This is a genomic window from Streptomyces sp. CB02923 (genome assembly GCF_001905005.1).
Lineage (GTDB): Bacteria > Actinomycetota > Actinomycetes > Streptomycetales > Streptomycetaceae > Streptomyces.
Genome location: NZ_LWKZ01000024.1, coordinates 348326 through 404290, shown reverse-complemented (window position 1 = coordinate 404290; position 55965 = coordinate 348326). Strand labels below are relative to the sequence as shown.

Here is a 55965-nt window from a genome sequence, read left to right as displayed (position 1 = left end):
GTGCCGAGCAGACGCCTGTGGAGACGACCGAGGACGAAAAGGGGGGTCGCTGCATGAAGGACCGGTCCCCCAGCGGATATCCCTGAGCCTGCCGTGCCGATCTAATGGATATCTAACGTCGGCACTAACGCCCCTCCCGCCTCGGCTTCACCCGGCCGCACGGCCCGCCTCCGGCGCCCTGAAGAGAGACAGGATCCAGCGGAGAAGATCGGCAACCTGGGAAAAGGTGTTCACCGCCCTGCTCGCGCAGGCCGACGCCGAAGGCGACCTGGGCTGGGTCGTCGCGGTCGACTCCACGATCGTCCGCGCTCACCAGCACGCCGCCGGGGCCCGTCAAAAGGGGCCCCGGCCGGCGAGTCGGCCGACCATGCCCTCGGACGCTCCCGCGGCGGGCTGGCCACGAAAACCCATCTCGCCGCCGACGGCCGCTGCCGGCCACTCGCGTTCGTCATCACGGCCGGACAGGCCCATGACGCACCCGCATTCGAGCAGGTCATGGCCCGGATCAGAGTGCCCCGGCAGGTAGACCGCGCACGGCACCGTCCGTGGACCTGGCGGACAAGGCGTACTCGTCCCGGGTGATCCGCCGTCACCTACAGCGCCGCGGGATCCGGACGGTGATCCCGCAACCCGCCGACCAGGCCGCCAACCGCAAACGACTCGGCAACCGCGGCGGTCGTCCACCGGCCTTCGATCACGAGGCATACAAACAGCGCAACGTCGTCGAGCGGTGCATCAACCGACTCAAGCAGTGGTGCGGCCTGGCCACCCGCTACGACAAGACCTCGACCATCTACCTCGCCGGGCTCCACCTCGCCGCCATCTTCATCTGGTCAGCCAGATGATCCGAAGGAAACGCCCTAGGCGGGGCGGCTCTGCGGACCAGGACCGGTATTACTGTCCTCGGCTCAGATCCAGGGGTTGCGCTCGTAGCCCGGGTCTTCGTCAGGGAAGTCCTCGGGGAAGACGTCACTGACGAGGTCACCACGAAGGACGTTCAGCAGGTAGCTCTCCACCGGTCCTTCGTAGAGGTCGTACTCCCTGCCACGGCCGATGACGGTGAGGACGGACCAGCGGTCCGGATCGGTGTGGGGTACCAGGAAGCACATATCCGCGTTGTCGGTGCCTCCCCAGCGGATCAGCTGTGAAGGCTGTACTGCGCGCTCTTCCAGAAGGGCACGGATGTGGGGGCGCGAATCCTCCATCGTCTTCCGTGCTGCAAGCGTCATGGCTACCAGGTTCACATGCTCGTTCTCAGCGCCTGCCCGGTAGACACGCAGGAAGTCATCGAACTTTGATCCCCCGAAAACTCTGAGAAACGCCTTGAAGGCAGGTGGGAGCGTGGTGCCCAGAACCGTCTCGGCTTCCTCCCAGTCGTTCAGGACCGGGCCGAGTTCTCCTGTTGCCGGAAATGCTGCCAAGGTGTCGAGATCGTTCATGCCCTACCTACTTGTTGATGATCGTCTGGTCGATGTGCAAACCGGGTCCCACAGCCCTGACTCCCGCCGGCCTCTCCCAGGACGATTTTGACCGTATTCGGCCGCATACCTGGCCTCAACAGGCCCTGTTCAGGCGGGCGCCGACAGGGTTCCATGGTCAACAGGCGGCCACCGCACCCGAGGTGGCCCGGTACAACCTTGCGAGGCAGCCGTGGCCACGAGCGTACGACGGACGACCCTGACCCTCCCCGCAGCACCCGTCGGCCCGGCCAGCCCGCTGCCCGCCGTCCGCGCACCGGGCGACATCCACCGCGTCGAGCTGCCCGCGGGCCAGGACCTGCCGCCCGACATGGCCCGCCAGCTCACCTACGCGCCGCTGGACTCCCTGCTGCCCGTCGGCATCCGCGACGGCTACGGCCGTACGCGCACCGAAACCACCCTCGACGCGCTCGTCATCGAGAACGACCGGCTGCGCGCCACCGTCCTGCCCGGCCTCGGCGGCCGGGTGCACTCCCTCCACCACAAGCCCACCGGCCGCGAACTGCTCTACCGCAACCCCGTGCTGCAGCCCGCGAACTTCGCCCTGAACGGCGCCTGGTTCTCCGGCGGCATCGAGTGGAACACCGGCGCCACCGGACACACCACCCTGTCCTGCGCCCCGGTGCACGCCGCGTCCGTACCGGCGCCCGACGGCGGCGAGATGCTGCGCCTGTGGGAATGGGAACGCCTGCGCAACCTCCCTTTCCAAGTGGACCTCTGGCTTCCGGAAGGCTCCGACTTCCTGTACGCAGGCGTCCGCATCCGCAACCCGCACCTGCACGCGGCCCCCGTCTACTGGTGGTCCAACATCGCCGTCCCCGAGGACGAGCACACCCGCGTCCTCGCCCCGGCGGACGAGGCCTGGCACTTCGGTTACGAGCACACGCTGCGCCACGTCCCCGTACCGGAGTCCGGCGGTACCGACCGCACGTACCCGCTGCGCAGCGAGTTCCCCGCCGACTACTTCTACGGCATCCCGGACGGCGACCGCCGCTGGATCGCCTCGCTCGACGCCACCGGCCACGGCCTGGTCCACACCTCCACCGACACGCTGCGCGGCCGCAAGCTGTTCCTGTGGGGCGCGGGCCGCGCCGGGCGCCGCTGGCAGCAGTGGCTCACCGAACCCGGCACCGGCGGCTACGCGGAGATCCAGGCGGGCCTGGCCCGTACGCAGCTGGAGCACGTACGCCTCGAAGGCGGCACGGAGTTCGCCTGGCTGGAGGCGTACGGGCCGCTCGCCGCCGACCCCGCCGTGGTGCACGGCGGGGACTGGGCAGCCGCCCGCCGCGAGGCCGGCGACCGGCTCGAAGCGCGACTGCCGCGTGCGGAGGTCGACGCGGCCTTCGCCGCCTGGCGGCCGTACGCCGATGCCGACCCGAAGGAGACGCTGGCCACCGGCTCCGGCTGGGGCGCCCTGGAACGGGCCCGCACCGGCCACGACCTGCCCGGCACGCCCTTCGCCGAGTCCACCCTCGGCCCCGACCAGCACCCCTGGCTGGCGCTGCTGCACACCGGCGACTTCCCGCGCGGCAGCGGTGTGCCCGTCGCGCCCCTGGTCTCCGCGCCGTGGCGCGACCTGCTGGAGTCCGCGCCGCCCGGACCGGGCACCGACCTCCACCTCGGCATCGCGCAGTGGCACGCGGGCGACCGGGCCCAGGCCGTCCGCAGCTGGGAACGGGCCCTGGCCCACGGCACGGACTGCCGCCCCCTCTACTGCCTCGCCGTCGCCGAGGAGACCGCAGGCGAGACGGCACGCGCCGCGCAACGCTACGCGGAGGCCCTGGCCTGCGTACCCGACGACGGTCCCGCGGACGCCACGGAGCACATCGCCCCGCTCCTCCCGGCCCTGGTACGCGCGGCGGTCCCCGCACTGCTCGCCGCCCGCCGCCCCGGCGAGGCGGCTGCCGCCCTCGACCGCCTGCCTCCGGCCACCCGCACCGACGGCCGCCTCGCCCTGCTGACCGCCCAAGTGGCCCTCGCCGAGGGCGACGCCGCCGCGGCCCGCGCCGTCTTCGACCACGGCTTCGAGGTCCCCGACCTGCGAGAAGGCGACGAAGTCCTCAGCGACACCTGGTACGCCGTCGCCGAACGGCTCACAGCGGGCTCCGCCCCCCTCACCGAAGCCGCCCGCACCAAGGCCCGCACGGAACACCCGCTCCCGGAACGCTACGACTTCCGGATGCGGGCGGTGTGACGGGCCGGAGGACGGCGGCCACCGCGGTGCGCCGCCGTCTGCCGGACGCGTCGGCGGTCACCGCCCCGCGGCCCCCGGGTGCGGGCGGCCGAGCGCGTCGAGGTCGATGGTTTCGGCCATCGCCCGTGCTCCGGCGTCGTTGAGGTGCATGCCGTCTCCGCAGTCGAACTCGGCGCGGATGTAGTCCGGCCGGTCGGGGTCGGCCACGGCGGGTGCGACGTCGAAGACCGAGTCGAAGGTGCCGCTGGAGCGGATCCAGTCGTTCACCTGGCGTCGTGTGGCGAGGCCCTCGGGGGTGTTGTGGCCGGGGTAGACGGCACCGGCGAACGGGCCGATGGTCCCCGCGTGGACCGTCAGGCCCGCGTCGTGTGCACGGCGGGCGAGTTCGGTGAAGCCGGCGGTCAGGTCGTCGGCGGTGGCGGGGGGCAGGCCGAGCATGCCGGGCAGGCCCAGGTCGTTGATGCCGAAGTTGAGCAGGACGTGGGTCGCGCCGGGCACGGCCAGGACGTCCCGTTCGAAGCGTGCGAGGGCGTGCTCGCCGATCTCGTCGGTGAGCAGCCGGTTGCCCGCGATGCCCTGGTTGACGGCCCAGCCGTGTCCCAGGCGCCGGTTGAGGATGTCCACGGAGCGCTGGTTGGCGCTGTGGGTGGTGCCGACGCCCTCGAACCAGGAATCCCCGAACGCGACGGCGACCGGCGCGTCGCCGTCGGTCAGGACGTCGACACCGGTCACGTAGAACCGCCCGTGGACCTGCTCCGCTCCGGGGAGGGCCGCGGCGCCCGCCTGGTTGCCGCTGACGACGTAGGCGAGCTCGGAGGGCATGTGCGAGTAGGTGGCCAGGCCGGTGTCGTGCGGCAGGTGGAAGCTGAGCACGAGGTCCGAGCCGCCCCGCACGGACAGGTCGACGGGATCGCTGACGGCCTCGCCGCCCGCGGGGATCGTCACCTGCCCGGCCCCTTCGAAACGCAGGCCGGTGTCGGTCTCGGTGACGATCTCGTCGGCGTTCTTGCGCTCGGCCACCCGGGCGTCGGCGACGGCCAGGGGAGTGCGGCCGTAGCGGTTGGAGAGCCGGACGCGGATCCGGTCGCCGCCGCCGGCCATGTGCAGTACCTGGCGCACGGTCTGGTCGTGGAAGCCGCGCGGCTCGCTGAGCTTGGTCTCCTCGTACGGGCTGATCACCGCGGTGCGGAATCCGGCCACCCACTGCTTCGTCATGATGCGTCCTTCTTCTGGGGGGTGAGAGTCATGTCCTGCTGCCGCGCGGCGGGCGCGGTGGGTGCGGCGGGTGTCGTCGGCTGCTCCTGATGCACCGTGGTCGCGGCTCCGGTGCCGCGAAGACGCACGGCGAGTACGGCGCTGACGGCCACGGTGAGCAGGCAGAGGCCGGCCAGGGTGACCGGGAGGGCGCCGACGCCCTGCGACTGGATGACCGCGCCCAGGACGGGCGGGAAGGCGACGGAGCCCAGCATGGCCGCGGCGATGACATAGGCCATGGCGTTGCCGGAGGCGGGAGCGGAACGGTTCAGCCAGTTCAGGCCGTTGGGGAAGATCGGGCCGATGCACAGCCCGGCCGCGGCGTACGCCCAGGGGGCGAGTCCGGGCACCGGGACGAGCAGGATGCTGACGCTCATCAGGGCGCACGACGCGGTGACGATCGTGGGCGCCGACCAGCGGCGGGCGAGCGGCGCGACCAGGAAGCGGCCGACGGTCATGGCCAGCCAGTACATCGACGTCGCGACGGTGGCGGTGGTCATGCTGTGGCCGAGGGCGTGCAGGTGGGTGGGCTCCCAGTTGCCGATGCCGCTCTGCACGGCGAAGTGCAGCATGTAGATGGCGACGAAACCGAGGAGCACGGCGGCCAGGCGGCGCCCGCCGGCGTGGTGCGCGGGGGCGGGGGCGGCCTCGGCGAGTTCGGCGGGGGTGGGGCGGGCCTGGATGCCGCGGACGCAGGCCAGCGGGATCAGGCTCAGCAGCCCCAGGGCGATGAACGCGGCGCCGTAGTGTTCCGGGCCGATGACGGCGATGGCGGCGGGAGCGAGCACGGTGCCCAGGCCGAAGCAGCCGTGCGCCACGTTCAGGAAGGCCGGGCCGCGGGCACCGAGGCCGATGAGGAACAGGCGGCTGATGGCGAAGTCGACGCCGCCGAGGCCGAGCCCCGTGACGACGGCCGCCGCCAGCATCAGCGGCCACACCCCGCAGAGCGCGAAGGTGACGGTTCCCACCAGCATGGTCAGGTAGGAGGCGGTGAGCAGGGCGCGGTTGCCGATGCGGCGGTGGATGGCGTGGAAGCCCAGGACTCCCACCACGGCGCCCAGCGACTGGGCGGCCAGCGCCAGCCCGGCCGTCGACTCGGCCAGTCCGAAGCGGTCGCGCAGCGCGGGGACCACCGGCCCGTACAGGGCGAGCAGCCCGCCGATGATCACCATGCCCAGGCAGGAGGCTAAGACGGCGACGCGGGAGAACAGGGTCTGAGCCCCGTCGGACGGGGTGGGGCCGGGCGTCATCGGATGTCCTTGTCCGTCGGTGCGAGGGCGGTGAGGAAGGTCGTGACGTGTTCGGCCGCCGCCTTCCGTGCGGCGTGCGGGTCACCCCGGCGGACCGCTTCCAGGATGCGCGCGTGCCCGGCGTCCCCGTAGTGCTCCTGGGGGCGGCGCACGCCGCCGAGGTGGACCGAGTCCCGTACGGAGCCGAGCATGGTGCCGTACAGCCGGGCCAGCACGGGGTTGCCCGCCGCCTCGACGACGGCCGTGTGGAACTCCACCGCGGCCCGGCTGAACTCGCCGGCCCTGCCGTCCCGCTGAGCGGCCGTCTGGCGTTCGTGTACGGCCGCGAGGCGGTCCAGGTCGGCGGCGCTGCGGCGCTCGGCGGCGAGGCCGGCGGCCTCCACTTCGAGGCCGCGCCGGGTTTCGAGTACGGAGCGGAGCTCGGCGTCGGCGAGGTAGCGGTGCAGCACCGTGTCGACCTCGTGGGTACCGCGGACGAACGTCCCCCGGCCCTGGGCGGTCTCCAGCAGCCCCACGTACACCAGGGCCTGGACGGCCTGGCGCAGGGTGCTGCGGCTGACCTGGAGTTCCTCCACCAGCTCGTCCTCGATGGGGATCTTGCTGTCCAGAGGCCATCTGCCGCTGACGATCTGGGTCTTCAGCCGTTCGATGGTGCCTTCGATCAAGGCTGACCGTGGTACCGCGCGCACGTCGCCCACCTCCGCAAAGAACGTATCATCATCCCTTAGTTAGGTAAGCCTAACATCGGCGGCGCGCGGAACCGTGCCGATGGCGAGCGTGGTGCCCTCACTGACGTACCCGTGCCGGGAACGGAGGGGGTGGTCCGCGGCGTCGGCGTCCGCGAACGGGGCCCACCGGTGATCCCAGCCGCCGCCCGTGCCGCGCGCCTGCCGGGCGAGCCGGGAGCAGATCCGGGTCCAGAACCGCAGCGCCGCGGGCTCCAGCGGAGCGAGGTGCTCGATCACGGTCGTGTGCTGGTGCACCGAAGCGAGGCCGGTCTCGCGCAGCCAGCGGTGGAGGTCACGGCCGCGCAGCAACTGCCGTGCGTACGCGCACGAAGGCGCTGCCGCACGCAGGAAGTCGAGGAAGACGAACGGATCGCCGGGCCGCACCGTGACCGACGCGGCGTCCGGGACCTGCACGGCCACCAGACCACCGGGCCGCACGACCCTGGACAGCTCCCGCAGCGCCCGGGTGAGCTGTCCGTCGTCCAGGTGCTGGAGGACGTCCGCGCACCAGACGGCGTCGAAGGAATCGTCGGCGTGCGGAAGGTCCAGCACGTCCGCCCGCCGCACGTCCACCGCGTGTCCCGGAGCGTGCTGACGCATGTGCGCGGCCGCACGCACCGTGTTCTCCGCGACCCGGTCGACGGCCGACACGCTTCCCTGCGGGCCCACCAGCTCGGCCAGCCAGGGCAGGAAGTCGCCGCTCCCGCACCCCGCGTCCAGTACGTGCCATCCGGAGGCGATGCCCACCTGCTCCAGCGCGGACTGGCGCGACTCCAGGCCGGCCGTGGTACGGGCCTGGTCCGGACCGGTGACGTGCCCTTCGACGCGCGGTTCTGACGGTGTGACCGGGGGCGTACCGGCCGGCGCGGTGGCCGGCCCGGAGGGCTGGGCGGGACGCGGGAGGTGATCCACGGACAACATTCCGATACTCCTTCTGGTCTGCGGGATGGGCGGGGCGGTACGGCCCTGCGGCGGGGGCGCCGGGCCGCGTGCGGCGGACCCGCGGTTCAGTCCTTCTCGGCGGTCATTTCCACCGGGCGCTGCGCGTTGAACCGGGGGTCGGGGACCACGTCCACGGGCATGTTCTCGGGCCGGGTCCGGCGGGTGGTCAGCAGACGCATGGCCGGCATCTCCCACCAGCGGTAGACGCCCCAGGCGAGGACGAGGGTGACCGCCGCGAAGAACAGGGCGAGCAGGGACGCCGTCCAGAAGTCCCAGGACGCGTCGTGGCCGAGCAGGTTGTGCCCGGTCCGCAGGACGGTCTGGTGCACGAGGTAGAAGGCGAAGGACACTTCGCCCAGCCAGACCATGGTCCGGCTCCGCAGGACGGACTGCCGCCCCTCCAGGTCGGCCATCGCGACCGCGGGAATGAACAGCGTCAGCGGAATCACGGTGAGCGCGGCGAGACCGAAGAGGACCGGCGCCCAGACGGCCGCCGCGTATCCGGCGGCCAGCAGGACCGTTGCCCCCAGCACGGGAACCCGCGGCCAGTCGCCGCTCTTCACCAGCTTGGCCACGGCGATGCCCAGGAGGAATTCCAGGCAGCGCGCCACCGGGAAGGCGTAGACCAGCCAGTACTGGCTCTCGGACACGCCGCTGGAGATCTCGGGGTGCGACACGTCCAGCGGCATGCCGGGCGCGCTCGGCAGGAGTTCGGCGAGCACGGGCACCAGCCAGACGCCCGCCACGGCCGCGGCGACGAGGGCCCAGGTGCCGCGCCGGCCGAGCCGTCCGACCAGCCGCACCAGCCACGGGAACATCAGGTAGAAGAACAGCTCGCAGCACAGCGACCAGCTCGGCCGGTTCACGCTGAAGAAGAAGTCCAGCTTCGGTACCCAGGTCTGCACCAGGGCGAGGTTCGCGATGCCGGACGCGGCCGAGACGCGCTCCCCGAACCAGAGCAGCAGCGGCAGGGTGAGCACCCAGAGCAGCAGGTGGTTCGGGTAGATCTTCGCCAGACGGCGGCGCCAGAACTCACGCGCGGAGCGGTTCGGCTTCGCCGACCACGCCAGCACGAACCCGCTCAGGATGAAGAAGAACGAGACGCCCACGCCTCCGGCCGGGTTGAAGATCTTCGACAGCACGGGGTTCGTGCTGTCGTCGTACAGCTTCTCGACGCTGAGATGGAAGAAGAAGACCAGGAAGGCGGCCACGAATCTCAGGCCGGTCAGGGAGGGGAGGCGCGAATTGGCGAATGCCTGTTTGGATCTCACGTGTGGTTCCTTGTTCGTGGTGCGACTCCGGCCGTCTGCGGGCCGGAGGATTTCCGGGTGGAAACGTGATGGTGCGGGCCGCGGCGGGAGGGCACGGAACCGGGCGGCCGGCGGCCGGTGGACCGACCGCGCCCGGACTCCGGCGTCGGCATGCCGGAGTCCGGGCGCGGCGTCCGGCCGCGGCGCCCCGCTACGTCAGGAGATGAACTCGACGTCCAGGCCCGATCCCGCGGTGAGCAGTGCCGTGCGCCCGGCCGCCGTCGCGTCGCCGCGCCCGGCCTCGGCGAAGCCGAAGCGCCGCGACAGCTCGGCCGCGGAGCCGGCCACGTCGTCCGAGGCGAAGACCAGGCGGGAGTGTCCGACGGCGAGCCGGTCGCCGGGTTCGCGCTCCGCGTCCACCTCGTGCTCGAAGAGTTCGAGGTTGGTGTGGTCACCGACGCGCACCATGGCCATCTTCGACCGGGCGGCGACCGGGGTCTCGAACTGCCGCCGCATGAAGTTCTCGTCCGGGGTGATGACGGACCCCAGCACGTACCGGCCGCCCAGGGAGTGCGTCAGGACGTCGATCGCGCTCTCCAGGTTCCGGACGCTGTAGCCGACGTGGTCGAGGCCCATGAGCGTGGGCACCAGCGCCGACGACGGGGGCACCTGGCCGTGGAAGAGCTCCAGGGCCTCCGCGGAGGGGGACTCGGCCCACTCCTGCAGCTCGCCGTAGGCCCCCCACGGCAGGCGGAAGTAGACCCACTTGTGGTGGCGGAGCGGGCCCTCGGGAATCTCCTGGACGTCGCCCAGGATCCTGGTCCCCGGATAGCGGTCGATGAACCGGGCTGCCTGCTCGATGTCACCGACACGGAAGCAGAAGTGCGCGGTGCCGATGTCCACGGCCGTCGCGCCGAACGTCGTCCCGGCGGTCGCCTCGTACGCCAGCAGGCGCAGCTGCGTGTGGGCGTCGAGACGGAGCAGGGCGCTGTGCGCGGGCGCACCGTGGTCGTCGACGACGTCCTCGCCCAGCCCGTCCGGGCCCTGCCGCCCGGGTGCGGCCGACAGCACCTGAGCACCGAAGACCGTCCCGAACAGGTGCGCCGCCGCGGGCACGTCCGGCACGACCATCGAGAAGCTGTCCAAGCTGTTCTTCACCAAGTGATCCGTTCTTCCGAGGGGTGGGCGGAGCGGTTGCGCACGATCACGCGGCCACTGCGGACCGGACGGCGGAGTTGAACTTCTCCGCCGCGCGGACGATGTCTTCCTCCGTGCTGCGCACCCCCACGCCGAAGCCGGAGCCGAGGTGGGCGTCCGAGACGCCCACCGAGATGGCGAGGGAACGGGACAGCAGGTCATCGGTGCGCGGCAGGTCTCCGCGCGCGTAGCGGACGGAGGTGTTGCCGCTCAGCTGGGGCATGTTGCCGTAGTAGTGGCGGCCGGAGTCGGCGAGCGGCTTGGTGGACAGCTGCCCGGCGACCTCGCGGGCCGGCTCCGCGCTGTCGAAGGTGTGCACGAGGACGTTGGCGCAGTCGCCTTCGGCGTCGTGGAGGCGGCGCTGCCGTACGCCCTCGTGCGGCTCGATCAGCTCGATCAGCCGGTTCCGGACGCGGCGGGTCTCCGCGAGCACCGTGTCGACCCGCTTCAGCTGGGCGCACGCCACGGCCGCGCTCAGTTCGGGCATCCGCAGGTTCAGCCCGAACGTCGCTTCGCCCGTGCCGACGCCGTTGTTGTCGCGCAGGGGAGGCCAGCCCTGGTCCTGGTAGGCGAAACCGCGGGCGTACGACGCGTGGTCGCGGAAGAGCGCCACGCCCCCTTCACCGCAGGTGATCACCTTGAACGGGTTGAAGGAGTAGGCACCGGCGTCGCCGATCGTGCCGAGCCGGGCACCGCGGTAGCTTCCTCCGCAGGCCTGCGCGGCGTCCTCCAGCAGCAGGACGCCGTGCCGGTCCGCGATCTTCCGGAGCCGTTCCATGTCGCACGAGGCACCCAGCATGTGCACGGCCATGATGGCGCGGGTGCGGGGCGTGATCCTGCGCTCGACGTCGTCCGGGTCGAGGGTCAGGGACTCGTCGACCTCCGCGAGGACCGGCGTCGCGCCGAAGTGGCCGATCGAGCCGATGGAGGCGACATAGGTGTAGCCGGGCACGATGACCTCGTCGCCCGGACCGACACCCAGGCCGGCGAGGGCCGTGGCCAACGCCGAGGTTCCGCTGTTGACCGCGACGGTGGGGCCGCTGTCGAAGTGGGCCTCGATGTCGCGCTCCAGCCGACGGACGAAGGACTGCTCCTCCGGGTTGTCGAACAGGTAACGGGTGAGGCTCCACTGGGCGAGCACCTGCTCGACGTTGTGCCGCTCCTCGTCGCCGAGGAATTCGAATCCGGGACCCGGCATGGGTGTCTCCTGTGGGGTGCGAGGGGTGGGGTTCTCAGCGCTGCAGAGCGAGAGCGGGCAGGTCCTGGCCGGCGGACGCCGCGACGGTCCGCAGGAGCGAGGTGACGTCGGCCAGCTCCTGGCGGGTCACTTCCTGGGTGAACGTGCAGGAGCCGATCCGCTGGACGACCGGGAGGTTGAGGTCGCCGTCGCGGTGCAGCCGCGCTTCGTCCATCGCGCGCTCCAGCGTGTCGATGTCGTAGAACAGCGCGTGGTCGAGGGGGAGGCCGACGCGGTGCATGGTGCGGGCGATCCGCTGGACGTCGGTCCCGCCGAGCCAGCCCCGGACGTACGAGAGCAGCGCGGTGAACAGGCAGTCGATGCCCACCGCCTCGCCGTGCAGCAGTTCGGGGACGACTGCCATCTCGATCGGGGGGCTGAACGTGTGGCCGTAGTCCACGATGCGGCGCAGGTCCTTCTCCCACAGGTTGTCGCGCAGTTCGGACTGCATACCGTCGATCGCGCGCGTGATGACCTCCTCCGCGGGCGCGGTGCGGAAGTGGGAGTCGACGAGATCGGGACCGTGCTCCTCCAGCAGGTCGAACAGCCGGCTGTCCTTGATCAGGGCCATCTTGAGGATCTCGCCGCACCCGTTGACCAGGTGCCGCCGGGGCAGCGAGGCGAGCAGCCCGGTGTCGACGATGGTCCGCATCGCCGGGTGGAAGGTGCCCAGGCGGTTGCGGTTGCCCTGGTGGTTCACCGCCGTCTTCGCGGAGACACTGCCGTCGATCATCCCCAGCAGAGTGGTGGGCACCCGGACCCAGGGGATGCCGCGGCGGTAGATGCTCGCGGAGAAGCCCGCGACGTCGATGAGCACGTTCCCGCCGATGGCGATGGGCGGGTTGCTCTGGCGGCGTGCTCCCGCGCGCTCCAGCGCGTCGACGATGCCGAGGCACGTGTCGAGGTTCTTGTTGACTTCGCCGGAGTCGACTTCGAGCACCTCGACCTCGACGCCGTGCGCGGCGAAGTACGCGTGGATGCGTTCCCGCAGGACTCCGGAAAGCGCCGCGTCGAGTATCACGAGCTGCTTTCCGGGGCCGTTGCTGCGGTCGGCGGTTTCGAGGAGCAGCGGGTTTTCCGGAGAGAAGATGTCCCGGGTAATGGCGACGTGGTACTTCACCTGCAGTTCGGCTTCGATGTCCAGGGTGTTCTGGAATGCAGGGGGCATGATTGCTTTCTCCTGTGGGAAGGAAACAAGGGGGGAAGGGGGCGGCGTGCAGGAAAGCTGTCTGGCTTCCGGGCGGTGCCGGTCACTCGGCTCTGAGTGCCCGTGGCCATTTCGGCGACAGGTGACGGTGACATGCCGGGGTTCGAAGTCCGTGTCCCGGGAGTATGGAACTCCAAGCAGGTGCGAACCTTCAAGGAAAATGATGGCGGCGCATCACTCATACAGCAGGCGTATAAGTTCATTCGCGGGCATCGACCCCTGCGCGCCGCGCCCTGAGGAAGTACCGGGATCGCCGAAGGAGAACGCAGTTCTGCGTGGTCGGTACAGTTTCATTAAGGGAGTGTTAAGACTTCATGATGCCGCCCGGGAGGGGTTCTCCAGGGTGTTGATCGGCCAAATCAAGTTGCGCTTTGAACTTGCCTATGTGGCAGGTTGGGCGATTTGCATTGACTTTGCTGAATATTGACCGAAGTCGTTTACGCCATGACTCGCATGGTCGAGATGTCCCATAATGTGGCACTCTTGAGCGTGATTCGCGCCGCGAGTGGCTCAAAGGCGGTGGATCATCGGGCGCGGCGCGGACGGCAGTGTAAAAACTTGCAAGTTCAACCAGCGCGCCGCAAAGCGCCCGGTGCTAGATTCCCGGCCATCGGGTGGTGGCATCCGCGGCGGTCGGTACTCCGCGCCGCCGCCGGCAGTCCGAAGTACATGCCAAACCAACGGGGGAGCGGCGGGCGTGCAACGGAGCACGCGGCGCTTCGCATGGCGCTTGTTCGGTGAGTCTGCCTGCTGAAGAAGCCCGCATTTCTTACGGCGTGATCGCCGCACTCCCCTTGTTCGTCCCTGATCGATTCGTCATCGCGGGGAAGTCTGAGGGGAAAACATGATGCGAAGTCAGGTACGTCCGAGTCTACGGAACACCGATATCGATCTGTCGCAATTCCGGTGCTTCATAGCGGTGGTGGATGCCGGAAGTTTCACCGGCGCGGCCCAGCAGCTGCAAGTGACCCAGCCCACTGTCTCCCGTGCCGTCCAGCGTCTGGAAGCCGCGCTCAATGTGCGGCTGTTAGACCGCTCCACCCGTCATCTCAGCCTCACCCCCGAAGGCCGGGCGTTCCATACGGACCTGCGGGAAGCGTATGCCCAGCTGGACCAGGCGATCGACCGGCTCCAGTCGTCGTCTTCCCTGCGGGTCGGTTTCTGCTGGCTGATGCCCGAACAATTCTCCCGCTTCATCCGGCGGTTCACGGAAGAAGCGGGAATCGACTGCGAATTCCTGCGCGACGACACCACCGCGGCCGGTCTGCACCGCGGACACACCGATGTCGCCCTCCTGCGCGGCATCCCCGAAGGCGTACCCCTCACCACGATCCCTCTCTGGCAGGAGCGGCGGGTGGCAGCCGTCTCCCGGAGCTCGCCCCTGGCCCGGCGCGAGCACGTGGACTGGGCCGAACTCGCCGACTGGCCACTGGTCATGAACACCGTGAGCGGAACCACCTCGCCGGAGCTCTGGCCGGCGGGACACCGCCCCCGGACCTCCGTCACCTGCAGCAACTTCGACGAATGGCTCGAAGCGGTGGCGGCGGACCAGGGCATGGGCACCGTGCCCGAGCTGGCGTCCCGGCGCACCAGCCACCCCTCCGTCGTCTACGTGCCGCTGCGCGACGCCCCCACGGTCCAGGTGTCCTTGGCGCTGCCCGAACGCAGCGCGCACCCCTTGGCCGAGCCGCTGGTGGCCGCTGTCATGCGGGAGTTCTGCTGAGGGAACTCCACCGCACATCCGCCGCCACCCGGATGCGTACGCCGATCGGGTGCCGCGCGGAATGATCCGGTCCCGTCACGCGTTGTGACGAGCATGAAGGCGATCATTGCGAACAGCTACGGCGACCCCGACCAGCTCACCTACACCGACCAGCCCGACCCCAAGGTGCCGCCGGACTCGGTGCTGGTGCGGGTGAAGGCCGTCGGGGTCAATCCCGTCGACTGGAAGGTGCTGGCGGGCTATCTGGACCCGGTGATGCACGTCAACTTCCCGCTGATCCCCGGCTGGGACGTGGCCGGAGTGGTCGAGGCGGTCGGCTTGGACGCACCCGAGTTCGCGGTCGGCGACGAGGTGATCGGGTACGTCCGCAAGGACGAGGTGCAGCACGGCACGTTCGCCGAGCTGGTCTCCGCCCCGGTGCGCACACTGGCGCGCAAGCCCGCCGCGCTGAGCTGGCAGCAGGCCGCCGGGCTGCCGCTCGCCGGACTCACCGCGTACCAGGCGCTCGACCGGCTCGGCGTGACCAGGGGCGAGACCGTCCTGGTGCACGCCGCGTCGGGCGGCGTCGGGTCGCTCGGCGTGCAGATCGCGGTCGCCCGCGGCGCCCGCGTCATCGGTACGGCCAGCGAGCGCAACCACGACTTCCTGCGCTCCCTCGGTGCCGAGCCGGTGACGTACGGCGACGGCCTGGCCGGTCGGGTGCGGGAACTGTCCCCCGACGGGGTGGACGCGGCCCTGGACTTCGTGGGCAACGGCGTCATCGACGTCTCGCAGGAACTGCTGCGGGACTCCTCCCGGGTCGCCTCCATCGCCGACGGCGACGTGGAGAAGAAGGGCGGGCACATGGTGTGGGTGCGGCCGGACAGCGCCGGTCTGGCAGCGCTGGCGGACCTCGCCGACGCCGGGAAGCTCACCGTGCACGTCGACACGGTCCTGCCGCTGTCCGAGGCGGCGGAGGCGTTCCGCCGCAGCCAGGAGAGCCGCACCCGCGGGAAGATCGTCCTGGAGGTCTCCTGACCGGCGCCGGCCGGGCCGCGTGCGGTCAGGGGGCGCCGTGCGGCCAGCCGGGGGAGCGGCCGAGGAGCGACAGCAACCGGGCCCGGACGGTGACGTCCGGGCCCAGTTCGGGCAGCGCGAACCGGCGCTCCGGCACGCCCGGTTCGGCGAACGCGGCCACCACCTCGCGCGCCGAGGCGGCGAACGCGGCACCGGGCGCCCCGCCCACCGGCCGTGGTGCGAAGTCGGCCACCGAGGTGACCCGACCGCGTGCGGCGGCGGCGAAGCCGTGATTCCGGCCCGTCATGTGGGCCGGCAGCTGACCGAGGTTCCACGCCGCGCACGGGGTGGGCCGGGCGAACTGCCCGGGACCGGCCTGCTCCACGACGCCGGTCACGATGTCCATGACGGCCCGGTGCCGCGGGTGTAAGCCGCCGGGCATCAGGCCGCCTTCCGGTCGACGTACTCGAAGACCGAGCCGTCCGGGTGGCGGGCGACGAGGTTGCGGCCGATCGGGGTCGGCAGCGGGCCCGCGATGATCTGCGCGCCGACCGCCGTCAGGTCGGCCACCGCGTCGTCCACGTCCTTGACGGCCAGGGTCGCGGTGATCTTGCGGAGCACCGACAACTGCGCCTCCGGACCGCTCATCAGGAAGAAGCAGCCCACGGCCGCGACCGAGACGCCGCCGTGCTCGAAGCGCATCGCCTCGGCGCCGGTCAGCCGTTCGTACACACCGATCGCCGCGTCGAGGTCGGTCACACACACCCGCAGCGAGGTCCCCAGAATGTCCATGGGACGAGCGTAGTTGGGGTGCCTTGCCGTACGCGATCAGTTGGTTGATTCCGTGTGGGGCCTGGGGCAGGGGGCCGGGGTTGGCCCCCTGCTCACCCGCTCAACCGGGCACCCGCTCACCCGGTCATCGACAGGCCGTCGTCCGCGCCGCCGCGGGAGAGGACCACCTCGCGTACGGCGTCCCGCGCCCGCGCGTGGGCGGAGCCGCGGGCCGCGGCGGCGGTCAGCGGGACGACGCGGAAAGCGTTGCCGACATCGGTGAGTTGCGGGGTGAACTCCGCCTTGGCGACCGTCCAGCGCCGTCCTGCCGCGGCGGGCGGCGCGAAGGTGAACCGGGCCATCGAGCTCTGGTTGCCGCGCGAATCGACCGCGCCCTGCGGGTTGTACATGTAGCCGGCGAGCTGGTCGCCCATGCCGTAGACGACCCAGGTGCCGTTGACCTTCTCGTACGCCTGCGGGACGTGGGCGTGGGTGCCGAGGATCAGGTCGATGTCGGGGCGGCCGCCGGTGCGGGCGGCGGTGAGGTCCTGGGCCAGGGTGTGCTGCTGCTCGTCGGGGTCCTGCTGCCATTCGGTTCCCCAGTGGAGGCTGACCACCACCACGTCGGCGCCCGCGCGGCGGGCGGCCCGTGCGTCGGCGAGGATCCTGTCCCGGTCGATGAGGTTGACCGACCAGGGCTGCCCTTCGGGCACGGCGATGCCGTTGGTGCCGTACGTGTACGCGAGCTGTGCGACCTTCGCCGGGCCCGCCTTGAGGAGGGTGGGGCGGGCGGCCTCGTCGGCGGTACGGGCCGAGCCGGCGTGCCGTACACCGGCCGCGTCCAGGGCGTCGAGGGTGCGCCGTACCCCGGCGGCGCCGTCGTCCAGGGTGTGGTTGGAGGCGGTGGAGCACGAGTCGTAGCCGGTGGCCCGGAGGGCGGCGGCGACCTGCGGCGGCGAGGTGAACGCCGGGTAGCCGGTGAAGGGGCCGCCGTCCGGGCCGTACACCGTCTCCATGTGGCAGATCGCCAGGTCGGCGCCGGACACCAGGGGCCGGACGCCGGAGAGCATGGGGCCGAAGTCGTGGCCGCGGCCGTGCGCGTCCTTGCGGGCCTGCTCGATTATCTCGGTGTGCGGGAGGACGTCGCCGGTGGCCAGGAGGGTGAAGCCGCCGGACGCCGCGGCTCGGGCGGGCTGCCCCGACGTGGCGCCGTGGCGCCCGGCGGCGGGCTGCTGGGGACCGCAGCCCGCCGCCAGGAGCGCCAGCACTGCCAGGGCGGCCGGTCCGTGCGTTCTTCTCACGGATCCTTCATACCGCCTGGAATGAGATAGTTCGTGCCGGTTGTGGCGGTCGGGTCAGACCCGGCAGAGGGCCTCGCCGTGCAACACGCCGAACCAGGCGTCCTCCCGGGCGCCCCACTCCCGCCAGGCACCGGCTATCCGGTGCAGCCCGGCCTCGGCGGCGTGGCCGCCCTCCACCGCCAGCCGGGCGTACGAGGAGGCCACCGTCCGGTCCGCCCACAAGCCGCTCCACCAGGCGCGTTCCTCCGCGGTCGCATAGCTCCACGCGGCGGCCGTCGAGGTGATCGCGGCGTCGGCGAATCCGGCCTCGCGTGCCCAGGCGCGCAGGCGCCGCCCCGCGTCCGGCTCACCGCCGTTGGCGCGGGCCACCCGGTGGTAGAGGTCCAGCCAGTCGTCCATGCCCTCCACCGCCGGGTACCAGGTCATGGCCGCGTAGTCCGCGTCCCGTACGGCCACGATGCCGCCCGGCCTGGTCACGCGCCGCATCTCGCGCAGTGCCCGCACCGGGTCGCCCACGTGCTGGAGGACCTGGTGGGCGTGTGTGACGCAGAAGGAGTCGTCCGGGAAGTCCAGTGCGTGGACATCGCCGGTCACGAAGCGGACGTTGTCCTGGCCGCGCGCCCCGGCGGTGGCCCGCGCCTGCTCCAGCACGTCCGGCGCGTGCTCCAGCCCGGTCACCCGGCCGTCCGGCACCAGCGCGGCGAGGTCGGCCGTGATGGTGCCGGGTCCGCAGCCGATGTCCAGGATCTCCATGTGCGGTTCGAGCGCGTCCAGCAGGTACGCCGCCGAGTTGGCTGCGGTGCGCCAGGTGTGCGAGCGCAGGACGGACTCGTGGTGGCCGTGGGTGTACACGGCGGACTCGCGGTGGACGGCGGGCCCGTGGTGGCCCTCGGCGTGGACGGTGGACTCGTGCGGCATGGCGGACGGCTCCTTCGCGCTCCCCGGACGGCAGGTGTGGTCACCGTACGTCGGAAGACCGCATCATGAGAACGCCGTCTCGCTATTCGGGCAGCAGGCGGTAGACGGTCAGCGCCTCGTTCTCCTTGCAGATCGTCAACTCGCCCGCAGCCGGACCCACTTCACCGTCGTACGCGAGTACGCTGCCGTCCGCCAGGCCACCCAGCCGCACCGAACGCATCCGGGACTCGCTCAGGACGGGGGAGTGCCGCAGCGCCCCCGTCAGGGCCGCGGTCAGCAGCCGTGTACGGGCCAGCCGGCCGCCGTGCACCACGCGTACGTCCAGCACGCCGTCCGCCAGGTCGTGCCGGCGCACCGGCGCCAGGCCCAGCCCGCGGTAAGCGCAGTTGCCCGCGAACAGCAGCCACAGCTCCCGCCGCTTCCCGTTGACCTCGACCGTCACCGGGTCGGCCGTGCGCAGCACCTTCCACGCGGCCAGCACCCCGGCCGGCCAGGCCCCGATCCGGCCCGCCCACTCCTCCCGTACGCGCACCAGCTCCGGATACGCGCCGATGGAGAAGGTGTTGAGGAAATAGGTGGGGTCCTCGCCGGGCGCGGTGCGGAACCCGGCCAGGTCCACCGCGACCGCCTCACCGCTCTCCACCGCCCGCGCGGCGTCCCCGAGCGTCTCGATGCCCAGGTCGTACGCGAAGTGGTTGCGGGTACCGCCGGGCAGCACCGCCAGCGGCAGACCGTGCCGTACGGCGACCGCCGCCGCGGCGCAGACCGTGCCGTCACCGCCCAGCACCCCCAGCGCGCCGCCCGCCTGCGCGGCCTGCTCGGCGGCCTCCTCCAGCGCCTTGTCCATCGGCGGGGACTCCGGGTCGCCGCACAGCACCACCTCCGCCTCCGGGAGGACACCGCGCACCTCCTGCACCCGGTCGGGGCGCGGGCCGGTGCGCTGCCCGGACGCGTGGTTGGCCACCACGAACAGCCCGCGGCCCTTCGGCAGCGAGGGCGCGTCGGCCGCCGGGCGCGCCGGGGGCGCCAGCTGCGCCCGGGTCGGCGCGAGCCCGCGCACCGCGAGGGCCGCGCCCACGCCGAGCGCGGCACCCGCCAGTACGTCGCCGGGGTAGTGGACGCCCGTGTAGACGCGGGAGAACGCAACGGAGGCGGCGACCGGCGCCAGCGCCAGCCCCCACCATTTGTTCTCGAACGCGACGCCCGTGGCGAAGGCCGCGGCCGAGGCCGCGTGGCCGGACGGGAAGGACGTGGTGAAAGGCTGCCGGTTCAGCTGCCGTATGACCGGCACGGCGTCCAGCAGCGGCCGGTTGCGCCGGACCGAGCGCTTGCCCAGGGTGTTGACCATCGCCGACGCCGTCGCCAGCGAGGCCACCCCGCGCAGCGCGGCCCGCCGCATCGGCCGCCCGCCGAGGGCGGCCGCGCCCGCCGCGATCCCCATCCACAGCAGCCCGTGGTCGGCGGTGCGCGTCAGCCGTGGCAGCACGCGCTGCGCGCCCGGCCAGTGCCGTGACGCGACGCTGTCGAAAATCTCGCGGTCCCAGGTGCTCAGCAGCTTTCGCATGGGCCACCTGTACCCCGAAGAAGGGGGCACATACAGCAGCCCCACGGTTCCCCGCGTCGTCCGTTTCATCTGCAACCGGCTCCTGTCGAGTGGAAACGGGTGAATCGGTCGAAAATGACCGGTCGAGGCCCGGGATCTCGGGCGCACACCGGAATCTCGGGCGCACATCGGGCCCTCAGGCGCACATCGGGCCCTCAGGCGTACATCGGGCCCTCAGACGTACCCGGGACCCGCGATCCCGGTATCCGGCCAGCTGTCCGGGGCGGCCCGGCTGATGTCCGCGAGCGCCGAGTCCGGGTCCTGCGCGCGCGCCAGGTCACCGATGCTGACCACCCCCACCGGCGTCCCGTTCTCGACCACCGGCAGTCGCCGCACCGCGTTCGTGCGCATCAGCGTGACCGCCTCGCTGATGTGATCGTCGGGGCCGACGCAGACCGGCTCGGGGGTGCACACCGAGCGGCAGGACACGGCGAGCGGATCGACCCCGTCGGCCACCGCCCGCAACGTGATGTCGCGGTCGGTCACCACCCCCAGCAGCACACCGTCCTGCGTCACCAGGACGTCTCCGATGTCCTGCGCGCGCATCAGCTGCGCGGCCTCGACGAGCGAGGCGTCCGGCAGGACGGCCGCGACGTCCGGGGTCATGACGTCCCTTACGAACTGTGCCATTGCTGTTCGCCTTCTCTCGGTCGGGCCGGCGGGCGGCAGGAGGGGGTCCGCGGGGGACGGCCGGGCGGCCCGGGGCACGAGGGCGCCCCGGGGCCCGTCACCCCGGGGCGTCGTCCGCGGGCGCGCCGGTGACGCCGGGCACGCCGAGGGGGCGCCGGTCGCCGCGCAGAGCCGGAGCGGTCCTCGTACGATCGAAGGAGGCGACCGGGCGGACCGGGTGGTCCGAGGTGCCGGAACGGCCCACGGAGCCGGGGCCCGGCCTGGTAGTGAGTGGGGTGAGGAATCCGAGTTCCATGCCTGCCTCCGGGGCTCGCTCCGGGCCTGCCGCCGGACATGTCCGGGGGGTCGTGCCAGCGGGTACCCGAAGGGACGCACCCGACACGGAGGGAGAAACCCCGATGCCGTCCCACGACACGCCCACGGACTCCCCGCAGCCCATGGAGACGCAATCCGCCACACCGGGCTCCGCCACACCGGGAGTCCCGCCCGCCCGGCTCGACGAGCAGCAGCTGTTGCGCGAGCTGGAAACCATCCACCGCACCCGGCACGACACCCTGCTGCACGGCTCCACCGACGCGCTCGCCACCCACAACGCGCGCATGGCGGAACTGGAAGGCGAGTACCTGCGCCGCCACCCGCGCCGCTGGGTCGCCTCGGGCCGCACCCGCTCCGGAGCCCGCGCCCGCACCGGCTGATCCGGAGCCCGCGCCCGCAGCGGCTGAACGCCCCGCGACACCGGTCGGCGACCTCGCGATGTTTGGCCGCGCGCGGTCCTGGTAACCCGGCTGTCCGGCCGAGCGGCCACGGAGAAGGTCCCGGGAACGGCGCGGGGCAAGGCCGGTGGGGAGGAGTGTCCGGGCGCGGGATGTGGGGTCCCGCGCCCGGACCTCCGTGCGGCCCTCCGCGCGGCAGCGGAAGCGGCAGCGGTACGAGTGCCCGGGACGGTCCCGCCCGGGGAGCCGGACCCGGTGCGGCAACACGACGCGAGATCCCGCCCATTGGAGCGGCTTGTAAGCTGCGCGCACTGGAATGATGTTCGGCTGTCAGGGGGTTGGGCGGATGCTGATCGAGGTTGCCGGGGTGCGTGTGCCGGTGGGGCGGGCGGCGGAGGCGGCGCGGCTGGTGAGTGAGGAATACGCCGACGCGGCGCTGTACCACCACTCCGTGCGGTCGTACTTCTTCGGTGCGGCCTGGGCGGAGGCGCGTGGCCTCGACTTCGACCGCGAGCTGTTCTTCGTCTCGGCGCTGCTGCACGACCTGGCTCTCGTGCCGCCCTTCGACAGCCACACGCTTCCCTTCGAAGAGGCCGGCGGTCACCTGGCCCGGGTCTTCACCGCCGGTCTCGGCTGGCCGGCCGAGCGACGTGACCGGGCGGCCGAGCTGATCGTGCTGCACATGCGGGACGACGTCGCGCCGGAAGTGGACGTGGAGAGCAGGCTGTTGCAGGTGGGGACCAGCGCGGATGTGTCGGGGGCGGGTCTGGAGGCCTTCGACCCGTCTTTCAGGGACGCGCTCGTCGGGGCGTACCCCCGGCTGGGCTTCGCCAAGTCCTTCGTGCGCCTGTTCGAGGAGCAGGCGGAGCGCAAGCCGGGGTGCGCCGCGGCGGGTCTGGTGGCGGGGGACTGGGCGGAACGGACGGTGTCCCATCCGCTCGATCAGGGCTGAGGGTCTCGCGCGCCCGGGTCTCCCGCTCCGCACCGGTTGTCCGCCGCTTCACAGGACCCGGTACGGAGTCGCCTCCTCGTGGCGGAATTCCAGGCCGTGGCCCGGGAGCTGTTTCGCGCCGGGATGGACCGTGCCGCCGGACGGGTCGAGGCCGCCGTCGAAGAACATCGACTCGATGCGTACGTGGTCGTGGAACCACTCGATGTGCCGCAGGTTCGGTACGCACGCGGCCGGGTGGGCGTGGACGTGCGGGGCGCAGTGGGCGGAGACCTCCAGGCCGTGCGCTTCGGCGAGGGCCGCGGCGCGCAGCCAGACCGTCAGGCCGCCGCACCGGGTGGCGTCGACCTGGAGGCAGTCCACGACCGGGGCCATCCGCGCGAAGTACGGCAGGTCGTAGCCGTACTCGCCGGCCGTCACGTCGCACACCACCAGGTCGCGGACGACCCGCAGGCCCTCCAGGTCGTCCGAGGAGACCGGTTCCTCGAACCAGCCCACGCCCTGGTCGGCCAGCGCCCGGCCGACCCGGACGGCCTGCTTGCGGGTGTAGGCGCCGTTGGCGTCCACGTACAGTTCGGCGCGCGGCCCGATGGCCGTACGGGCGTTGCGCACGCGGGACAGGTCGCGTTCGACGGCGTGGCCCCACTCCTCACCGATCTTGATCTTGACGCGTTCGATGCCCTGGCCGTGCACCCAGCCGTTCAACTGCGTCGCCAGATGGGTGTCGTGGTAGGTGGTGAACCCGCCCGAGCCGTAGACCGGCACCGCACTCCGCACGGCGCCGATCAGATGCAGCAGCGGCAGTTCCAGCAGCCGCGCCTTGAGGTCCCACAGGGCGATGTCCACCGCGGACAGCGCGCAGGCGACCAGCCCGGGGCGGCCGGCGTTGCGCACCGCCCGGCTCATGGCCTCGTAGGCGCCCTGGACGTCCAGTACGGACCGGCCGAGGACCGGACGGGTGAGCAGGTCGCGTACGACCGATCCGGTGTCGGCGGCGGCGTAGGTCCAGCCGAGGCCGGTGGTCGTACCGGACCGGGCCTCGACGACGATGACGGTGGTGGTGTCCCAGGCGAGCGTGCCGTCGGCTTCGGGCGCGTCGGTGGGGACGGTGTAGGCGGTGACGTCCAGCCGCTCGACTCTCATGGTGATGGAGGGCTCCTCTTCGGTCTCGATGGGGAACCGGGTCCGGTACGCATGTCCTGCCCCTCCCGCCGCCGCTCCTGACCGGTTCATGACTGGTGGTCAGCGGACCGTCCCGCACGGGTTACCTGACCCACGGGCCGGAAACCTCCCGCACCGGAGCCCGCGGCGGCCGATTCGGCGGGCGGCGCGTTTACCGGCACCGGCTACGGGCACGCGATCCCTGTGCTTCGGACCGGAGGCACGCCCGTGGGAGCGAAACCGCTCTGCGAGCGTGCTCTCCGGCTGCGCTCCCGCGGAAGGACCCCAGTCCACCGATCAGGGAGCCGAGACCATGCCCTCTGTACGCACACGTACACCGCACCTCCAGAGCACCAAGAGCACCCCGGGCACCCAGCGCGGCCGGCCCGCCGAACGCCCGCTGGGCACGCGCCGCACCCAGAAGAAGCACCCGCACGACGACGCGCCGGACACCGGCGCGGACTTCCGCACGCTGATGGCACTGCCCGACGGGCCGGAGCGGGACGCCCTGCGCCAGAGCATCGTCTGCGCCTGGCTCCCGATGGCCGAGCGCCTCGCGCGGCAGTTCCGCAACCGCGGCGAGACCACCGAGGACCTGACGCAGGTCGCCTCGCTCGGCCTGGTCAAGGCCGTCGACCGGTACGACCCGGACCGCGGCTGCGCCTTCGAGAGCTTCGCCGTGCCGACCATCGTCGGCGAGGTCAAGCGGCACTTCCGCGACCACATGTGGGGCCTGCACGTGCCCCGCCGCGTCCAGGAACTGCGCAACCGCGTCCGCACGGCCACCCTGGAGCTCACCCACGCCCCGGACGACCACCGCCCGGCCGCCCGGGACATCGCCCGCCACACCGGCATGACACTGGAAGAGGTGCTGCTCGGCATGGAGGCGCTGGAGAGCTACTCGACGCTCTCCCTGGACGCCGAACTGCCCGGCGCCGACGACGGGTACTCCCTCGTCGACACCCTCGGCGGCCCGGAGCCCGGCTTCGACCTCGTCGTCGACCGCGAGGCGGTCCGGCCCAAGCTGCAAAGCCTCCCCGAGCGCGAACGGCAGATCCTCTACCTGCGATTCTTCTGCGACATGACGCAGAGCCGGATCGCCGACCGGCTCGGCATCTCGCAGATGCACGTCTCCCGGCTCATCAACCGCACCTGCACCCGGCTGTGCGACCAGGTGGGCGAACGCGAAGCGGCCTGAGGGCCGCGCTCAGGGACGCCTGAGGACCGCGCTCAAGGACGCCTGGCGGCCGCGCTCAAGGACGCAGCGCGCGCCCCAGGTGGCGGGCCATCCGGTCGACGGCGCCCGCCTCGGCCATGCTGAACGCCCGCCGCCCGCCCGTGCGCAACAGCGTCAGGACGCCCCGCACGGGCCCCGCCGTCGCCCGCAGCGGCACGCACAGAAACGACGTCACCTCGGCGCGGGCCAGAATCGGCGCCCCAGCGGCGTCGTGGCCGAACGCGCCGAGGTCCTCCGGGCGCACCTGGAGGTTGGCGTTGCCCGCGCGGGCCGCCTCGACGACGACGGGGCAGTCCTTCGGGAGCTGCGCGGCCAGCGTGGCCGTCAAGGTGTCCGAGGGGGGCGGGGCGCCGGTGCGGCCCGCGCCCGCCGGAGCGTCCGCGCCGTACGCCTCGTCCCCGGTGTACGGCGCGGGCGGCCCGGCCCTCTCGGCCCCGTACACCGCCACCCGCACCAGCGGGCCTCCGCCGCGGGTCACCAGGTCGGCCGTCACCCAGTCGGCGAAGCGCCCGCGCAGCACCCGGCAGGCCCGGTCCAGTACGGCGGTGGGCTCCCGCGGCGACTCCAGGAGCGCCATGGTCATGTCGTCGAGGAGGTCCATCAGTTCGGCGTTGCGGGTGACCTCGGACAGACCGGGCCGCGGGGTGCCTGCCCGGCCCGTGTCCGCCGTGCGTTCCGCGGCGCCCGGCCGGTCCGCCGCCATCGCCTCCGGGCCGGTGAGGAAGACCGTGAGCACGGACGTGCCCGGCTCGCCCTGGGGCCGCAGCGCCGTCATCGTGGCCCGCAGCGACTCGCCCGCCCGCCGGGCCCCGTCCGGCGGCGGCAGCAGCCGCACCACCAGGCTGCGGTCACCCTCGTTGCGGGAGACCGCGGCCACCTGGGAGCGGAAGGCGGCCCGCTCCTCGGGGGCGAGCGAGGCGGTCAGCGGGCGGCCCGCCGCGTACCCGGCGCGCATGCCGAACAGCCGGGTACCGGCGAAGTTCAGCCGCCGTATCACCGCGTCCGGGCCCAGCAGCGCCACCGCGAACGGCATCCGCTGGAACAGCGCGCGCAGCAGCTGCTGTTCCTCGGCGGCGCGGCGGGCACCGTTGTCCCGTTCCGCCGGCAGGCCCCGTTCCAGGCGGGGCAGCAGCACGTCCACGACGTGCTGGAGTTCGAAGAGAGCGGCGTCCAGGACGGACAGCCGCTCGGTGGAGGGCAGGGCGCGGGCGGCGCGCAGCTCTTCGACTCGTCTGCGGAAATCCGCGAGTTCCGCAGCAACGCGCTCGACCTCGGCCATGCCCTCACGCTAACCGGTGCGCCACCGGACCGTACCCCGGTGGCGGCAAGCCGACCGGCCGCCGTCCCCGGGCACCCGAACTCGACGTGAAACAGGCGTTTTTGACCGCCCGCACCGGGCAGCCGACTCAGTGCGGGGTCCATTGACTACCCGTCTACGGACCCGAAGGGACTGACCACACAGTGGACGCAACCACGCCGACCCGCACCCTCTTCGAGACCGGGGCGTCCGACCTTGCGGAGGGGTCGCCCGTCCGCAGCCTCGCCCACCTCGCCGAACAGGCCGCCTGGTGCACCCCGGACAGCTGCGGCGCCGCGGCGACCGTGAGCACCGGCCAGGGCATCGCCGACGTACCGACCGCGGTGACCCATCCCGACCTGTCCGCCCTGGTCAGCGTGCAGTGGGAGTCCGGTGAGGGCCCCATCCCCGCGGCCCTGGACACCGGCCGGGCCACCGGCGCCGACGACCTGCTGCACGAGAGCCGCTGGCCCGAGTACCGGGCCAAGGCCCTGGAGGCCGGAGTACGCTCCAGCGCCACCCTCCCGTACCGCCGGGACGGCATCACCCTCACCATCACCGTCTACGGCTTCCGGCCGGGGCTGAAGGTCGAGAAGGGCTGTACGGCGACGGACGTGCTGGGCGAGCTGGCCGCGACCGGGCTGGCCCGGGAGCGCCGCTACCGTGACGCGCTCGTCGAGGTGGACCAGCTCGACACCGCCCTGCGCACCCGGCCGGTGGTCGACCAGGCATGCGGCATCCTCATGTACGTGCTGGGGTGCGACGCGGACACGGCCTTCGACACGCTGCGCCGGCTGTCCCAGCGCACCAACCGCAAACTGTCCGATCTCGCCGGCGCCCTGGTCCGTACCCGCGGGCACGGACTGGAGGCGGAGCTGCGGAGCCTGGGCGACAAGGCCCGGCGCGGCACCCGCGCGGCCGCCCCGGGCAACGGGGCGGACCCCGGACACGCCGCCGCGCCGGACGCCGGCTCCACCCCGTAGGGCGGCCGGAACCTTCGTAGGGCGGTCGGCCCTCCGTAGGACCGCCTGAACCCCCGTAGGACCGCCGGGGCCCCCTAGGACGGCCGGAACCGCTTCCGCCCCGGGCCCCGCACCCGGTTCCCGCCGCGCCCGGACACCGCCTCTCAGCCGACCGGTGACGTGTCGCCCCGCCTCCCGGCCCCCGCGATCTGCAAAGGTGGTCGGGGCCCGCACTCATGTGATGGGCCCACGATCGACCTGCCGCGGAGTGTGGAGGTACGGATGCAGCGGACGGCCCCGGATCCGGATCCGGTCCCGGAGCCGGATCCCCCGGCGGGGCTGCCGGTCCTCCCGCACCTCGCCGCGCACCTCGCCGCCGCCGCGGGCCGCACGGACCCCGAGCCGCCCGGCGGCTCCCGGCCGCTGCGCGCCGCCGCCTGCGACTACTGGGGGCGCCGCGGCCTGTGGACCGCGCCGGAACGGGTGCTCGCCGCGCCGGGCGCGCCCGCCCTGCTCCTCGCGCTGCTCGCCGCGGCCGGCGGTGACGTGCTGCTGCCGCGCCCCGCCGCCCAGTGGTACGCGCCGGCCGCCGGGCTGCTCGGCCGGGAGGTGCACCGGGTCCCCGTACCGGCCGAATCCGGCGGCATCCCGGACGCGTTCGCGCTGCTGGAGGCCGTACGCCGGGCCCGGCTGACCGGCGAAGGGCCGCGGGTCCTGCTGGTCTCCGTCGCCGACGACCCCAGCGGCACCTGCCCGCCGCCCGAACTGGTGCACGAGGTGTGCGAGGCGGCCGCGGCGTACGGACTGTGGGTCGTCAGCGACGAAACCGGCCGCGACCTGCTGCACGACCCGCACGACACGGTCGTCCTGAGCCCGGCCGAGATGCTGCCGGACGACGTCGTCGTCCTGGCCGACCTGCGGGCCACGCTGGTGCCCGCCTCCTGGCCCGCCGCACTGGCCCGGTTCCCGGACACCGAGCGCGGCGCCGCGCTGCGCGCCGCGACCCTGGAACGGCTCGAAGCGCTGCGCACCCCGGTGGCCGGGCCGGTCGCCTCCGCCGCCACCCACGCCCTCACCGAACCGGAACCCGTACGCGCCCGCACCGCCGCCGCTGCCCGGGTGCACGGCACGCTCGCCGGGGCGCTGCACCACACCCTCACCGCGGCAGGCGCCGTCTGCCGGCCGCCGCACGCAGGCAGCCACCTCTACGCCGACTTCGACCCGCTGCGCCCCGCACTGGCCGCCCGGGGCGTCACCGCACCGACCCACCTGGAAACCGCCCTCGCGCACTGGGCGGCGCGCGGCGGGCACCGGTTCGGCGACGATCCGCGCGCGCTGCGCGTACGGCTGAGCACCGAAGTACTGCTCGGCCCCGACGCCGGACACCGGCAGCAGATCCTCGAAGCTCCCGATCCGCTGCGACTGCCCCATGTGGCCGAGGCGTTGAGCGCCCTGTCCGCCACGCTCGCCGCGCTCACGGACACCGGCTCCCCGTAGCCGCCCGCCCTTCCGCTCCTGCCTCTCTCCCTCTCCCTATCCCGCTCTCTCTCCCTCTTCCTTCCCCGGCTACCGTCCCGCCGGCCCCCGCCCCTCCGGTCCTCGTCCACGGCCTCCGCCCGTACCCCGGTGGCCGCACCGACCGGCATCACGACCGGCACCACGACCGGTCATGCCCACCGAATGGAGCCCCTCGATGACCGAACAGACCGAACGTTCCCTCACCGAGCCTCTCCCACCGGCCGCCGGTCCCCACCAGGCCGCCGGTCCCCACCAGGCCGCCGGTCCCCACCCGGCCGGCGTCACCCCCGCGCCGGTCCGCCCGCTGCGCGAGGTCCGCACCTGGCCCCGCGACTTCACCGACCGGCTCACCGCGCCCCTGCCCGGGGTACGCGCCCTGGCCCGCATCGCCCGCGAAGGCAAACTGCGGCCGTCCGCACAGGCCCTCCTCGACATCCCCGACCTCCCGTTCGAGCCGGGCCCGATGCCGCGGCCCGGCCCCCGGGACATCGCCGTCACCTGGGCGGGCCACGCGAGCTGGGTGCTGCGCATCGGCGGCCTGACCGTGCTGACCGACCCGGTGTGGTCCCGCAAGATCCTCGGCACCCCGCCCCGCGTCACCCCGGTCGGCGTCCGCTGGCAGGACCTGCCGCCCGTCGACGCGGTCGTCATCAGCCACAACCACTACGACCACCTGGACGCCCCCACCCTCAAGCGGCTGCCGCCGCACACCCCGCTCCTGGTGCCCGCCGGCCTCGCCCGCTGGGCCCGCCGACGCCGCTTCACCGACGTCACCGACCTGGACTGGTGGGAAGCCGTCGAACTGCCCGGACCCGCCGGACCGGTCCGCTTCGACTTCGTCCCCGCCCACCACTGGAGCAAGCGCACACTGACCGACACCTGCCGCTCCCTGTGGGGCGGCTGGGTGCTGACGGCGCCGGACGGGCGGCGGGTGTACTTCGCGGGCGACACCGGCTACGGCCACTGGTTCGAGGAGATCGGCGCCCGGTACCCGGGCATCGACCTGGCGCTGCTGCCGATCGGCGCGTACGACCCGCGCTGGATGCTGCGCCCGGTGCACACCGACCCCGAGGAAGCGGTCCGCGCCTGCCAGGACCTGGGCGCCCGCGCGATGGCCCCGATGCACTGGTCGACGTTCCTGCTGTCGGCCGAAGCCCCCCTGGAGCCGCTGCACCGCGTACGCACCGCCTGGGAGGCCGCCGGGCGCCCACGCGACGATCTGTGGGACCTCGCGGTGGGCGCGTCGCGCGTTTTGGAGGGCGCTCCGGTGGGCGGGAATGCGCCGACCGAGGGGTGACGGACTTCCGAGGGCGGGGGAGAGGACGGCGGGTGGCGTACGGCCGTTCAGGAGGCCTTGCCGTGCCGCAGCCGCCGCCACGCCGCCGGTGCTGCGCTGAGCGCCAGCGTCAGGCCGATCGCCGCGGCCACGCCCTGCCACGGTTTGCTGAACAGGGAACCGCCCAGCAGGCCGATGAGCTGGTACGTCACCGCCCAGGCCAGACAGGCCGGCAGGTCGCCGCGGGCGAAGCGCCGCAGCGGCATCCGGGACAGCAGGCACGCCAGCATCACCGGTATCCGCCCGGCGGGCACCAGCCGCGACAGCACGAGCACCAGCACCCCGTGCTCGCGCAGCTTGGTCTGCGCCTGTGCCAGCCGCTCCGGCGCCGCGCGGTCGCGCAGTCGCTCCAGCCAGCGCGACCCGTTGCGGGACCGTACGCCGCGCTGTCCGAGCCAGTACAGCCCCAGATCGCCGAGGAAGGCGGCGAGCGCGGCCACTCCGAAGACGACCAGCAGGGCCCACGGCGATCTCTGGTGGAAGGCCACCACCGCGGCCGAGCTGACCACCGCACCCGTCGGCACCACCGGCACCAGCGACCCCAGGACCACCAGCAGGAACAGCGACGGGTAGCCCACCACCTGCTGCGTCGATTCGGGCGGCACGCTGCCCGCCAGCCCGCCGATCACCGCGCGCCCGCCAGCCGTACGCACTCGCCGTGCGCGAGCCGGTGCACCGCCACCCGGGGTGCCAGCCGCCCGGCCTGCCGCGCGAACTCGTCACCGGGGGAGTGGAACTCGTGCGGGCGCACCGCGTCCAGGCCGATCGGCCAGTACGTGCCGTAGTGCACCGGGACCGCGCTGGCCGGTGCCAGCCGGGCCGCCGCCTCGGCCGCCCGCCGTGCGTCCAGATGCCCGTGGCCGAGGAACGGCCCCCAGCCGCCCACCGGCAGCAGCGCCACATCGCAGGCGCCGACCTCCTCGGCCATCGTGTCGAAGAGCCCGGTGTCGCCCGCGAAATACGTCGACGCCGCGCCGTGCACCACATAGCCGAGCGCCGGGACCCGGTGCGGGCCGTACGGCAGCCGGCGCCCGTCGTGCGCCGCGTGCACCGCGCGGACGGTCACCTCGCCGGGGCCGCACCCGTTCGCCCGCGCGGCGCGGACCGTGACCGTGTCGCCGGGCCGCAGCTCGGTGACCGGCAGCCCGCGCGCCGCCGCCACCCGCCGCAGCCCCGGCACCGCGGCGAGGGCGCCGTACGGCACCATCACCCGGGTGCCCGGCGCGAGGCGGGCCAGCGAGGCCGGGTGCAGGTGGTCGGCGTGCAGGTGGGAGACGAGCACGGCGTCGGCGCGGGCCGCGGCCGGTGGCGGGAGCGCGCCCCGGCGGCGCCGCAGATGCGCCAGCCGCCGGGTGAACAGCGGGTCCGTCAGTACCCGTACGCCCGAGTCGGCGACCGTAACGGTGGCATGTCCCCACCAGGTGACCTCCACCGCCACGATGACCTCCCGTCCGGATACGACGTGCAGTGCGCCGGGCCGCACGGCTCGCGTCCGCCGTGCGTCCCACCCCCCCGATCCTGCCTCATCGCGCCCCGGAACCGGCCGGGCCGGGCCGTGTCCGCCGGTCAGGCCGGGCCGTGATCGCCGGTGGCGCGGCTCCTCGGCAGGACCCCGGCCCGCGACCGCTCCCCGGCCCTCCGGACGAAGATCGCGTGCAGGTCCCGCGCCGCCCGGGGCACCGAGCCCGCGCGGCGGCGCTGGATGACCATGCGGACCTCGGTGGCGTCGTCCGCCAGCGGGCGGCAGGTGATCGCGCCGCTGCGCTCCAGCGGGTCGCCGAGCACGCTGTAATCGGGCAGCACGGTGGCGCCGAGCCCCTCGGCCACCATCAGCTTGCCCATCTCCGCGCCGTCGGTGGAGTACGAGAAGGACGGTGCGCGGCCCCTGAGCAGCCGGTGGACGTAACGGTGCATGACGTACCCGGACCGCATCACGATCAGCGGCTCGGCCAGCAGATCGGCGACGGTGACCGCCGGGAGCGCGGCCAGCGGGCTGTCCGGGCGCACACAGACGACCGGGCGCCCGCGCAGCAGCTCGGTGGTGTGCAGATCGGGCGGCAGGTCGTCGCCCCGCAGGTAGTTGACCAGCCCGAGGTCGAACCCGCCCTCGGCGAGACCCTGCTGGATGGCGTCCTGCTGCGCCGCGACCACCTCCATCTGCGTCAGCGGATGGGCGGCGCGGAACTCGCGGACGGCCGGTACCAGCAGCGGGACGGTGGCGGCGTTGACCGTGCCCAGCCGCACCATCCGGCTGACGTGGTGCTGGTCGTCGGCCGCCCGCCGCAGCCGGTCGACCGCGTCCAGCACCCCGGCGATGTGCGGCAGCAGCTCCCGCCCCTCGGCGCTGATCTTCGCTCCGGACCGCTTGCGTTCCAGCAGCTCCACCCCCAGCTCCCGTTCCAGATTGCGGACCGTCTCGCTCAGCGCGGGCTGCGACAGGTGCAGTTCCTCCGCCGCGCGGCGCAGCGATCCGAGCCGGGTGACCGCCGCCAGGTATTCCAGCTGTTCCATGCGCACGGTGGTGTGCCTCCAACCGATACCGGGGGCCGGTGAATTCACCGGCGGAATTCATCGGCCGATGGGGTGGTGGAAGGGGGACCCTATCACCACCTCGCGGATGCCTTGTCGACCTGCGGCGGCTGCCTGGGTAAACTCCCGGAGAGGCGGGAAACGGACGGCCGGTCGCGGCCGTACCGCCGAATTGTTGCGGGGAGGTGACGTGTTGATGAAGAAATCCGGGCAGCTCACTCAACGGCGTCATGTGGACCTCGTACGTGTCTCCAGCGCCCTGTGTCGGCGCTCCGGCCGGTAGCGGCGCCATCGGTCCGCCTTTTTCCGGCGTTCTTCCGGCGTTCTTCCGGCGAGCCGGTTGATCCGCACTCCGGATCCTTGCTCATTCACGCCGCTTTTCTCCTTCCGGTACCTCCGGTTCAGGTACCTCCGGAAATGCCGCTGGCTGCGTGATTCGCGCATCCGTCATTTCTGCGCGTGCAGGCCGGTACCGCATTCCCCCTTTGTTCTCCAGGGCCGGTTCCGCGCCCGTGACCGTGTACCGCCGCGGCCACGCGCCGCCACGCCCTTCCAGACCCACCGGGAGCACCCAATGCCCGCACCGCCCCCCGCCGCCGCCCCGCTCCGCTTCGCCTACTGGGTGCCGAACGTCAGCGGCGGCCTGGTCACCAGCACCATCGAGCAGCGCACCGACTGGGGTTACGACTACAACCGCGACCTCGCCGTCCTGGCGGAGAACAGCGGCTTCGACTACGCGCTCACCCAGGTCCGCTACATGGCCGGCTACGGCGCCGAGTACCAGCACGAGTCCACCTCGTTCAGCCTCGCCCTGCTGCTCGCCACCGAGCGCCTGAAGGTCATCGCCGCCGTCCACCCCGGCCTCTGGCACCCCGGCGTACTGGCCAAACTGGGGGCCACGGCGGACCAGCTGTCCGGCGGCCGGTTCGCGGTCAACGTCGTCAGCGGCTGGTTCAAGGGCGAGTTCACCGCGCTCGGCGAGCCCTGGCTGGAGCACGACGAACGCTACCGGCGGGCCGAGGAGTTCATCACCGCGCTGCGGAGCATCTGGACCGAGGACCACGTCCGGCTGGCGGGCGACTTCTACCGCATCCGCGACTTCTCGCTCAAGCCCAAGCCGCTGAACACCCCGCCGCGCCCGCACCCGGAGATCTTCCAGGGCGGCAACTCCACCGCCGCCCGCGCCATGGCCGGACGGGTCTCCGACTGGTACTTCAGCAACGGCAAGGACTTCGACGGCGTCACCGAACAGCTCACCGACGTCCGGGCCTCGGCGGCGGCCGCCGGGCGGCCCGCGCCGCGCTTCGGCCTCAACGGATTCCTGATCGCCCGGGACACCGAGGCGGAGGCCCGCGAGGTGCTGCGGGAGATCGTCGCCAAGGCGGACACCGAGGCCGTGCACGGCTTCTCGCATGCCGTCACCCAGGCGGGCCGGTCCACGGGCGACGGCAAGGGCATGTGGCAGGACTCGTCGTTCGAGGACCTCGTCCTGTACAACGACGGGTTCCGTACGGGGCTGATCGGCACCCCGGAACAGATCGCCGAGCGCATCGTCGCGTACAAGCGCCTCGGCGTGGACCTCTTCCTGCTCGGTTTCCTGCACTACCTGGAGGAGGTCGAGTACTTCGGCAAGCGCGTACTGCCGCTCGTACGCGAACTGGAGGCCCAACTGCCCGACGCGCCACGGCCCTCCGCCGCCCTCGCCTGACCGGCCCCGCACCGCGCGCCCACCCCGCACCGCGCACCCGCCCCGCACCCACCGACGCACGAAGGAGAGACCCATGAGTGCCGTAGCACCCACCACCTGGCAGTCGCGTCCCGCGCCCGCCGGCGTACGCGAGTGGACCGCCCGCGCCGCCGAGGTCGCCGCGATCCTCGCCACCGACGCCGCCGCCCGCGACCGGGCCGGCGCCACCCCCTACGCCGAGGTGCGGCTCCTGAAGGACGCCGGCCTGGTCACCCTGCTCGGCCCGGCCGCACACGGCGGCGGCGGCCAGGACTGGACCACCGCCTACCAGGTCGTACGCGAGGTCGCCAAGGCGGACGGCTCGATCGCCCAGCTGCTCGGCTACCACTACCTGTGGAACTGGGCGGCCCGGCTGGTCGGCACCCGCGAGCAGTGGGAACACGTCGAGGCGGAGGCGGCCCGCGGCCGGTGGTTCTTCGGCGGCGCCGTCAACCCGCGCGACGCCGACGTGGCCGTACGGGACGAAGGCGACACGCTGGCCTTCAGCGGCCGCAAGTCCTTCTCCACCGGGAGCAAGGTCTCCGACGTCACCGTGCTCGAAGGCGTCCTGGAAGGCACCGAGAACCACGTCTTCGCCATCGTCCCCTCGGACAGCGAGGGCCTCGCCTTCCACGACGACTGGGACAACATCGGCCAGCGGCTCACCGAGAGCGGCGGCGTCACCCTCGACAACGTCCGCGTCGGCTGGGCAGCCGCGGCGGGCTACGTCGGCAAGACCTTCCAGCCGCGCGTCTACAACACCCTCAACGTCCCCACCATCCAGCTGGTGTTCGTCAACTTCTACCTGGGCATCGCCGCCGGCGCCCTGGAGACGGCGGCGGGCTACACCCGCAACACCACCCGGCCCTGGCTGCACGGCGGACACGACCGGGCCGTCGACGAGCCGTACGTGATCGACATCTACGGAGACCTGACCACCCGCCTGTGGGCGGCCCAGGCCCTCGCCGACCGGGTCGCCGAGGAGGGACAGCGGCTGCACGACGACCCCGACGCGGTCACCGAGCAGGACCGCGGCGAGTTCGAGGTACGGGTCGCCGCCGCCAAGGCGCACGCCACCGACGTGGCCCTGGACACCGCCAACCGGATCTTCGAGGCCACCGGCGCCCGGTCCACCGCCACCGCGGAGGGCCTGGACCGCTTCTGGCGCAACATCCGTACCCACACCCTCCACGACCCCGTGGCCTACAAGCGCCGCGAAGTCGGCCGCTATGTCCTCACCGGCGAACTGCCCACCCCCACCTGGTACTCCTGACCGCTCCCCGCCCGCTCCCCGCCCGCTCCTCACCCCTCCCCATCCGCTGCCGCCTTCGCTGCCGCCGACCGTTCCACCCGAGGTGACCCGCCATGCCCACCGTCCTGTCCGTCTCCGGAAGCCCCTCCGCCGCCTCCCGCACCGCCCGCCTGCTGCGCCACCTGGACACCAGGCTCACCGCCGAAGGCCACCGCGTCATCGAGCTCGACGTCCGTACGCTGTCCGCCGAAGCCCTGCTCGGCGCCGACTTCCAGCACCCCGACATCGTCCGTGCCACCCGGCTGTTCGCGCAGGCCGACGGAGTGGTCATCGGCACGCCCGTCTACAAGGCCGCCTATTCGGGGCTCCTGAAGTCGCTGCTCGACCTGCTGCCCCAGTACGCGCTGGCGGGCAAGACCGTGCTGCCGCTGGCCACCGGCGGCACCACCGCCCACGTCCTGGCCATCGACTACGCCCTGCGGCCGGTGCTCTCCTCCATGGGCGCCGCGCACATCGTCCAGGGCTGGTTCGTCCTGGACCGGCACCTCGACGTACGGGAGGACGGCGCGCTCGCCATCGAGACCGGCACCGCCGAGGCCCTCCACCAGGTCCTCGACCAGTTCTCCGGCGCCCTCGGCCGCGCCCCGCTGCTCGCCGCCGCGGGCTGAACCGCCGCCACGAGAGGAGCGATCGTGACCACTTCCCTGCCCACCGCCCCGGCCCCGCCACCGGCCGGCGGAGCGGCACACGTCATCGCCGACGACGCCGAGGCGCTCGCGGTGGCGGCCGCGCTGGCCGACGCCTTTCGTTCCGGCGCGGCGGAACGGGACGCGCTGCGCCGCCTGCCGCGCGACGAACTCGCCCGGCTCTCGGCGAGCGGCCTCCTCGGCATCACCGTGCCGCGCGGGCACGGCGGCGCCGGTGTCACGGCCGGGACCCTGGCCGAGGTCTTCCGGCTGCTGGCCACCGCCGACCCCAGCCTCGCCCAGATCCCGCAGAGCCACTTCGTGTACGTGAACGTGCTGCTGGCCCAGGGGAGTTCCCGCCAGCAGGAGTTCTTCTTCCGCGAGGTGCTGGCCGGGCGCCGCTTCGGCAACGCGCAGTCCGAGGCGGGCACCCGGCACGTACAGGACATCCGCACCCGCCTGGAACCGGCCGGTGACCACCACCTGCTGACCGGGGTCAAGCACTACTCCACCGGCGCCCTGTTCGCCGACTGGATCCCGGTGCTGGCCCGCGCCGACGACGACCGGCTGTACGTCGCGTACGTACCGCGTGACGCGCCCGGCGTCACGGTCGCCGACGACTGGGACGGCATGGGCCAGCGCACCACCGCCAGCGGTACGGTGCGCCTGGAGGCCGTCGCCGTACCGGCCGACCGTGTCGTACCGCACCACCTCACCTTCGAGGGGCCGCAACTGCACGGCGCGGTCGCCCAGTTGCTGCACACCGCCATCGATGCGGGCATCGCCAGGGGAGCGCTCGCCGAAGCGGCCGGATTCGTCCGGACGAAGAGCCGGCCGTGGTTCGAGAGCGGCTTCGACACGGCCGCCGAGGACCCGCTGCTCGTCCAGCGCTTCGGCGAACTGGAACTCCGGGTCCGGGCCGCGCACGCCCTCCTGGAAGCCGCGGCCCGCGCCGTGGACACCGCCACCGCCGCCCTCACCGACGACACCGCCGCCGAAGCGTCGGTCGCGGTCGCCGCGGCGAAGGCGTACGCGGGGGAGGCGGCGGTGGAGACCGGCAGCGCGCTGTTCGAAGTGGCCGGCACCCGGTCCGCGCTGGACGGGCTCAACTTGCACCGCCATTGGCGCGACGCACGGACCCACACGCTGCACGACCCGGCGCGCTGGAAGGTGCAGCACCTCGGCCGGTACGTACTCAACGGGATCCGGCCGCCCCGGCACGGCCTCCTCTGACCGCGGGACCGCCCGCGCCGCCCCTCCCACCCCTCATCAGCACCCGGAGAATTCGTGAGCCTCACCTTCCACTGGTTCCTGCCGACCTACGGCGACAGCCGGCACGTCGTCGGCGGCGGACACGGCCTGCCCGCCGGCGCGGCGGGCGGCCAGCGGCCCGCCACCCTCGGCTACCTCACCCAGATCGCCCGCGCCGCCGAACAACTGGGCTTCGAAGGCGCGCTCACCCCCACCGGAGCGTGGTGCGAGGACGCCTGGCTCACCACGGCGATGCTCGCCCGCGAGACCGAGCGCCTGAAGTTCCTGGTGGCCTTCCGGCCCGGCTTCGTCGCGCCCACCCTGGCCGCCCAGATGGCCGCCACCTTCCAGCGGCACGCGCCGGGCCGGCTGCTGCTCAACGTCGTCACCGGAGGCGAGAGCCACGAGCAGCGCGCGTACGGCGACTTCCTCGGCAAGGAAGCGCGGTACGCCCGCACCGGCGAGTTCCTCCGCATCGTGCGGGACCTGTGGCAGGGGCGGACCGTCGACTTCGCCGGGGAGCACCTGCGGGTCGAGCAGGCGCGGCTGGCCCGCGTCCCCGACCCCGTACCGCCGGTCTACTTCGGCGGGTCCTCGGCAGCGGCGGGGGAGGTCGCGGCCCGGTTCAGCGACGTGTATCTGACCTGGGGCGAACCGCCCGGCCAGGTGGCGGAGAAGATCACCTGGATACGGAAGCTGGCCGCCGACGCCGGGCGCACGGTGCGCTTCGGCATCCGGCTGCACGTGATCACGCGGGACACCGCGGACCAGGCATGGGCCGAGGCACGCCGGCTGCTGGACGGCTTCTCTCCGGAGGCGGTGCGGGCCGTACAGGAAGGGCTGGCCCGCAGCGAGTCCGAGGGCCAGCGGCGGATGCTGGCACTGCACGGCGGCAGCACCGACGGGCTGGAGGTCGCGCCGAACCTCTGGGCGGGCATCGGGCTGGTACGCGGCGGCGCGGGCACCGCCCTGGTGGGCAGCCACGCCGAGGTGGCGGAGCGGATCACCGAGTACCAGCGGCTCGGCATCGAGGAATTCGTCCTGTCCGGCCATCCGCACGTCGAAGAGGCGTACTGGTTCGGCGAGGGGGTGCTGCCGCGGCTGGCGGACGCGGGGCTCTGGAGGCATCCGGGGGCGGCGGGCGCGGGGCGGGGGCCCGGTTCGGGGGCCGTCCCGGGGGCAGGTCCGGGGGCGGTGCCGGACGTGCAGGTGCCGTTCGCCGGGAGGGCATGAGGCGGGCGTGCCCGGAGCCGGGGCCGCCCGGAGCCGGGCTCTCCCGGAGCCGGGCCCTCTCGGCACCGCCCTCCCGGCGCCGTCGTCCCGCCGTCCCGCCGCGCTGTCAGTGGGCTGTGACACGCTGTATGCGTGATGCCCGGCGAGGGTGTCCGAGCGTGACGAGCGGCGGGAGCGAGGTGAGTGCGCGATGCGGCGTCCCCGGTGGAGGACGGCGGGCGGTGCCCTGCTGCGGATCACGGCGGTCTGGGTGGTGTCCTCGCTGACGCTGCTGGTGCTCGCCGGCCTGCTGCCCGACTTCCGCCTCCAGTCCGCGAGCGGTGACAGCCTCACCCGCACGTTCCTCACCGCCGCGCTCGGCGCCGGAGCCTTCGGCCTGCTCAGCGCCCTGGTCTGGCCCCTGGTCGTGCGGGCCCTGCTGCTGGTGCCCGCCCTCGTCCTGGGACTGCTGGTCTTCTTCCTGAACGGTTCGCTGCTGCTGGTCGCCCTCGGCCTGATCCCGGAGGGGCGCGGCCAGGCCGCACCCGAGACGGCCGTGATCGTCGCCGCCGTCATGTCCGCGACCTCGTCCGCCACCTCCACCTTCCTCGCGGTGCGCGACGACGAGGCGTACCGCCGCCGTCTGGTGCGGCTGGCCGGCCGCCGGCACGGCCGCCGCCGCGGCGCCCCCGGCGACCCGGGCCCCATAGCGCCCGGCACGGTCTTCCTCCAGCTCGACGGCCTCGGCCACGACCTGCTGCGCGAGGCGACCGGCGGCGACCGGCCCCTGATGGGGACGCTCGCGGGCTGGCTCGGCACCACCCACCGCCTGACCCCGTGGGGGACGGACTGGTCCAGCCAGACCGGCGCCAGCCAGCTCGGCATCCTGCACGGCAGCAACCACGACCTGCCCGCCTTCCGGTGGTACGAGAAGGAGACCGGCCGGCTGATCGTCAGCAACCGGCCCAGCGGCGCGGCCGAGCTCCAGCGGCGTGCCGTGGCCCGCACGGGCGACGGCGGACTGCTCGGCTTCGACGGCGCGAGCCGCGGCAACCTCTTCAGCGGCGGCGCCGACCAGCTCGCCCTGGTGATGTCGGTGGCCGCCCGCCGCGGCCGGCACAACCGCTCCCGCGCGGGCTACTTCGCGTACTTCTCCGACCCGGCCAACGCGACCCGCACCGCCGTGTCCTTCGTCGCCGAGATCTTCCGCGAGACGGGCCAGTCCCTGCGGTCGCGGTTCCGCCGGGAGACCCCGCGCGTCAAGCGCGGCGGCCTCTATCCGTTCATCCGGGCCTTCGCGACCGTCGTCGAGCGCGATGTCGTGGTCGCCGCCGTCATCGGCGACCTGCTCGCCGGCCGCACCGCCGTCTACGCCGACCTGGTCGCCTACGACGAGGTGGCGCACCACTCCGGCCCCCGGCACCGCGACACCCGCCAGGTGCTGCGCCGCCTGGACCGCGCCGTCGGGCTGATCGCCGACGCCGCGCAGTACGCCCCCCGCCGCTACCGCCTCGTCCTGCTCTCCGACCACGGCCAGAGCCCCGGCGCGACCTTCCTGGACACCTACGGGCTCGGGCTGGAGGACCTGGTGCGGGCCGGCTGCGGCCTGCCGGTGTCCCGGCGCGCCGGGCGGACCGCGAGCGGGGCCGAGGCGCGCGAGGCGGCCCGCGCCGCGCTGCACCGCCCGGAGGCGGCGGACGGCTGCGGCCCGTCCGACCCCGTCGTGCTGGCCTCGGGGAACCTGGGCCTGGTGTCCTTCCCCGACCTGCCCGGACGGGTCACCCGCGAGGAGATCGAGCGCCGCCACCCGGCGCTGCTGGCCACCCTCGCCAACCATCCCGGCGTCGGCTTCCTCCTCGTGCGCTCCGCCGTGCACGGGGCCGTGGTGCTGGGGCCCGGCGGCGCCGAGCACCACCTCGGCACCGGCCGGATCGTGGGCCGCGACCCCCTGGCCGGGTTCGGCGCGGGCGCGGCGGACGCCGTACGGCGCACGGACGGCTTCCCGCACGTCGCGGACATCATGGTCAATTCCTCCTGCGACCCGGCGACGGGCGCGGTGCACGCCTTCGAGGAGCAGATCGGCTCGCACGGCGGGCTGGGCGGCGAGCAGAGCCGGCCCTTTCTGCTGTGGCCCGCCGAGCTGTCCCCGCCCACCGCCGACGGAGCGCAGCCGACCGGTGCGGAGCAGATCCACGCCATCCTGCGGCGCTGGCTGCGCGAGGTGGACGGGCCGCAGATACCCCGTGGGGGCCCGGCGGACGAACTACGGCCAGGAGGGCCCGCGCCCGAAGTATTTTCACCGGCCGACGGTGCCGTGCGGGACAATACCCGCTGATTTTGTGCAACGTTGCAGGTCGAAGACCATGAGCAGTCGCCCGGCAACTCCGGGCCCGCACAGCACGACGAGAGGCCCACCAAAGCCATGCACGACCGGCACACCCGCCGCTTCGGTCTAGGGACCGCCATCTGTCTGGTGATGGGCAACATCATCGGCGGCGGCATCTTTCTCCTGCCGGCCTCGGTAGCCCCCTTCGGCACCGTGAGCCTGGTCGCCTTCGGCGTCCTGACCGTCGGCGCCATCGCGCTGGCCCTGGTCTTCGGGCGGCTGGCCGCACGCCACCCGGACACCGGCGGCCCCTACGTCTACGCCCGCGAGGCGTTCGGCGACTTCGCCGGCTTCCTGTCGGCCTGGTCGTACTGGACCATGACCTGGGTGAGCAACGCGGCCCTCGCGGTCGCCGCCGTCGGCTATGTCCACGTGCTCTTCCCCGGGCACGACTCCAAGGGCATGGACCTGCTGGTGGCGCTGGTCGCGCTCTGGCTCCCGGCGCTCTCCAACTTCGCCGGTACCCGCTACGTCGGCGCGGTCCAGCTGGTCTCCACCGTCCTGAAGTTCGTCCCGCTGCTGTTCATCGCGGTCGTCGGGCTGTTCTTCTTCGACCCGGACAAGCTGGGCTCGTTCAACGAGGGCGGCGGCAGCGCGATCGGCGGCATGTCGGCCGCCGCGGCCATCCTGCTCTACAGCTACGTGGGCGTGGAGTCCGCGGCGATGAGCGCGGGCGAGGTGCGCGACCCCGAGCGCAACGTGGGCCGCGCCACCGTCCTCGGCACGATCGGCGCCGCCGTCGTCTACCTGCTCGGCACGGTCTCGGTCTTCGGCACGGTCGCGCACGACAAGCTGGTGGACTCCAAGGCGCCGTTCTCCGACGCGGTGAACGCCATGTTCGGCGGGCAGTGGGGCGGCACGGTCATCGCGGTCGCGGCGGTCGTCTCGATCGTCGGCGCGCTGAACGGCTGGACGCTGATGAGCGCCCAGTCGCCGTACGCCGCCGCCAAGGACGGGCTGTTCCCGGCCGCCTTCCTGAAGAAGCAGCGCGGGGTGCCGACCTTCGGCGTACTGGCCGCCTCGGTGCTGGCCACGGCCCTGACCGTGATCAACTACCTGATCGGGGCGGGCGGCGTCTTCGAGATCCTCGTACTGATCACGACGTTCTCGGCGACCGTGCCCTACCTGCTCGCCGCCGGCGCCCAGATCTACTTCCTGCTGACCGGCGAGCGCGACAAGGTCCGCCCGGCCCGCTTCGCGCGGGACCTGGTGCTCGCGCTGGTCGCGTTCGGCTTCACCTTCTGGCTGGTGGCCGGTGCCGGATACGCGGCGATCTACCAGGGCGTGCTGTTCCTGTTCGCCGGCATCCTCGTCTACGCCTGGATGTCGGCCCGCCGCACGAGCCGCCGGCGCGCGGAGGAAGCGGCAGCCGGCCGGCCCGCCGACGAGGCGGTCGCGGCCGGAGAGCCGGGACAGCCCGGACGGTGACGCCGGGGCGGCCCGGACGGTGATGCCGGGGCAGCGTGGGCGGTGACGCCGTGACAGCCCGGCAGGTGACCCCGCGGCGGCGTCAGGGGCGCCTCGTCAGGCCTCTCCGCCCGTACGCCGCCCGCGCAGCGGCTCGCCCACCCGGTGGAGGTGGCGCAGCGCCTCACCGTACGAGGCGAGCAGGCCCGTCTCGTGGTACGGGACCCCGATCTCGGCGCAGTAGGCACGCACGATCACCTGGGCGCGGCGCAGGTGCGGCGTCGGCATGTTCGGGAAGAGGTGGTGCTCGATCTGGTAGTTCAGGCCGCCGAGGGCGATGTCGGTGAGCCGTCCGCCGCGGACGTTGCGCGAGGTCAGCACCTGGCGCCGCAGGAAGTCCGGCCGGTCGCCGCCGGTCAGCGTCGGCATGCCCTTGTGGTTCGGCGCGAAGGTGCAGCCCAGATAGACACCGAAGGCCGCCTGGTGGACGAAGAGGAAGGCGAGCGCCTTGCCGGGGGACAGGACGAGGAACAGCGCCCCGAGATAGACCACGATGTGCGTCAGCAGCAGGGCCGCCTCCACGCCCCGGTTCTTCATGGCCGGTGACCACAGGGCCCGCACGCCCGACACATGCAGGTTGAAGCCCTCCAGCGTGAGCAGCGGGAAGAACAGCCGGGCCTGATGACGGCCCATGAAGCGGGGCAGGCCGCGCGCCGCGCGCGCCTGGTCCTGCGACCACACGAGGATGTCCGGCGCCACATCCGGGTCCAGCTCCTCGTGGTTGGGGTTGGCGTGGTGGCGGGTGTGCTTGTTCATCCACCATCCGTACGACATCCCCACGGCGAGGTTGCCGTACAGGAGCCCGCCGATCCCGCTGGGGCGCCGGGTACGGAACACCTGCATGTGGGCCACGTCGTGGGTGACCAGCGCGACCTGCCCGAAGACGAGGGCCAGGAAGACGGCGGTGCCCAGCTGCCACCAGGTGTCGCCGAGCGCGCCGAACGCCGCCCAGCCCCCGGCGTACGCGGCCGTCACGAGGGACAGCCGGGCCGCGTAGTAACCGGGCCGCCGCCTCAGCAGCCCCGCGTCGGCCACCCGGCGGGAGAGCCGGGCGAAGTCACTGCCTCCGGCCGCTCCCGGGGCTGCCGGGACGGGCGCGGGTTCGATGCTTGTCGTCATGCGGTCGAGTCTTCTGATCGCGGAAGGGGCACGACAGCCTGCTCTCCCCCCGGTGCGACGGGGGCCAGCCGGTGTGCCGCAGGGGGGCTGGCCACACCGTGCCCCGCGCGGCGGCTGATCAGCGGTCCAGCGCCTCCGCCACGTACTGGTCCAATTCCTCGCGCAGCAGCGTGCACTCCCGTACCGGGTCGTCGGTCGGGCAGGTCAGCAGGTGCGCGAGCCGGTGCCGCGCGGCCTGGAGGTCCGCCACGCGCTCCTCGATGAGTGCGATGGCACCGGTCAGCACGGCGCGCCCCGGCGGCTGCCGCCGGCCGTCCGGGCCGCGTTCGCCGAGCGCGGCGGCGGTGTCCGCGAGGCTCATCATGCCGCCGTGGTGCAGGTGCTGGATCAGCGCGAGGCGGCGCAGTTCCCGGCGGCCGTAGTGCCGTACGCTGCCGCGGCGCCCGGCGGGCGGCAGCAGGCCCAGCTCGTCGTAGTACCGCAGCGTGGACACCGGCAGGCCGAAGCCGCGGGCCACTTCACTGATCGAACGCAGCTCGTCACCGTCATGGGGCACGGCCCCATCTTGCGCTCAAGTCGGCTTGAGCGTCCAGGCTGGGCCGACCGGGCCCGGCGACGGGCCGGGCCGGGCGAACGAGGACGGTGTGACGTGCGCGTACGGAATGCGATGACGGAGCCAGGGGCGGGCCCCGGCGGCGCGGCGGAGGCAGGGGAGCGCCCGGAGACGGCGGAGCGCCCGGAGACGGGGGAGCGCGCGGCGGCGGAACGGCCGCTGCCCGCAGCCGTTCCGCTGCCCGCGGCCGTTCCGGTGCTCGTGGCCGGTGGCGGACCGGTCGGCCTGACCACGGCGATGTTCCTGGCACAGCGGGGCGTGCCCGCCCTCGTGGTGGACAAGCGGGACCCGTTCGGGGGCCCGCCGCGGGCGATGAGCAGCCTGCGCACGCTGGAACTGCTCCGCACGGCGGGCCTCCGGGACGCCGTCGAGCGGACGGGCTGGTACGGACCCGAGCCGTTCCAGGCCGTGTTCAAGGACACCGCGCTGGGCGGCGAACGGCAGCACGTGGCGCCTCCCGCGCGGTACGTACGGTGGCTGGAGAACTGCAGCCCGGTCGACAGCCGGCTGATGCTCAACCACCTCCAGGTGCAGCGGCTGGCGTACGGCGAACTGCTGCGGTGCGGCGGTGACATGCGGTCCGGCGTTGCCCTGACCGGCCTCGAACAGGGCGCGGACGGCGTACGGGTGCGGCTCGCCGACGCCGGGACCGGCGAGGAGTACGGCATCACCGCCGACTACGTGATCGGCGCCGACGGCGCGCACAGCACCGTACGGCGTCTCCTGGGCATCACCGTGCCCGACCGCGAGGTGGTCGCCCGGCTGCACACCGCCTTCTACCGCGCCGACATCCCGGCCGGAACGGCAGGCCTGCACGAAACCCTGTGCTTCGTACGGAACGCGGACGTCTTCGCGACCGTCATCTCCGCGAACGGCCGTGACCAGTGGGTCTCCCACCTCATGGACTACCCGGGCCGCCCGGACGACACGGACGGCATCGCGCCGCTCCCGGCGGACCGCGCCCTGGCCCTCCTGCGGGCCGCCATCGGCGACCCCGCCCTGCCCGTCGACCTGGTCGCGGTGAACGCCTGGGAGGCGGCCGTGGGCGCGGCGTCGGCCTTCCGGAGCGGCCGGGTCTTCCTCGCCGGCGACTCCGCGCACGTACAGAGTTCGGCGGGCGGACTCGGGATGAACACCGGTGTCCAGGACGGCCACAACCTCGCCTGGAAACTCGCCGCCGTCCTGCGCGGACAGGCCACGCAGCGGCTGCTGGACACGTACGAGCCGGAGCGCCGCGCCGCGGTACGGGCCTCCCTCGCGCTCTCCCGCACCATGCACCAGGGCTACCGGTCCCTCGGCGACGGAGACCCGAACGAGCTGTACGAACTGGCGATACGGGAATACATCCACGCGATGATGCGCTACGCGTACCCCGCGGGCGCCGTCATCCCGCCCGGAGACACCTCAGCGCCGGTCGTCCCGGGCGACCCCGGCGACCTCTCAGCGCCGGACATCCATGGCGACCCGGGTGACCCGGGCGGCCAGGGTGACCCGTCCCGCACCGGACCCGCCGCCCCCGACGTCCTCTCCGACCGCGTACACCCGGGCCACCGGCTGCCCCACCACCTCCTGGAGACCCCCGGGAACGGCCGGACCTCCACCCTCGACCTCGCCGGCGCCGACTGGACGCTGTTCGCCGGACCGCTGGGCACCCCCTGGCTGTCCGCCGCCACGGAGGCGGCCGCCGCCCTCGGCATCGTCCTCGACGCGCACCGCGTCCCCGACGGCGCTCTCCCCGGCCTCGCGCCCGACGGAGCCGTACTCGTCCGCCCCGACCACTTCGTGGCCTGGCGCGCGGACCGCCTCGCCGCCGACCCGGTCACCGCCGTCCAGCGGACACTGGCGGCACTGCTCGGCCAAACAGACAAGCCGGACGCCCACGGCGCCTGACGGACGCGCTGCCTGCCCCGGCACCTGACGGACACTGCCCCTGCCCCTGACGGACACTGCCCCTGCCCCTGACGGACACTGCCCCTGCCCCTGCGCCTGCTGAACGCCCGGCCAGGGCAACTCACCACCAGGCCCGGCCCATTACCTGTCACGTAATCGACCCGTTCGCCGCGTCCCGGCATCTTTGAGGCATCGGTTCGCGGGACGGCGCACTCCGGCCCGCGAACCGGTCCGCAAGGGGGCCGCGGCGCACCGCGGACCCGTAAACGTGACGAGACAGCAGGAGACCGGCCATGACTCAGACAGACCCCCGGACCACCGGCGCGGAGCGCTACGAGGGCGCGGTAGCGCGGTACTTCACGGCGTGGAACGCGGCCGCCTCGGACCGTGACGGTGCGGCCGCTGCCCTCACCGCGGCCTTCACCGAGGACGCCACCTACACCGACCCGCTCGCCGACACCACGGGGCACAGCCGGCTCGCCGCCGTCATCGCCGGAGCCCACGCGCAGTTCCCCGGCTTCGTGTTCCGGCTGCTGGGCGACCCGGACGGGCACCACGACCTCGTCCGGTTCAGCTGGGAGCTGGTGGCGCCGGACGGTTCGGCCCCGGTCGCCGGGACCGATGTCGCCACCCTCGCCGAGGATGGCCGGATCCGTTCCGTCTCCGGGTTCCTGGACCGCGTACCCAGTGTGTGAGCAGATGCAGATACGGGGGTCGGCCGCCCGGACGCGGTCCTACGGCAGCCACCCCCGCAAGTGTTCGGCCGTCTCCGGGTCCGCCGGGAGAAAGGTTTCCAGGGCGAGTTCGGAGACGGTCACGTCCGTCGGGGTGTTGAAGGTGGCGATCGTGGAGATGAAGGACAGCAACCGCCCGTCGTGTTCGATGACCATCGGCAGCGCGTACGGCGCGTGTCCGCCGCCCGCGGCCGTCTCCCGTCCGCCTTCGGGCAGCGGATAGCCGCTGACCTCCTCGTGGAGCGCGCGCAGCGGCGCGGAGCGCATGACCGCCAACTGCCGCTGCATCTGCGTGAGCAGGTGCTCCCGCCACTCCAGGAAGTTGCGGATACGGGGAGCGAGCCCGTCCGGGTGCAGGGTGATGCGCATGGCGTTCAGCGGAGGTTCCAGCAGCGCTTCGCTGACGCCCGCCATCAGCGCCGTGATGCCCCGGTTCGCGGCGACGACGTGGTACGTGGCGTCGACGACCAGGGCGGGGAACGGCTCGTAACCCGTCAGCAGCCGTTCCAGGCCGGTCCGCAGCGCGTCCATCGACGGGTCGTCCAAAGGGGTCTCGGGAAAGCCGGGCGCGTAACCCGCCGCGATCAGCAGCGCGTTGCGCTCCCGTACGGGGACGTCGAGGTGTTCGGCCAGCCGCAGCACCATCTCCTGGCTGGGCCGGGCGCGGCCGGTCTCGATGAAGCTGATGTGCCGGGCGGAGGAGTCGGCCCGCAGCGCCAGCCCGAGCTGGCTGACGCGGCGCCGCACCCGCCACTCGCGCAGCAGCGCCCCGACCCCGGCCGTGTCGGACGCCGTCTTCGAGGAGACCGCAGCAGTCGTCATGGCCGAACGGTAACCGATTCTGTACGTCTGTACGGGCGGGGCACGGGCCCCCGACTCTACGAGCCCCGAGCCGCCGAGCCCCGGCCCCGGGACACCCCCGGCCCCGCCGGAAAAAATCCCGAGAAAAATCCGGCGTCCTGTCGATCCGGCGGTCTCCCGTTCGACGCAGGGGTGAGAGGCGGGGACAGACCCCGCCCGTACGACCGAGGAGTCACCGTGCCGCGCTTCCTGACGCTGATCCGCATCGACGAGAAGAACGCCCCCGCCGAGGGCCCGAGCCCCGAACTCATGGAGCGTATGGGCGCGCTGCACGAGGAGATCACCAAGGCCGGGGTCATGCTGGACACCGCCGGGCTCGCCCCGACCTCCCAGGGCACCCGGGTCACCTGGTCCGGTGGCAAGCTCACCTCCACCGACGGGCCGTTCACCGAGACCAAGGAGGTCATCGGCGGCTACTCGCTGATCCAGGCCAAGGACAAGGCCGAGGCGCTGGAGTGGGCCAGCCGGTTCCTGCGCACCCACGAGGACTACTGGACGATCACCGCCGAGGTCCGCGAGGTCGTCGAGGGCTGACGGGCGGCCCGGCCCGGCCGCGCTTGCCGCCCTCCGGAACGGCTGGTCTGATGTGGCCGTGACGGCAGTGAGCGTGACCGCGACGGTCGAGACGGTGTTCAGGATCGAGTCCGCGCGGATCATCGCCGGTGTCACCCGCGTCGTGCGGGACGTGGGCATCGCCGAGGAACTCGCGCAGGACGCCCTGGTCGCCGCGTTGGAACAGTGGCCGGAGTCGGGTGTCCCGGACCGTCCGGGCGCCTGGCTCATGGTCACCGCCAAGCGCCGTGCGATCGATCTCGTCCGCCGCAAGGAGACGTACGCGCGCAAGCTGGCCGAGGTCGGGCGGGCTCTGGAGGACGTACCGCCACCGGAGCCGGCGGACGCCGAGGACATCGACGACGACCTGCTGCGACTGATCTTCACCGCCTGCCATCCCGTGCTGCCCGCCCCGGCCCGCGTCGCGCTCACCCTGCGGCTGCTGGGCGGGCTGACGACATCGGAGATCGCCCGTGCCTTTCTCGTCGCGGAGTCCACGGTGGCGCAGCGCGTGGTGCGCGCCAAACGGACGCTCGCCGAGGCCCGGGTGCCCTTCGAAGTCCCGTACGGCACCGAACGTTCGGCCCGGCTCTCCTCCGTCCTGGAAGTCATCTACCTCGTCTTCAACGAGGGATATTCCGCCACGGCCGGCGACGACCTGGTGCGCCCGGCTCTGTGCGAGGACGCGCTGCGCCTCGCCCGCGTCCTGGCCGGCCTGATGCCGGACGAACCAGAAGTGCACGGGCTGGCGGCGCTGCTGGAGTTCCAGGCGTCGCGCATCCCCGCCCGTACGGGGCCCGACGGCGAGCCGGTGCTGCTTCCCGGCCAGAACCGCGCCAAGTGGAACCGTATGCTCGTGCGCCGCGGCGTCGACGCCCTGCACCGCGCCGGGCACGGCCCGTACTCGCTGCAGGCCGCCATCGCCGCGCACCACGCGGTGGCCCCTCGCTACGAGGACACGGACTGGGCCGCCATCGCCACCCTCTACGACCGGCTGCTGGCGCAGTCCCCCTCCCCGGTGGTGGAACTGAACCGGGCGGTCGCCGTCTCGATGGCCGAAGGTCCCGCCGCCGCCCTGAAGCTGGTGGACGCCCTGGCGGCCGACCCCGCGCTGAAGGGCTACCACTTGCTTCCGAGCGTCCGGGGCGATCTGCTGGAGCGCCTGGGGCGGGCGGCCGAGGCGCGCGGGGAGTTCGAGCGGGCGGCGGGCCTGGCCCTTAACGCGCGGGAGAAGACGCTTCTCCTGGCCAGGGCGGCCCGCGTGGTCCCCGGGCCGCCCTGACGAGGTGCCGCCTCCCTCCCCGGCGCCCCGGGCGTCAGCCCAGATCGAAGACGTTGCGCAGCCCGAACCGGTGCCGCGTCTCGTCGTGGCGCCTGAGCGCCGCGAACTCCGGCGCGCGGTACAGCGGAATGACCGCGCACCGCTCGGCGGCCGAACCCGACGCGTCCAACAGCGCGTTCACGGCCTGGCGCGCGGACGCGTTGGCGCCCTCCATCGTCGCCAGGTCGATGTCGACGGCCACGTAGTCACCGGCCAGGAACAGATTGGGGATCGCCGTACGGGAGGAGGGCCGGTTCAGCCAGGAGCCGGTGGGGTGGATCAGCAACTGCTCGTCGTTGGCGGGGTGCGGCGTGCCGAGCCCGGACACGGCCGGGTCCAGGAACCAGGAGTGCAGCGTCGCGTCGCGCAGCACGGCCGCCCCGGTGTCGTTGAGCCCGGCCTTCATCTGCGCCCACACCTCCCGCGCGACCTCCTCGCGCGTGCACTGCTTGGCCGTCTTCCCGTACAGGATGCCCGGCTGGTCCCACTCCGAGATGTCCACCGACAGGCAGTCGGCGGCCGTCCCGTCCCCGTAGTCGGCCGGGAAGTCGCGGCCCTTCCAGTACTGCGCCTGGCCGACCGCGGTCAGCGACCACGGCGAGTCGATGTGGTTGACGTGTCCGTGGATGACCGGCGTCGGTTCGGTCAGATAGAACTGGATGCCCGTCATCCAGTCCGTCGCCAGCTTGTCGCAGCGCGCCAGTTGCGGGTCGGCGGCCCGTACCGCGGCGTTCCAGGTGGCACGGGCGTGCTCGACCGGCATCGCCTGTATGAAGTGGTCGGCGGTGACCGACTGCCGCGCGCCCTGCGGGTCGGTGACGACCGCCTCAGCGATCCGGCCGCCCGCGAGCCGCAGGTCCCGTACGGCCCAGCCGACCTCGAACCGCACCCCGAGCGACCGCAGATACGCCACCCACGGGTTGATCCACGCCTCGTTGGTGGGCAGATTCAGCACCCGGTCCGGCTGCCCGTCCGCGCCCCGCCCCAGCAGGTTGAAGACGAACGCCTCCGCGCAGGTCGCCACGGTACGGGTGGAGGCGATCTCCGCCTTGGTCGCGACGATGTTGCGGGTCAGGCCGATGGCCAGCAGGCGCTGGTAGTCGGCGGACATCGACGCGGCCCGCAGGAAGCGCCACCACGGCGTGTGCTCCCAGACGTCCAGCCGGCGCCGGTCGCAGCTGGTGAGGAAGACCAGCAGCCGGTTGGCGAAGTACGCCACCTCGTGGACGGGGAGGCGGGTCGCGGTGTCCAGCAGCCCCGTCACCATGCGCAGGAACGCGTCGGGGGTGAGGACCGGCGGGGGAGTGCCGAGGGAGGAGAACGGGATACGGATGTCCTCGCGGCCGCCGGTGCGGGCGAACATCACCTCGGTGGAGGCCACCAGGTTGTCGTGGCAGCCGTTGGCGTTGCCGGGGAACGGGATGCGGCGCAGGGTGTCCGGCAGGTTGTGGTAGATGCCCGGGATGAAGCGGAAACCGTGCTCGCCGGGCAGCGGCCTGCGCCCGCCGCGCGCACTGCCCGGCACGTCCATGCTGCGGGCCTTGCCGCCCAGCCCGCCGGGCTTGCGCTCGTACACGGTGACCTGGAAACCGCGCTCGGCCAGCTCGTGCGCGGCGGTCAGTCCGGCCACTCCGCCGCCCAGGACGGCCACGGTCCGGCCCGCGGTACGGCGCCGGGCGGCGGCCGGCGCGGGCGCGGCGGCCGCCGTACCGCCGGCTCCCAGGGCGAGCGCACCGCCCACCGCCGCCACCCCGCCCAGGAACGCCCGCCGGGGCCGTTCGCCACCGGTTCTGTGCGTGTGCTCCGTACGGTCCACGGTGTCCACGGCTACTCCCTACTACCCCCGGTAACGGACGGCGCGTCAGGCGCAGGAGCATAGGAGCGGCCCCCTGACCCCGGAAGCCCGTGGCGTGGCCGTCCGTACATTGGCGGGAAAGCGTCCTCGGCGTGCCACGCTGGAACTGCTGCAATCGACACGGCACGGAACTGTCCGGTGGTACGGGCGGTACGTGCGGCCATGCGCCGTGACGGAGAGGTGGAGCGAGATGGACGCTCAGGTGGACCCGCTGACGGACAAGGAGATCGAGGACCGCCTCGCGGAGTTGCCCGGCTGGTCGGTGACGGACGGCAGGCTGAGCCGCACCTACACGTTCGACCAGCACCTTCCGGCCGCCGCGATGGTGGTCCACGTCGCCCAGATCCAGGAGGAGCTGCACCACCACTCCGAGCTGACCCTCGGCTACAACACCCTCACCGTCGCCGTGCACACCCACAGCGCCGGCAACGCGGTCACCGCCCTCGACTTCACGCTGGCACACCGGGTCGAGGAGATCGCCACCGGCCACGGGGCGCGGTGAGCGGGAGCGCTCAGCTCTTCGTTTTCGCGTCCCCGCCGGACTCGCCGTCCCCGCCGTCCCCGGGGGACTTGCCGTCCCCGCCGTCCCCGGGGGACTTGCCGTTTCCGGGGGACTCGCCGGACTCGCCGGGGTCCGCGTCCTGCTCCGCGGGCGCGTCCGCGTTCTCCATGCGGGTCAGCTCGGCGTTGAACTGGGCGCCGCTCAGCAGGGACAGATGGGAGAACCACAGCCAGATCAGGAAGACGACGGGCCCGGCGAGCGACCCGTAGAGCCGGTTGAACGTGCCCACGTACGAGACGTAGAACGTGAATCCCCCCGAGGCCACCAGCCACAGCAGCACCGCGACCACGCCCCCGGGCACCGCCCGCCGCCCGCGCGTGCGCGACGGACCCGTACGGAAGAGCACCATCACCAGCACGACGGCCAGCAGCAACAGCAGCGGCCACTGCAACAGGTTCCACATCGCCCCGCCCGCCTCGCCGAGCCCCAGACGCCTGCCCGCCGCGCGCGCTATCGGCCCGCTGACCAGCAGGGCGACCGCGCTGCTGATCAGCAGCGCCATCAGCAGCAGTGCCGTGGCCAGGATGCGCGGGGCCTTGCGCCACGGCGGCCGGTCGTCCTTGACGCGGTACATGGCGTGCAGGGCCCGCCGGAACACCGCCAGGTAGCTGCACGAGGACCACAGTGCGCTGACCAGCGCACCCCCCACGAGCAGCCACGCGGCGGTCCGCTGCTGGGCCATGGTGACCAGGGCCCGGCGGACGGTCCCGCCCGACCCGCCCGGGGCGAGCGAGCTGATGTGGTTGATCAGCTCCTCGGTGGACGCGGGGTCGGCCAGGCCGATGAGTGAGATGGTGACGATCACCGAGGGCAGCAGGGCCAGCACCGAGTAGTACGTCAGGCTGGCCGCCCAGTCGGACACGTCGTCGTTCCAGATCGAGACCGGGGTGCGGCGGGCCGCGGCCCGGATCCGGGGCCAGCCGGGCAGCGCGGCGCCGCGTGCGCGCGGCCTGCCGGTGCCGGCCGTGAGCAGCGTTCGGTGCAGCCCGCGGTCCGTACCGCTCCCGCCCATGTGAGTCCGTCCTCTCCTCGTGCCGTGCGCGCCGGGCGCCCGTTCCGTCTGCCCGTTTGCGCAGCGTACAAGCGTCCGCGGCGTGCTCCGTCCGGCGGTGCGCGGTGGTAGGTGTCGGTGGGTGACGGGCCCGGAAAACGCCCGCAGGACCCCCAGAAACCGACAAATCATGTCTGATTGGTGAAAATGGAGTGGGGAAGGAAGGAGCCGGCGAGTGCCCGAACCCAGCGACACCCTGCTGGCCGTACGTGCCGGGGAGGGGGACGAAGGGGCTTTCGAGGTGCTCGTACGCCGCCACAGCGCTCAGCTCCTGCGCCTGGCGACCCGGCTGCTCGGCAGCCGCACCGACGCGGAGGACGCCGTACAGGACGCCTTCGTGAGCGCGTGGCGCAGAATCCCGGAGTTCCGCGGCGACGCCGCGTTCGCGACCTGGATGTACCGCATCGTCACCAACCGGTGCCTCAATCTGCTGCGGGCCCGCAGACCCACCCAGGACCTCGGCTCGGTACCCGAACCGAGCGCACCCGAGCACGCCTCGTCACCGGTGCGGGCGGCCGAGTCGACCGCCGCCGTCGAGGAGCTGATGCGGGCGATGGACGGACTCACCCCGGAACAGCGCGCCTGCTGGGTGCTGCGCGAGCTGCACGCCCTGCCGTACGAGGAGATCGCCGCGGTGGTGGGCATCAGCCACCAGGCGGTCCGTGGCAGGGTCTTCCGGGCACGCCGCTATCTGACGGAGGCGATGGGCGCATGGCGCTAGGTGAGCAAGACGACCCGATCCTGCCCTGCGGCCGCGCGCTGTCGTCCGTGTGGGAGGAGCACGAACCGGCCCCCGCGGGCCCCGACGCAGCCGGTGACCCGGACGGGGACACGGGAGGCCCGGACGCCGGTCCGCACGCCGCGCGGTGCCCGTACTGCCAGGAGGCACTGGCGGGCCTCGGCACACTCGACAGCTACGTACGCGAAGCCCGGCAGGCCGCCGAAGCCACCGGACGCGACGAGGAGCACCGGAGCACCGAGCGCTTCACGGCCCGGGTGATGGACCTGGTCCGGACCGAACTCCGTCCGGGGCGGACCCTGCCGCTGGGCGAACCCGGGGACGACGCGTGGATCACCGAGGCCGCGGCGGCCAAGACCTTCCGCGCCGCCGCCGAAACCCTCCCGGACGTGCAGGCGGGCAGCTGCCGGGTCACGCTGCTCGCGCCGCAGGGCCCCATGAAGGTGGCACTGGAACTGGCCGCCGGATACGAGTGGCCGCTGCCCGCCCTGGCCGACCGGGTACGGGAACGGGTCCGCGCGGCGGCACGGGACGGCGTCGGCCTGGACGTCGAGGAGATCGACGTCACCGTCGTCGACCTCGTCGAGGGGGACACGCCATGAGCCACGTCATGAGCGGCGACGCGCAGCTGCACGCCGCGGTCCTGCGGGCCGCCGCCGGAGCCGCCAAGGACACACCCGGCGTCGCCTTCCTGCGGCCCGGCCTGGGCGAACTGCTGCGGGGCACGGTGACGCGGGAGGCCCCGGCCGGGCGGAACGGCCGCGTGGCCGGCGTACGGGCCGAACGCGGGCCCGGCCCCGGGCAGTGGCGGATCCGCGTCCACCTGGCGGTGCGGCGCGGCCACCGGGCCCTGGACGTGACCCGCGCGGTCCGGCCGCGCGTCATGGCGGCGGTCCAGGAGGCGCTGCGCACGGCGGGCGAAGCCGCGACGACGGTCGCCGTGTCGGTGACCGTCACGGACATCACCTGACGCCGTGGGCGTACGGATCCGACGCCGAGGTCGTCCCGCGCGCCGTCAGGCGAAGGGCAGATTCGCCCAGGGCGAGGCCGGATCCTGGCCGAGGACACGGTGGATGTGCACCGCTTCCTGGTACGCCGTGCCGAACCAGCCGTTGTCGAAGGCCAGCACCCGGCCCAGGGCGTACCCCGCCGAGAACTCCTGCCAGGAGCCGTACGCCGCGTGCGCCAGCTCACCAGCGCGCAGTACGGCTTGCTCGGCTTCCGGGGGCGCGCAGTAGCGGGCCCCGAGCCCCCAGCGGACGAGGTTGACAGCGTGCGCGTAGTCCAGGGCGACGAGCGACTTCACCTGCCCGCCCGCGGGCAGCAGCCCGTCCGCACGGAAGCGCTCCTCGTACGTCCCCACCAGCTCCGGCACCCCGCCGGAGCTGCCGTCCTCTTCTTCCGCGGTTCCTGCGCCCCGGGCACGCAGCGCCGCCTCGGTCCCGGCCGGTACGAACCCGGCGTCGAGCAACTGGTCGAGGCGCTGACGCCAGGACGCCGGGTCGGTGACCGACCACTGCTCGTGCAGAATCCGGGCGTCGGCCGCGTAGTCGAGGAAGGCGGTGCCCAGCTCGTTCCACGGCACGCTGTGGTGCACGGCGATCGGCGCGCCGCAGGCGAGACCCTGGGCGAGCGGGCCGTGCAGCGGGCCGCCGAGATGGGTGGTGAGCAGCCCGCCGGGCCGGACCCCGAACTGGGCACGGATACGCGTCCAGGCGCCGCGGTGCGCGGCGGAGGCCGGCAGGTACGCGGCACACGGCGTACCCGGATTGACCGCCAGCTTCCACTTGTCGTTCGGCCAGTCCTGCGCCAGCTCCTCGACCGATACCCGGTCGAAGAGCTGCTGGGGGTGCCACGGCGGCAGCATGCCGCGGGTCGTCACGGGAATGCACGTACCGCCGCCGGCCGGGTCCTCGTAGACCGGCAGCGGATCCTGGCCCTGCTGCGGTACCACCAGGTACAGGTCCTCGCCGGCCACCGCCGCGACCTGGCCTTCCCGGTCGCCACGGGCACCGGCCTCCCACAGTCGCCGTTCCGTCTCGGTCGGCGGTATCCATCCTGGAGTTCCCACGGTCGTGAACCTTACGGGGGGCCGTCCGGCAGGCCGGGAGGCGGGGTCCGCGCCCACCTCGGGCTTTGCCGGACCGGCAAGGATGTTTGCCTTGTGGCGCCCACTGTCGGACGCTCGCGTCATGACGGACCACAACCACGGCACCACCGCCCCGGAACGCGGCCACGACCACGGCAACGGACCCGGCCACGACCACGGCTCCGGTCAGGGCCACGACCATCACCACGACAGCGCGC

At 73.0% G+C, this 55965-nt stretch carries 53 protein-coding genes and 1 pseudogene (1 of these 54 running past the window's edge); 27 read left to right on the top strand and 27 right to left on the bottom strand.

Going from position 1 to position 55965, the window contains the following annotated elements; translation table 11 throughout:
• Positions 1-226: 226 nt before the first annotated feature.
• Positions 227-845, top strand: a pseudogene (locus A6A06_RS42965) (IS5 family transposase); the annotation flags it as partial.
• A 63-nt stretch (positions 846-908) separates the two neighbouring features.
• On the opposite strand, the gene A6A06_RS42025 reads toward A6A06_RS42965, so the two are convergent.
• Positions 909-1439, bottom strand: coding sequence for a hypothetical protein (locus A6A06_RS42025; RefSeq protein WP_199931130.1), 531 nt, complete (start codon positions 1437-1439; stop codon positions 909-911).
• Positions 1440-1650: 211 nt separating this feature from the next.
• Here A6A06_RS42025 and A6A06_RS25050 point away from each other — a divergent pair, with 211 nt between their 5' ends.
• The gene (locus tag A6A06_RS25050) at positions 1651-3672 is read left to right on the top strand and encodes a DUF5107 domain-containing protein (RefSeq protein WP_073763580.1); all 2022 of its coding nucleotides are present in this window, start codon (positions 1651-1653) and stop codon (positions 3670-3672) included.
• A gap of 57 nt (positions 3673-3729) precedes the next feature.
• Here A6A06_RS25050 and A6A06_RS25045 read toward each other — a convergent pair whose 3' ends face one another.
• From A6A06_RS25045 to A6A06_RS25010, 8 genes are all read right to left on the bottom strand, one after another.
• Positions 3730-4887 (bottom strand): GDSL-type esterase/lipase family protein, encoded by a 1158-nt coding sequence (locus A6A06_RS25045; RefSeq protein ID WP_073763579.1) that lies wholly within the window; start codon positions 4885-4887, stop codon positions 3730-3732.
• Positions 4884-6176, bottom strand: a complete 1293-nt coding sequence (locus A6A06_RS25040) for an MFS transporter (protein ID WP_242440930.1) — start codon at positions 6174-6176, stop codon at positions 4884-4886. Before A6A06_RS25040 ends, A6A06_RS25045 begins: the two co-directional genes overlap by 4 nt.
• On the bottom strand, positions 6173-6841 hold the full coding sequence (locus tag A6A06_RS25035) for a FadR/GntR family transcriptional regulator (protein ID WP_199931129.1): 669 nt from the start codon (positions 6839-6841) through the stop codon (positions 6173-6175). The genes A6A06_RS25040 and A6A06_RS25035 overlap by 4 nt, the downstream gene beginning before the upstream one ends.
• Positions 6842-6904: 63 nt before the next feature.
• Positions 6905-7825: a class I SAM-dependent methyltransferase gene (locus tag A6A06_RS25030; protein ID WP_073763578.1), complete on the bottom strand. Its 921-nt coding sequence runs from the start codon at positions 7823-7825 to the stop codon at positions 6905-6907.
• A gap of 86 nt (positions 7826-7911) precedes the next feature.
• Positions 7912-9117 (bottom strand): acyltransferase family protein, encoded by a 1206-nt coding sequence (locus tag A6A06_RS25025; RefSeq protein WP_073763577.1) that lies wholly within the window; start codon positions 9115-9117, stop codon positions 7912-7914.
• Positions 9118-9312: 195 nt separating this feature from the next.
• Complete coding sequence (locus A6A06_RS25020; protein ID WP_073763576.1) at positions 9313-10254, bottom strand: hypothetical protein; 942 nt, start codon at positions 10252-10254, stop codon at positions 9313-9315.
• A gap of 46 nt (positions 10255-10300) precedes the next feature.
• Entirely contained in the window at positions 10301-11491 is a 1191-nt protein-coding gene (locus A6A06_RS25015; protein WP_073763575.1) for a DegT/DnrJ/EryC1/StrS family aminotransferase, read from the bottom strand.
• 34 nt (positions 11492-11525) lie between these two features.
• The gene (locus A6A06_RS25010) at positions 11526-12698 is read right to left on the bottom strand and encodes a sedoheptulose 7-phosphate cyclase (RefSeq protein WP_073763574.1); all 1173 of its coding nucleotides are present in this window, start codon (positions 12696-12698) and stop codon (positions 11526-11528) included.
• An 883-nt stretch (positions 12699-13581) separates the two neighbouring features.
• Here A6A06_RS25010 and A6A06_RS25005 point away from each other — a divergent pair.
• Entirely contained in the window at positions 13582-14460 is an 879-nt protein-coding gene (locus tag A6A06_RS25005) for a LysR substrate-binding domain-containing protein (protein ID WP_073763573.1), read from the top strand.
• A 93-nt stretch (positions 14461-14553) separates the two neighbouring features.
• Positions 14554-15477 (top strand): NADP-dependent oxidoreductase, encoded by a 924-nt coding sequence (locus A6A06_RS25000; RefSeq protein ID WP_073763572.1) that lies wholly within the window; start codon positions 14554-14556, stop codon positions 15475-15477.
• 25 nt (positions 15478-15502) lie between these two features.
• On the opposite strand, the gene A6A06_RS24995 is transcribed toward A6A06_RS25000, so the two are convergent.
• From A6A06_RS24995 to A6A06_RS24965, 7 genes are all read right to left on the bottom strand, one after another.
• Positions 15503-15862, bottom strand: coding sequence for a maleylpyruvate isomerase N-terminal domain-containing protein (locus A6A06_RS24995; protein ID WP_199931127.1), 360 nt, complete (start codon positions 15860-15862; stop codon positions 15503-15505).
• A gap of 35 nt (positions 15863-15897) precedes the next feature.
• Positions 15898-16248 carry a VOC family protein gene (locus A6A06_RS24990; RefSeq protein WP_073763570.1) on the bottom strand — a complete coding sequence of 117 codons (351 nt, stop codon included), beginning with the start codon at positions 16246-16248 and terminating at the stop codon, positions 15898-15900.
• 116 nt (positions 16249-16364) lie between these two features.
• Positions 16365-17528, bottom strand: coding sequence for a CapA family protein (locus tag A6A06_RS24985; protein WP_073763569.1), 1164 nt, complete (start codon positions 17526-17528; stop codon positions 16365-16367).
• Positions 17529-17582: 54 nt separating this feature from the next.
• The gene (locus A6A06_RS24980; protein ID WP_073763568.1) at positions 17583-18446 is read right to left on the bottom strand and encodes a class I SAM-dependent methyltransferase; all 864 of its coding nucleotides are present in this window, start codon (positions 18444-18446) and stop codon (positions 17583-17585) included.
• 82 nt (positions 18447-18528) lie between these two features.
• Positions 18529-20010 carry a bifunctional phosphatase PAP2/diacylglycerol kinase family protein gene (locus A6A06_RS24975; RefSeq protein ID WP_079194315.1) on the bottom strand — a complete coding sequence of 494 codons (1482 nt, stop codon included), beginning with the start codon at positions 20008-20010 and terminating at the stop codon, positions 18529-18531.
• A 213-nt stretch (positions 20011-20223) separates the two neighbouring features.
• Entirely contained in the window at positions 20224-20679 is a 456-nt protein-coding gene (locus tag A6A06_RS24970) for a CBS domain-containing protein (RefSeq protein WP_073763566.1), read from the bottom strand.
• A 97-nt stretch (positions 20680-20776) separates the two neighbouring features.
• Positions 20777-20974: a hypothetical protein gene (locus A6A06_RS24965; protein ID WP_073763565.1), complete on the bottom strand. Its 198-nt coding sequence runs from the start codon at positions 20972-20974 to the stop codon at positions 20777-20779.
• 142 nt (positions 20975-21116) lie between these two features.
• Between A6A06_RS24965 and A6A06_RS24960 the strand changes: the two genes are divergently transcribed.
• Together A6A06_RS24960 and A6A06_RS24955 are read left to right on the top strand one after the other, a co-directional pair.
• Positions 21117-21374 (top strand): DUF6158 family protein, encoded by a 258-nt coding sequence (locus A6A06_RS24960; RefSeq protein WP_073764567.1) that lies wholly within the window; start codon positions 21117-21119, stop codon positions 21372-21374.
• 364 nt (positions 21375-21738) lie between these two features.
• Positions 21739-22344: an HD domain-containing protein gene (locus A6A06_RS24955; protein WP_242440929.1), complete on the top strand. Its 606-nt coding sequence runs from the start codon at positions 21739-21741 to the stop codon at positions 22342-22344.
• A gap of 48 nt (positions 22345-22392) precedes the next feature.
• Here A6A06_RS24955 and A6A06_RS24950 read toward each other — a convergent pair whose 3' ends face one another.
• Positions 22393-23484: an enolase C-terminal domain-like protein gene (locus tag A6A06_RS24950; RefSeq protein WP_073763564.1), complete on the bottom strand. Its 1092-nt coding sequence runs from the start codon at positions 23482-23484 to the stop codon at positions 22393-22395.
• A 331-nt stretch (positions 23485-23815) separates the two neighbouring features.
• Between A6A06_RS24950 and A6A06_RS24945 the strand changes: the two genes are divergently transcribed.
• Positions 23816-24700 carry a SigB/SigF/SigG family RNA polymerase sigma factor gene (locus A6A06_RS24945; protein WP_242440928.1) on the top strand — a complete coding sequence of 295 codons (885 nt, stop codon included), beginning with the start codon at positions 23816-23818 and terminating at the stop codon, positions 24698-24700.
• Between the two features lie 55 nt (positions 24701-24755).
• On the opposite strand, the gene A6A06_RS24940 is transcribed toward A6A06_RS24945, so the two are convergent.
• Positions 24756-26018: a PAS domain-containing protein gene (locus tag A6A06_RS24940; protein WP_073763563.1), complete on the bottom strand. Its 1263-nt coding sequence runs from the start codon at positions 26016-26018 to the stop codon at positions 24756-24758.
• Positions 26019-26200: 182 nt separating this feature from the next.
• On the opposite strand from A6A06_RS24940, the gene A6A06_RS24935 reads away from it, so the two are divergent.
• From A6A06_RS24935 to A6A06_RS24925, 3 genes are all read left to right on the top strand, one after another.
• On the top strand, positions 26201-27019 hold the full coding sequence (locus A6A06_RS24935; protein WP_073763562.1) for an ANTAR domain-containing response regulator: 819 nt from the start codon (positions 26201-26203) through the stop codon (positions 27017-27019).
• 261 nt (positions 27020-27280) lie between these two features.
• Entirely contained in the window at positions 27281-28495 is a 1215-nt protein-coding gene (locus A6A06_RS24930) for an aminotransferase class I/II-fold pyridoxal phosphate-dependent enzyme (RefSeq protein WP_073763561.1), read from the top strand.
• Positions 28496-28691: 196 nt separating this feature from the next.
• Entirely contained in the window at positions 28692-29813 is a 1122-nt protein-coding gene (locus tag A6A06_RS24925) for an MBL fold metallo-hydrolase (RefSeq protein WP_073763560.1), read from the top strand.
• Between the two features lie 47 nt (positions 29814-29860).
• Here A6A06_RS24925 and A6A06_RS24920 read toward each other — a convergent pair whose 3' ends face one another.
• The 3 genes from A6A06_RS24920 to A6A06_RS24910 form a co-directional block, all read right to left on the bottom strand.
• A complete protein-coding gene (locus A6A06_RS24920) occupies positions 29861-30505 on the bottom strand; it encodes a DedA family protein (protein ID WP_242440927.1) in 645 nt (214 codons plus the stop codon).
• A complete protein-coding gene (locus A6A06_RS24915; protein WP_073764559.1) occupies positions 30478-31290 on the bottom strand; it encodes an MBL fold metallo-hydrolase in 813 nt (270 codons plus the stop codon). The genes A6A06_RS24920 and A6A06_RS24915 overlap by 28 nt, the downstream gene beginning before the upstream one ends.
• A 128-nt stretch (positions 31291-31418) precedes the next feature.
• Positions 31419-32369, bottom strand: a complete 951-nt coding sequence (locus tag A6A06_RS24910) for a LysR family transcriptional regulator (RefSeq protein ID WP_073764557.1) — start codon at positions 32367-32369, stop codon at positions 31419-31421.
• On the opposite strand from A6A06_RS24910, the gene A6A06_RS43995 reads away from it, so the two are divergent.
• The 8 genes from A6A06_RS43995 to A6A06_RS24875 all read left to right on the top strand — a co-directional run bounded on the left by A6A06_RS43995 (position 32362) and on the right by A6A06_RS24875 (position 42322).
• Complete coding sequence (locus A6A06_RS43995) at positions 32362-32664, top strand: putative leader peptide (protein ID WP_443333778.1); 303 nt, start codon at positions 32362-32364, stop codon at positions 32662-32664. The genes A6A06_RS24910 and A6A06_RS43995 overlap by 8 nt on opposite strands.
• Positions 32665-32955: 291 nt before the next feature.
• Positions 32956-34089, top strand: coding sequence for a dimethylsulfone monooxygenase SfnG (gene sfnG, locus A6A06_RS24905; protein ID WP_073763559.1), 1134 nt, complete (start codon positions 32956-32958; stop codon positions 34087-34089).
• Positions 34090-34162: 73 nt separating this feature from the next.
• Positions 34163-35380 carry an acyl-CoA dehydrogenase family protein gene (locus tag A6A06_RS24900; RefSeq protein ID WP_073763558.1) on the top strand — a complete coding sequence of 406 codons (1218 nt, stop codon included), beginning with the start codon at positions 34163-34165 and terminating at the stop codon, positions 35378-35380.
• Between the two features lie 92 nt (positions 35381-35472).
• Positions 35473-36027, top strand: a complete 555-nt coding sequence (gene ssuE / locus A6A06_RS24895; protein WP_073763557.1) for an NADPH-dependent FMN reductase — start codon at positions 35473-35475, stop codon at positions 36025-36027.
• A gap of 24 nt (positions 36028-36051) precedes the next feature.
• Complete coding sequence (locus A6A06_RS24890; RefSeq protein ID WP_073763556.1) at positions 36052-37278, top strand: SfnB family sulfur acquisition oxidoreductase; 1227 nt, start codon at positions 36052-36054, stop codon at positions 37276-37278.
• Positions 37279-37332: 54 nt separating this feature from the next.
• Positions 37333-38529 (top strand): LLM class flavin-dependent oxidoreductase, encoded by a 1197-nt coding sequence (locus A6A06_RS24885; RefSeq protein ID WP_073763555.1) that lies wholly within the window; start codon positions 37333-37335, stop codon positions 38527-38529.
• A gap of 190 nt (positions 38530-38719) precedes the next feature.
• The gene (locus A6A06_RS24880) at positions 38720-40843 is read left to right on the top strand and encodes a phage holin family protein (protein WP_073763554.1); all 2124 of its coding nucleotides are present in this window, start codon (positions 38720-38722) and stop codon (positions 40841-40843) included.
• An 87-nt stretch (positions 40844-40930) separates the two neighbouring features.
• On the top strand, positions 40931-42322 hold the full coding sequence (locus A6A06_RS24875) for an amino acid permease (protein WP_073763553.1): 1392 nt from the start codon (positions 40931-40933) through the stop codon (positions 42320-42322).
• A 96-nt stretch (positions 42323-42418) separates the two neighbouring features.
• Here the strand turns inward: A6A06_RS24875 and A6A06_RS24870 are convergent, their stop codons facing one another.
• Both A6A06_RS24870 and A6A06_RS24865 read right to left on the bottom strand, forming a co-directional pair.
• Entirely contained in the window at positions 42419-43480 is a 1062-nt protein-coding gene (locus A6A06_RS24870) for a fatty acid desaturase family protein (RefSeq protein ID WP_073763552.1), read from the bottom strand.
• A gap of 118 nt (positions 43481-43598) precedes the next feature.
• Positions 43599-44036: a MerR family transcriptional regulator gene (locus A6A06_RS24865; RefSeq protein WP_199931126.1), complete on the bottom strand. Its 438-nt coding sequence runs from the start codon at positions 44034-44036 to the stop codon at positions 43599-43601.
• 111 nt (positions 44037-44147) lie between these two features.
• Between A6A06_RS24865 and A6A06_RS24860 the strand changes: the two genes are divergently transcribed.
• Together A6A06_RS24860 and A6A06_RS24855 are read left to right on the top strand one after the other, a co-directional pair.
• Positions 44148-45983, top strand: coding sequence for an FAD-dependent monooxygenase (locus A6A06_RS24860; protein WP_242440926.1), 1836 nt, complete (start codon positions 44148-44150; stop codon positions 45981-45983).
• A gap of 293 nt (positions 45984-46276) precedes the next feature.
• A complete protein-coding gene (locus tag A6A06_RS24855; RefSeq protein ID WP_073763551.1) occupies positions 46277-46678 on the top strand; it encodes a nuclear transport factor 2 family protein in 402 nt (133 codons plus the stop codon).
• Between the two features lie 39 nt (positions 46679-46717).
• Here A6A06_RS24855 and A6A06_RS24850 read toward each other — a convergent pair whose 3' ends face one another.
• Positions 46718-47539, bottom strand: coding sequence for a helix-turn-helix domain-containing protein (locus A6A06_RS24850; protein ID WP_073763550.1), 822 nt, complete (start codon positions 47537-47539; stop codon positions 46718-46720).
• A gap of 216 nt (positions 47540-47755) precedes the next feature.
• Between A6A06_RS24850 and A6A06_RS24845 the strand changes: the two genes are divergently transcribed.
• Both A6A06_RS24845 and A6A06_RS24840 read left to right on the top strand, forming a co-directional pair.
• The gene (locus A6A06_RS24845; protein ID WP_073763549.1) at positions 47756-48112 is read left to right on the top strand and encodes a YciI family protein; all 357 of its coding nucleotides are present in this window, start codon (positions 47756-47758) and stop codon (positions 48110-48112) included.
• Between the two features lie 52 nt (positions 48113-48164).
• Positions 48165-49412 (top strand): RNA polymerase sigma factor, encoded by a 1248-nt coding sequence (locus tag A6A06_RS24840; protein ID WP_199931125.1) that lies wholly within the window; start codon positions 48165-48167, stop codon positions 49410-49412.
• A 34-nt stretch (positions 49413-49446) separates the two neighbouring features.
• Here A6A06_RS24840 and A6A06_RS24835 read toward each other — a convergent pair whose 3' ends face one another.
• Positions 49447-51276 carry a hydroxysqualene dehydroxylase gene (locus tag A6A06_RS24835; protein ID WP_443333777.1) on the bottom strand — a complete coding sequence of 610 codons (1830 nt, stop codon included), beginning with the start codon at positions 51274-51276 and terminating at the stop codon, positions 49447-49449.
• Between the two features lie 220 nt (positions 51277-51496).
• On the opposite strand from A6A06_RS24835, the gene A6A06_RS24830 reads away from it, so the two are divergent.
• Positions 51497-51808, top strand: a complete 312-nt coding sequence (locus tag A6A06_RS24830; RefSeq protein ID WP_073763547.1) for a 4a-hydroxytetrahydrobiopterin dehydratase — start codon at positions 51497-51499, stop codon at positions 51806-51808.
• Positions 51809-51818: 10 nt separating this feature from the next.
• Here the strand turns inward: A6A06_RS24830 and A6A06_RS24825 are convergent, their stop codons facing one another.
• Positions 51819-52880: a YihY/virulence factor BrkB family protein gene (locus tag A6A06_RS24825; protein ID WP_079194314.1), complete on the bottom strand. Its 1062-nt coding sequence runs from the start codon at positions 52878-52880 to the stop codon at positions 51819-51821.
• Between the two features lie 214 nt (positions 52881-53094).
• Between A6A06_RS24825 and A6A06_RS24820 the strand changes: the two genes are divergently transcribed.
• Genes A6A06_RS24820 through A6A06_RS24810 form a run of 3 tightly spaced genes read left to right on the top strand, consistent with a single transcriptional unit; the run spans position 53095 to position 54628 of the window.
• A complete protein-coding gene (locus tag A6A06_RS24820) occupies positions 53095-53640 on the top strand; it encodes an RNA polymerase sigma factor (RefSeq protein ID WP_073763546.1) in 546 nt (181 codons plus the stop codon).
• The gene (locus A6A06_RS24815) at positions 53631-54260 is read left to right on the top strand and encodes an Asp23/Gls24 family envelope stress response protein (RefSeq protein WP_073763545.1); all 630 of its coding nucleotides are present in this window, start codon (positions 53631-53633) and stop codon (positions 54258-54260) included. Before A6A06_RS24820 ends, A6A06_RS24815 begins: the two co-directional genes overlap by 10 nt.
• Positions 54257-54628, top strand: coding sequence for an Asp23/Gls24 family envelope stress response protein (locus A6A06_RS24810; protein ID WP_242440925.1), 372 nt, complete (start codon positions 54257-54259; stop codon positions 54626-54628). The genes A6A06_RS24815 and A6A06_RS24810 overlap by 4 nt, the downstream gene beginning before the upstream one ends.
• 45 nt (positions 54629-54673) lie before the next feature.
• Here the strand turns inward: A6A06_RS24810 and A6A06_RS24805 are convergent, their stop codons facing one another.
• Positions 54674-55729 (bottom strand): DUF1266 domain-containing protein, encoded by a 1056-nt coding sequence (locus A6A06_RS24805; protein ID WP_242440924.1) that lies wholly within the window; start codon positions 55727-55729, stop codon positions 54674-54676.
• A 121-nt stretch (positions 55730-55850) separates the two neighbouring features.
• Between A6A06_RS24805 and A6A06_RS24800 the strand changes: the two genes are divergently transcribed.
• Positions 55851-55965: the 5' end (the start) of a class I SAM-dependent methyltransferase gene (locus A6A06_RS24800; protein ID WP_073764546.1), read on the top strand. Its footprint extends 857 nt past the window's final position; only the first 115 of its 972 coding nucleotides appear in the window; it begins with the start codon at positions 55851-55853; its stop codon lies beyond the right edge, outside the window.

What these genes read in the sequence shown, in the direction of transcription:
- A6A06_RS24955 (WP_242440929.1), top strand. Translation starts at nt 21,739, where the DNA reads ATGCTGATCGAGGTTGCCGGGGTGCGTGTGCCGGTGGGGCGGGCGGCG.
- A6A06_RS24830 (WP_073763547.1), top strand. Translation starts at nt 51,497, where the DNA reads ATGGACGCTCAGGTGGACCCGCTGACGGACAAGGAGATCGAGGACCGC.
- A6A06_RS24900 (WP_073763558.1), top strand. Translation starts at nt 34,163, where the DNA reads ATGAGTGCCGTAGCACCCACCACCTGGCAGTCGCGTCCCGCGCCCGCC.
- A6A06_RS25015 (WP_073763575.1), bottom strand. Translation starts at nt 11,491, where the DNA reads ATGCCGGGTCCCGGATTCGAATTCCTCGGCGACGAGGAGCGGCACAAC.
- A6A06_RS24995 (WP_199931127.1), bottom strand. Translation starts at nt 15,862, where the DNA reads ATGGACATCGTGACCGGCGTCGTGGAGCAGGCCGGTCCCGGGCAGTTC.
- ssuE (WP_073763557.1), top strand. Translation starts at nt 35,473, where the DNA reads ATGCCCACCGTCCTGTCCGTCTCCGGAAGCCCCTCCGCCGCCTCCCGC.
- A6A06_RS24945 (WP_242440928.1), top strand. Translation starts at nt 23,816, where the DNA reads ATGCCCTCTGTACGCACACGTACACCGCACCTCCAGAGCACCAAGAGC.
- A6A06_RS42025 (WP_199931130.1), bottom strand. Translation starts at nt 1,439, where the DNA reads ATGAACGATCTCGACACCTTGGCAGCATTTCCGGCAACAGGAGAACTC.
- sfnG (WP_073763559.1), top strand. Translation starts at nt 32,956, where the DNA reads ATGCCCGCACCGCCCCCCGCCGCCGCCCCGCTCCGCTTCGCCTACTGG.
- A6A06_RS24930 (WP_073763561.1), top strand. Translation starts at nt 27,281, where the DNA reads ATGCAGCGGACGGCCCCGGATCCGGATCCGGTCCCGGAGCCGGATCCC.
- A6A06_RS24940 (WP_073763563.1), bottom strand. Translation starts at nt 26,018, where the DNA reads ATGGCCGAGGTCGAGCGCGTTGCTGCGGAACTCGCGGATTTCCGCAGA.
- A6A06_RS24975 (WP_079194315.1), bottom strand. Translation starts at nt 20,010, where the DNA reads ATGCGAAAGCTGCTGAGCACCTGGGACCGCGAGATTTTCGACAGCGTC.
- A6A06_RS24970 (WP_073763566.1), bottom strand. Translation starts at nt 20,679, where the DNA reads ATGGCACAGTTCGTAAGGGACGTCATGACCCCGGACGTCGCGGCCGTC.
- A6A06_RS24860 (WP_242440926.1), top strand. Translation starts at nt 44,148, where the DNA reads ATGACGGAGCCAGGGGCGGGCCCCGGCGGCGCGGCGGAGGCAGGGGAG.
- A6A06_RS25010 (WP_073763574.1), bottom strand. Translation starts at nt 12,698, where the DNA reads ATGCCCCCTGCATTCCAGAACACCCTGGACATCGAAGCCGAACTGCAG.
- A6A06_RS24855 (WP_073763551.1), top strand. Translation starts at nt 46,277, where the DNA reads ATGACTCAGACAGACCCCCGGACCACCGGCGCGGAGCGCTACGAGGGC.
- A6A06_RS25000 (WP_073763572.1), top strand. Translation starts at nt 14,554, where the DNA reads ATGAAGGCGATCATTGCGAACAGCTACGGCGACCCCGACCAGCTCACC.
- A6A06_RS43995 (WP_443333778.1), top strand. Translation starts at nt 32,362, where the DNA reads ATGCGCACGGTGGTGTGCCTCCAACCGATACCGGGGGCCGGTGAATTC.
- A6A06_RS24815 (WP_073763545.1), top strand. Translation starts at nt 53,631, where the DNA reads ATGGCGCTAGGTGAGCAAGACGACCCGATCCTGCCCTGCGGCCGCGCG.
- A6A06_RS24870 (WP_073763552.1), bottom strand. Translation starts at nt 43,480, where the DNA reads ATGACGACAAGCATCGAACCCGCGCCCGTCCCGGCAGCCCCGGGAGCG.
- A6A06_RS25040 (WP_242440930.1), bottom strand. Translation starts at nt 6,176, where the DNA reads ATGACGCCCGGCCCCACCCCGTCCGACGGGGCTCAGACCCTGTTCTCC.
- A6A06_RS24880 (WP_073763554.1), top strand. Translation starts at nt 38,720, where the DNA reads ATGCGGCGTCCCCGGTGGAGGACGGCGGGCGGTGCCCTGCTGCGGATC.
- A6A06_RS24875 (WP_073763553.1), top strand. Translation starts at nt 40,931, where the DNA reads ATGCACGACCGGCACACCCGCCGCTTCGGTCTAGGGACCGCCATCTGT.
- A6A06_RS24825 (WP_079194314.1), bottom strand. Translation starts at nt 52,880, where the DNA reads ATGGGCGGGAGCGGTACGGACCGCGGGCTGCACCGAACGCTGCTCACG.
- A6A06_RS24965 (WP_073763565.1), bottom strand. Translation starts at nt 20,974, where the DNA reads ATGGAACTCGGATTCCTCACCCCACTCACTACCAGGCCGGGCCCCGGC.
- A6A06_RS25045 (WP_073763579.1), bottom strand. Translation starts at nt 4,887, where the DNA reads ATGACGAAGCAGTGGGTGGCCGGATTCCGCACCGCGGTGATCAGCCCG.
- A6A06_RS25030 (WP_073763578.1), bottom strand. Translation starts at nt 7,825, where the DNA reads ATGTTGTCCGTGGATCACCTCCCGCGTCCCGCCCAGCCCTCCGGGCCG.
- A6A06_RS24810 (WP_242440925.1), top strand. Translation starts at nt 54,257, where the DNA reads ATGAGCCACGTCATGAGCGGCGACGCGCAGCTGCACGCCGCGGTCCTG.
- A6A06_RS24960 (WP_073764567.1), top strand. Translation starts at nt 21,117, where the DNA reads ATGGAGACGCAATCCGCCACACCGGGCTCCGCCACACCGGGAGTCCCG.
- A6A06_RS24850 (WP_073763550.1), bottom strand. Translation starts at nt 47,539, where the DNA reads ATGACGACTGCTGCGGTCTCCTCGAAGACGGCGTCCGACACGGCCGGG.
- A6A06_RS24950 (WP_073763564.1), bottom strand. Translation starts at nt 23,484, where the DNA reads ATGAGAGTCGAGCGGCTGGACGTCACCGCCTACACCGTCCCCACCGAC.
- A6A06_RS25005 (WP_073763573.1), top strand. Translation starts at nt 13,582, where the DNA reads ATGATGCGAAGTCAGGTACGTCCGAGTCTACGGAACACCGATATCGAT.
- A6A06_RS24990 (WP_073763570.1), bottom strand. Translation starts at nt 16,248, where the DNA reads ATGGACATTCTGGGGACCTCGCTGCGGGTGTGTGTGACCGACCTCGAC.
- A6A06_RS24925 (WP_073763560.1), top strand. Translation starts at nt 28,692, where the DNA reads ATGACCGAACAGACCGAACGTTCCCTCACCGAGCCTCTCCCACCGGCC.
- A6A06_RS24980 (WP_073763568.1), bottom strand. Translation starts at nt 18,446, where the DNA reads ATGCCGCACGAGTCCACCGTCCACGCCGAGGGCCACCACGGGCCCGCC.